This window comes from Oceaniglobus sp. K40-3 (assembly GCF_055808395.1).
The window spans coordinates 2,657,882-2,712,274 of record NZ_CM147868.1 but is presented as its reverse complement, the minus strand read 5'-3'; the positions used below and the strand labels follow the sequence as shown (position 1 = coordinate 2,712,274).

The window sequence follows — 54,393 nt, the reverse complement described above, 5'->3', positions numbered from 1 at the left end:
CAGGGTGATTTTCACCTTGTCGCCGCTTTCCAGAAACTTGACCACATTGCGCATTTTCACGCCGTAATCGTGGGAATCGGTGTTCGGGCGGAACTTGATTTCCTTGATTTCGATGATCTTTTGCTTTTTGCGGGCTTCGCTTTCACGTTTCTGCTGTTCATATTTGAACTTGCCGAAATCCATGATCTTGACGACGGGCGGGCTGGCGTTGGGCGAAATTTCCACCAGGTCCAGCCCGGCAGCTTCGGCCAGGGCCATGCCGCGTTCGGGGCTGACGACGCCAATGTTTTCACCTTCGGCCCCGATCAGCCGGATGTCGGAACCCCGGATGCGGTCGTTGACACGGGGTCCGGTGTCGCGCACGGGCGGGGCGTTATGAGGTCTGCGAGCGATGATGGTCATCCTTATTTTGTTGCTATGGCGGAAAATAGCCGTCGTACGCCCCCGGATCAAGCCGCGTTTGGCAGATCAGAGGTCTTTGGCGCATTTCTTCTTGAGGCTGTCTATGACATGGAACATATGGCGGGCCAAGTGTGTTCCCGATATGGGAGATCACGTTAGATGTTCAAGGAGAATGGTATGAACACCCGCCTGACAACCACCGCCGCGCTGGTTGCGATCGCACTGACCACGGCAGCCTGCCAGGAAGAGGAAACGCCCAAGGCCGACGACACCACCACCACTGGTGCCGTGGTCCAGCCCGATGCCCTGAGCCAGGAAAACGCCGCCGCCGAAGCCGAAAAGGCCGCCAAGGCCGAAGCCGCGAAAGCCGACGAAGCCGCCGCCAAGCTGGCCAAGGAAACCGCCGCCCGCGAGGCCGCCGAAGAAGAGGCGCGCCTGGCCAAGGAAGAGGCCGACCGCCTGGCCAAGGCCGAATCTGACAGGCTGGCCGAAGAGGAAGCCGCACGGGCAGCCGAGCAGAAAGCCGCCATCGCAGCCGAAGATGAAGCGACCAAAAAGGCCGCAGAAGATGCTGCCGCCAAGGCCGCCGAAGCCACAGCCGCCAAACTGGCGGAAGAACAGGCCGCCGCTGCCACCGCCGCCGAAGAGGCCGCCAAGGCCGCCGACGACGTAGCCAAGGCACAGGCGGAACAGGAAAAGGCCGCCAAGGATCTGGCCGATGCCGAAGCCGCACAAGCGGCCAAGGAAGCCACGGCAGAAGCCGCCGAAACCACCGCAGATGACACCGCCAAGGCCCTGAGCGACGCCGAGACACAGGAAGCGCCCGCCGAGGACGCCCCGAAAACGACGCTGTCGCAATTGTTGACTGTCGATGGTTTTGATTACGATGGCGTTAAGAAAGCCATTGAAGATTCAGATCTGGGACCAGCGGAAAAGGTTGCGCTGGCCGGTGGTCTGGAAAGCGCGAAAAACAACCCGGCGCTGCTGAATGCGATCCTCGATCAGATCCGCACGGCGCTTGACATTAAATAGCGATTGTCAAAGCAATGAAAACCGCCGCGATCAGTCGCGGCGGTTTTTTTATGCCTGACAGGGTGTTAGCCAACAAACGCCTTTTCCACGACATATTCGGCCGGGTCGCTGTTGGCGCCTTCGCGCAGGCCGTACCCTTCCAGAATGTCCTTCATATCCTTGTTCAGCCCCATGGACCCGCACACCATGGCACGGTCAGTCTGGGGTGAAATGGGCATGATCCCCAGATCGCTGAAAATCTCGCCCGAGCGTAGCCGATCGGTCACCCGACCCATGCGCGGGCTTTGTTCGCGGGTGGTGGTTGGATAATACCGCAGCTTGTCCAACCCATCGCCGATCAATTCGCGCATCAGTTCGTCGGATTTCACCTGCTCGACCAACAACCGCCCGTAGTCCAGCTCGGCCACATCGCGGCAGGTATGGGCAAGGATAATCTCGTCATAATCCTCATAGGTCTGCGGTTCGCGGATCAGGCTGGCAAAGGGGGCAACCCCGGTGCCGGTGGCAAAAAACCACAGCCGCTTGCCCGGCAACAGCGCGTCATGCACCAGCGTGCCCACGGGTTTGGGGCGCAGGATGATCTCATCGCCCGGCTGGATATGTTGCAGGCGGCTGGTCAGGGGGCCGTCCTGCACCTTGATCGAATAGAATTCCAGTTCATCGTCCCAGGCGGGGCTGGCGATGGAATAGGCCCGCAACAGCGGCTTTTGCCGCCCGGTTTTGGGATCGGGGTCGCCCAACAGCCCGATCATCACGAATTCGCCTGACCGGAACCGCAGGCTGGCGGGGCGGCTTACGCGGAATGAAAACAGGCGATCCGTCCAGTGTTTCACACTGGTCACGGTCTGCGCGTCGGGCAGGGTGGGTTTGGCTTGGGCTGTGGTCACGGTTACATGCTCGTTCATCTGCGTCAAACGGGCGCGCTGGCCCATCTCCTTCGTTAGCATTCAAATGATATGGCGAAAAGCCCGATCCGCGGCATTTCAGCCACGCAGGCGGGCCTGATAGTCGCGCGCGCCCCAATCGGCACGGGCCTGCCACTGGTCTTGCGGTTGGCGGGCGGCCAGATCGGCGCCGATCTGCACCTCGTCAAAGCCCGACCGGCGGGCCATGGTGTATTGATCGGCAATCACATGGCCCCTGGCCCGCAGCCGCCCGCGATACCCCAACAGCCGCAGCCGCCGGGCAATGGAAAACCCGCGCCCATCGGCAAAGCTGGGAAAATCCACGCGGATCATCGCGATCCTGTCCAACTGCCCGACCAGATCGGCCGGGTCGGCGTCAGACGTCAGATCCACGGCAACGCCGGTGTCATTGGCCGGCACCCCCGTCGCATCGACATATCTGCCGATCCAGTCATCACTGCCAAACCCGCCGTCAGTTACGATTACATCGCTCATTTTCGCTCCGTTCCCTGGCCTCTTGCCAGACTTGTTCTTGTCCGCCTCAGGCGCGCACCATCCGGCCATCGACAAAATGGATGCCGCATTCCTCTTTTGCCTTGCCGCGCCAACGCCCGGCGCGTTCATCCTCGCCGGGGGCCACCCGCGTTGTGCAGGGCGCACAGCCGATCGAGCGAAAGCCACCGGCAATCAAGGGATGGCGCGGCAGGCGGTTGTTGATGATGTAATCCTGCACATCGTTCCGGTCCCAATGGGCCAGCGGATTCACCTTGATCCGCGCCGTGCCGTCGCCCTCGGCCTCAAAAAACTCCAGCGCCTTGCGGGTTGCACCCTGATACCGCTTTCGCCCGGTGATCCAGCCGTCAAACGGAACCAACGCCCGCAGCAACGGTTCGGTCTTGCGCAGGGCACAGCAGGCGTCGGGGTTGCTCTGGTGCAATAACGCCTCGCCGTCGCGCAGGAACGTCTGAACCCGGTCAGGCCGTTCAACGCGCACATCCGTGAGGCCCAGTTTTTCGCTCAACTCGGCCTGATAGGTCAGGGTTTCGTCAAACAACATTTCCGTGTCGAGAAAGATCACCGGCACGGTGCGGTCGATCACGCTCAGCATATGCAGAAGCGCCACGGATTCCGCCCCGAACGACGATACCATTGCCATCCGCCCGATTTGCGGGTCGTTCAGGGCATGTTCCAACACCACCGTGGCCGCGTGATGGGCGTGGCGCATGTTCAATTCGGCCACGCGCTGAGGCAGCGGCGCCAGAGGGGATTCAAGCGGCATTGGCCCGCGCCTCCGGGTAAAGAATGGCCTTGAACGGGGCGATCCCGAGCCGCCGAAAGCAGTGCAGGAATGTTTCACCCGGGTCCGTCCGCAGGTCGAGATACCCACGCACCAGCCGTTCGATGGCCGGAACGATGTCATCCGCCGAAAACCCCGGCCCGGCCCGTTCGCCGATCACGGTGGTTTCCGTGCCGTCGCCGCCAAGGGTGATCTGGTAATTTTCAACGCCCGCACGATCCAGCCCCAGAATGCCGATATGGCCCACATGGTGATGACCGCAGGCATTGATGCAGCCGGAAATCTTGATCTTCAGCGGCCCCACGTCGTGTTCCATTTTCAATGCGTCAAACCGCTGGGCAATCTCCTGGGCAATGGGAATGCTGCGTGCGGTGGCAAGGGCGCAGTAATCCATGCCGGGGCAGGCGATGATGTCGGAAATCAGCCCGATATTGGCCGTGGCCAGATCGGCGGCTTTCAAAGCGGCATGAACCGCAGGCAGATCGCCCCTGGCCACATGGGGCAGGATCACGTTCTGCTCGTGCGAGATACGCAATTCATCATGGCCATAGCGTTCGGCCAGATCGGCCATCACACGCATCTGTGCGGATGTCGCATCCCCCGGTGTCGCCCCGTGTTTTTTCAACGAAATCGACACGATGGCATAATCCGCCCGGCGGTGCTCGGTCAGGTTGGTATCGGCCCAGGACCGGAACACCGGGTCAGCCGCGCGCGCCGCCTCGTAGGCATCCAGCGATGACGGACGAAAGGACGGAAGAGCGAACGCTGCTTCGATATCGCGCAACACCTGTTGATCCACCCCGCTGAACCGGGGGCGAAACATGGCAAAGCGTTCGTTCACCATCGTGCGGATCGTATCAATCCCGTTCTCATGCACGGTGATCTTGACCCGCGCCTTGAATTTGTTGTCGCGCCGGCCCAATGAATTGTAAACGCTGACAATCGCCTCGCAATAGGGCAGCAAATCCGCCTCGGGCAGGAAATCGATCAATTCCTTGCCCACCATGGGCGTGCGGCCCAACCCGCCCCCAACGAACACCCGGTAACCGCGCGCACCGTCCCGTTCGACAATCTGAATCCCGATATCATGTGACCGGATCACGGCCCGGTCGGCCTCGGCACCGGTGACGCCGATCTTGAACTTGCGCGGCAGAAACTGAAACTCCGGGTGATCAGTGGACCATTGGCGCAGCAGCTCGGCCACCGGGCGCGGATCGGCCAGCTCATCCGCGGCGGCCCCGGCGAAATGGTCGGCGGTCACATTGCGGATGGTGTTGCCGCTGGTCTGGATCGAATGCATCTCGACCTGCGACAGCGCCTCCAGAATATCGGGCACGTCTTTCAGTTCGGGCCAGTTATATTGGATATTCTGGCGCGTGGTGAAATGGCCATAGCCCTTGTCCCACCGATCCGCGATCATTGCCAGTTGCCGCATCTTGCGTGAATTCAGCGTCCCATATGGGATCGCGACCCGCAGCATATAGGCGTGCAGTTGCAGGTACAGCCCGTTCATCAGGCGCAGGGGGCGGAATTCGTCTTCGGTCAGTGACCCGTCGATCCGGCGTTCCACCTGTCCGCGAAACTGTGCCACGCGGCTTTGCACAAAGGCGGCATCAAAATCATTGTAGTGGTACATTACGCCACCTCCTGTTTGCCGTGGGCATAATTGCTCGGCCCACGGGTGCGGAATGTTTCGCGGAAATGCACCGGCTCTGGGCCGCGCTCGCCTGATTTCGCATCGGCCAGATAGGCGCCGACGGCCAGGTCGTCCTGGGACAGGGCGTGCAACAGGCGGAGTTGCCCATGGGCCTCGTCCTCGATCAATTCGGCCTCGGACATGTCCCGGGTCCAGCGGTCATCTTCGGTCAGCCAGATCGCATCGCCTTCGATCAGGGCGTTGGCGGTGACAACTTTGGGGGTGAATGCGCGGCTCATGATGTGGCCTCCTGAATGGGCAGGGTGTCAATCGTGGCCAGCGCCGCACGGGGCGCCAGGCCGAAAAGGGTAAGGGCAGGGCCGCTCAGCCCCGCGTTGCTCAGGGTGGGTTCCAACTGGCCAAGACTGGTGGCCAGCACCCGTTGATCGGGGCGCGAGGCGTTTTCGATCACCGTCACCGGCGTGGCCGGGTTGGCCCCGTGCATCAACAACCGCCCCTGAATGTACCGTGCGGCGCGTTTGCCCATGTAAATCGCGGCCACTTCGCCGGGGCGGGCCAGGGTGGCCCAATCGTGATCGGCAAAACCTTTCATGTCGTGCCCGGTCAGAAACCGCACCGACCCGTTGCGCGCCCGTTTGGTCAGGCTTTGGCCAATTCCGGCCACGGCGGCGCTGGCGGCGGTGATGCCCGGCACAACCGACCAGGCAAGGCCGGCCGCGTCGCAGGCTTCGATTTCTTCGTCCAGCCGTCCGAACACCGTGGGATCGCCCGATTTCAACCGCACCACATGGGCGCCACTGCGGCCATGGTTCACGATCAGGGCGTTGATGTCGTCCTGCGCCATCGCCTTGCCGAACCCTTCCTTGCCCGCGTCCAGCATCACCGCTTCGCGCCGGGCCAGTTCAAGAATGTCATCGGCGACCAGACGGTCGTAAATCACCACATCCGCCTCGTGCAACGCGCGCCGGGCCTTCAGGGTCAGCAACTCGGGGTCGCCCGGACCGGCGCCGACAAATTCCACCCGGCCCGGTTTCGGGGCAGCGTGCAGGTGCCCTTGCAACAGATCCTCCAGCGCCGGGCGCAGGGCAGACCTGCCGCCGTCCGCCATGGCGCGGGGGCCGGTGTTGAAATAATAATCCGACCAGAACGCCCGCCGTTTGGCCCCAAAGGGCAGGGCATCGGCGCGGGCGCGAAACGCCTTGCCGATCCGTGCCAGAGTGCCAAGGACGGGGGGCAGGCGTTCCTCGATGTCCTTTTTGATCGCGCGGGCCAGAACCGGCGCCGCCCCTTCGGTGCCAATGGCCACAACCACCGGATCGCGATCCACGATGGCGGGGGTGATGAACTGACTGTCTTGCAGGTTATCGACGATATTAACCAACGCCCCGGTGGCGCGGGCCAAGGCCGCCACACGGGCATCTTCCACCGCATCATCGTTGGCCGCATAAAACAGGGCCGCGCCAGCGCCGTCGCCCTGCGCCAAGGGGCGTTCGGTCAGGGTCAGCCGCCCTGCCGCCGCCCAGTCGAGGATTTCGGGGGCGGGATATTGGGCGAAAACCGCAAGCTGTGCCTCGGTCTTGAGCAGCAGGCGCAGCTTGGCCAGCGCGGTTTCACCCCCACCCGAAACCACGATCAGCCGGTCGGTGACGGCAAGGAAGATGGGAAAATGCTTCATGGCGCGGCCCTCTGGTTTGTTGGCTTAGATATAGGACATTATTCCGATATTTGGCTATATCTGCTTGCCAATAAGGACATATGTTCCTACAAATCCCAATAATAGAACGATTTCCATATCTGGGGGTGAAATACGAATGTCTGTCCGTATTGATGAAATGGACCGGAAAATCCTTTCGGTGCTGCAACAGGATGCCAGCCAGTCGCTTGATGATATTGCCCGCGCCATCGGGTCATCGAAGACGCCGGTGTGGAACCGGATTCGCAAAATGCGTGCTGCCGGGGTGATCGGGCAGTACACCGTGCAACTGGATGCCGAAACGCTGGGGTTTGAGGCGTGCTTCTTTGTGCTGATCCGCACGTCAGAGCATGATGCCGATTGGCAGGCGCGTTTCCTTGCCGCCCTGCGCGCCCGCCCCGAAGTGCAGGAGGCGCACCGTCTGGCGGGGGATATTGACTATATCCTCAAGGTGCGGGTGAAAAACGCCCGCGCCTATGATGTGTTTTATCAGGCGTTGATTTCAGAGGTGCGGATTCACAACGTCACCGCGCTGTTGTCGATGGAAGAGCTGAAATCGACCACGATGCTGGCCCTTTAGGCGTATTTACCCCGGGATCACGTCAAGCCGGCGCAGGCCGTGAAAATGAAAGATGTCGGAAAACTGCGGGGCATCCGCCAGAGCAAGGGCAGGGTGGCGTTCAAATAGCACGCTGAGCGCGATACGCAGTTCCAGCCGCGCCAGGGGGGCGCCGACACAGAAATGGGCGCCCGCCCCAAATGATGTATGCGCGGCACCTTTGCGTTGAAAATCAAAGGTATCGGCGTTTTCATACACCTTGGGGTCGCGGTTGGCGGCGGCCAGCAGGCAGGCCACCTGATCGCCCCGTTTGAAATCATGCCCGTGCAGGGTCAGATCCTCATAAACCCAGCGGGTAAAAATATGGATCGGCGGATCAAAGCGCAGGATCTCTTCGACCGTGCGATCAATCGCGTCGGGGTGCAGGGCCGCGAGGGGAATATGATTGTCCAACAGGCATTTCACCCCATTGCCCAAGGTATGCACCGTTGCCTCATGTCCGGCATTCAGCAGCAGAATACAGGTGGTGATCAACTCATCCGTGGTCAGCCGCGCGCCGTCTTCCTCGGCGGCAATCAACTGGGTGATCAGATCGTCACCGGGGCGGTTGCGCCGTTCATTCACATAGCCGCGCAGGAAATCGGAAAACTCTTGTGCGGCGGTGTTGGCGGCCTCTTCCATCTCGCGGGTGCGCCGCGCCTGATACATGCCCACCATGGCGTTGGACCATGCCAACAGATCGGGCGCCATGGAATCGGGCACCCCCAGCAGCCGCGCGATCACGATCACCGGCACCTGTTGGGCATAGGCGCCAAGCAGTTCAACCTCGTCAGAAAACCCATCAACCAACGTGTTGCACAGCGCCTCGATTTCCGGGCCCATGGCGGCAATCCGGCGCGAGGTGAAAGCGCGCAGCACCAATCCCCGCAACCGGGTGTGGCGGGGGGCCTCAAGCTCCAGCATGGAATGGGCCTCGACCCCGTAAAACGCCGTGGTATGGGGGGCGGGGGGCGTGGCCAGTTCGACTGGCACCTCGCGCCCAAGGCGGCGATCACGCAGCAACGCCCCCGCCGCACCATGGCCACAGGCCGCGATCATGCCGTATTCGGCCCAGTAAAACAAATCGCCCCCGGCCCGGGCGCGTTCATAGAACGGATAGGGGTTCTGGACGAAATCGGCGGCGGTGGGGGATTGATGCAAGGTTTCCATCGGGCATGGATAGGGCCAACCCACGCGGTGGGCAAGCGGATGATCGCCCCTGTTATCCCGGCGCGCGTGGCGGTAACAGGGGGCATGGCGTATTCCATCACCACCTTCAACGATTGCCTGACCCACGGCTATGATACCGTGATCGACGTGCGTGCGCCCGCCGAATTTGCCGAAGATCACATGCCCGGCGCAATCAGCCTGCCGGTGCTGGACGACGCCGAGCGCGCCCGGGTCGGCACGGTTTACAAACAGGTCAGCCCGTTTTCGGCGCGCAAGACCGGGGCCGCGCTGGTGGCGCGCAATGCGGCGCATCACATCGAAGGGCCGTTGGCCCACCACGATGGCGGCTGGCGGCCCTTGATCTATTGCTGGCGTGGCGGACAGCGCAGCAATTCCTTTGCCTCGATCCTGTCCCAGATCGGTTGGCGGGTCGATGTTGTCGACGGCGGCTATCGCAGCTTTCGCCGGGCGGTGAATGCCCTGCTTTACGATGTTCCCATGGCCTGTCCTGTGGTTCTGCTTGATGGCAACACCGGCACCGCCAAAACCGAGCTGTTGCATCTGGTGGTGGCGCGGGGCGGGCAGATCCTTGATCTGGAGGGGCTGGCCAATCATCGCGGGTCGGTGTTTGGCGCCATGGGCACACAGCCCGCGCAAAAAGCGTTTGAAACGGCATTGGCCGAAAGGATCAGCGCCCTTGATCCATCCCGCCCGGTGCTGATCGAGGCCGAGTCGAGCAAGGTTGGCGCGCGCAGTGTGCCGCCCGCGCTCTGGGCGGCCATGCGCGCCGCGCCGCGCATGCGGGTTGTGGCATCGGTGCAAGAACGGGCGCGCTATCTGGTGGCGGCTTACGGCGATGTGATTGCCGATGGCGCGCGGTTGAACGGGGTGCTGGCGGCGCTGCGGTCGCATCAGGGGGCGGCCCGGGTCGAACACTGGCAGGGGTTGGCGCAAGGCGGGGCTTATTTCGACCTGGCGCAGGAATTGATCATCCATCACTACGATCCGCGCTATGGCCGCCAGCGCGGCGCGGCGCAGCTTGGCGCACCGATTGAACCGGGGCGGTTGGATCGTGACGGGCTGAACAGCGCGGCGGATCGGATCGTGGCGCTTTTGGCCAAGGGGCCCGTTAGCGCAGGGTAATACGGGGCGCGCCCTGGGCCAGTGATCCGATGATTGCGGCCTTGTATCCTTTGTTGCGCAGCTCTGCGAGGGTGGCTTTGGCCCGTTCCGGCGCGACGGCGGCCAGCAATCCGCCCGCTGTTTGTGGGTCAAACAACAGCGCGCTGGCGTCGGCCCCGTCGGGCAGGGTCATGCGGGCGGCGATACTGGCGTTTTCCGTGTATAGGGTCGAGCGTTGGCCAGCCCGCGACAGTTCCAGCGCGCCGTCCAGCAGGGGAATATCGGTGAGGGTAAGCGCCGCCGCAAGCCCCGCCGCGTCACAGATCCCAACCAGATGCCCGGCCAGCCCAAACCCCGTTACATCAGTCATGGCATGGGCGTGGGACAGGGCCTGTGCCGCGCCGAATTGCGATTGGTTCATTGCCTCGATTGCCCCCGCCACCCATTGGCCACGCGCGGCCAGCGCCATGTCGGCAGCCATGATCACCCCGGTGCCAAGGGGTTTGGTCAGGATCAGCGCATCACCCGGCTGCGCCCCGGACAGCGAAATGGGCGTTTCGCACAGGCCGGTGACGGTGAACCCGATGCTGAGCGCATCGCCGATCAGGGTATGCCCCCCGGCAATCACCGCGCCCGCCTCATCCATCACAGCACCGGCGCCGGCCATGATCTCGGCCAGCATCCGGCGGTGGAGCGTGGCACTGGCGCGGGGCAAAATCACCGTCGCCAAAGCCGCCTGCGCCTGTGCGCCCATGGCAAAAACATCGCCCAATGCATGGTTGGCGGCGATCCGGGCCATGACATGGGGGTCGTCGATCAGGGCGCGCAGATGATCGGTGCTGATCACCTGCCGGGCACCATTCATGGTTAACACGGCGGCGTCGTCCATGGGGGCCGCGCTGACATCCGGGCGGGCGCCGGTCGGCAGATTTGCAAGCGCCCCGGTCAGGCTGTCGCGCCCCAGTTTCGATCCGCATCCGCCGCACATCGGTTTGCCCCCGGTCAGCATGTCGCGCACCCCATCGGCCATGATCCGGGGCAGGGGCGGTGGCGCCATGGCAGGCAGGTTGGCCAGCCGGGCCATGAACGCGCGGTCAATCCGGTCTTTCCACCGCCACAGCAGCGGGCCGTCAAGGCGCAGGCCAAATTTGTCGGCCACTGCGGCGCGTTCACCGGTCGAAATCAATTTGAGGTAATCGCGCTGGGGCCGGTATCGGCGCAGGGTGCCAGCGCCCGCCGCCGCACGAAGGTTGGCCGCCAGCACCGGTGCCTGACGCACCGCAAAAACCCCGGCCTTGGGGCGCGGCGCATGGTCCATATGGGCGCAATCGCCAACGGCGAAAACGGCCGGGTCGCTGATGCTGCGCAGGGTTTCGTCGATGGTGATGAACCCCTCGTGCAGGGCAAGCCCGGTGTCGTCAAGCCAGCCATAGGGTTGTGCCCCAGCGGCCCCGACGGTGAACCCCGAGGGCAGAATATCGCCGTTCGCCAGATGCAGTGCATCGGCGGTGACGCGCGCCACATCGGTGTGCTCGTGCAGGGCGACGCCCATATCGGCCATCCTTTGGCGCAGGGCACGCCCGGCGCCTTTCCCGATACCGCGCAGGGCGGCGGCACTGTCGATGGCGCACACCTTTACCGGGCGCCCTGCTGCCTGGCCGGCACCATGGGCCATGGCCATGGCCAACTCAACGCCCGCAACCCCGGCGCCGATCACGGCAAGCCCGGCGTCGGCCAGCGCGGGCATGGCGTGCAACCGGTCAAGATGCGCGGTCCAGGCGGCGGCGAATCGGCCCAGGGGTTTGGCGGGAACGCCGTGGGCGTCAAACCCGGGCAAAGCGGACATCGCGGAATGGATACCGATGTCGATTGATGCCAGGTCATAGGCGATCTGGCCCCGTCCGGTAATTGTCACCGTTTTCGCGGTGCGGTCGAGGGATTCTACCATGCCGAGGATGATCCGCGCTCCGGCAAAGCGCGCCAGACGCATCAGATCAATCTCCAGATCGTCGCGCCCATAATGACCCGCGACAAACCCCGGCAACATTCCGGTGTAAGGTGCGGTTGGCCCGGGATTGACAATGGTCAGACGTGCGCCGGGCAGCGGGTTCATGCCCCATTTGCGCAGGACAAGGGCGTGGGCATGGCCGCCCCCGATCAGAACGATATCACGGGTCAGGGGCAGAGGCGGGACGTGCATGATCGACACTCACATTCGGAACCGCCTTTGGTTACGGGCCAACGCGCCAAAAAGCGAGGGCCGAGAGGACCACCCACGGCGATGTGAGCCGCTTTTTATCCGTTTGCTGATTTTCCCCACTGCTAGGTTACCAGATCAAGGGGCACCTCGCTTTCGTAGGGGGGCAACGGCGCGCAACCCGTCATAGGCTGACTGTGCCCGTATTTCGGATGCGGCCTCATCAGGTGGCTGCGCTTTATGGGCCTCGTCAGGTGAAGAATCGGAGTTTATGTCAGGGATCATCGTTTCACGGCGGTCCGAGTGCATCTTTTCCAGCGGCGTCGTGGCAAAGGTGGGGCGTGGGCCGGTCAGCGCCGGATCGCGTAAACCCTGCCAGTCGGCGCGGATGCGTTCGCTTGCGACACTGCCCAGAACCGGGCGGACGATCAGAGTGTCCGGCGCAGCCGAGGGCGTGTTTCCATCAATGATTTGCCGGTCACGCAGGGCCGACTGGGCATCCTGCGCCGTTGCAATTACGCCGGGGGGCAGGCCGCCAATGCCTGTGCCATAGGGTTGAATCATCTGAAACCTCCTTTCCCAAGGCAAGTCCTGGCAAGAGTACGCCGGAGAAGTTTACAGAGGGTAAACGCCAAAAAATCACGGCGCCGGGGTAAGCGCCCCGCGATAAAATGTGGTCAGAAAACGGGCCGCGTCGTTGAAATGATCATCATTGGAGGGGTGCAGAATGCCGCGCACCTGCACGTCGAAATCGGCGTAATGCTGGGTTGTCGCCCAGATCGAAAAGATCAAATGGCGTGGCTCGACGCGCGCCAGACAACCGGCCTCTTGCCACTGGGCGATCAGGGCGGATTTCTCCTCGACCAGATCACGCAGATCGCCTTCGATCTCGTTCAAGATACGCGGCGCCCCCTGAAGGATCTCATTTGCAAAAAGCCGACTTTCCCGCGGATAAATGCGTGAAATTTCAAGCTTTCGTAGCACATATGCGATAATTTCATCCACGGGGTCGCCGTCTGGCTTCATCCGGCGCAGGGGGGCAAGCCAGGTTTCCATCAACCCCGAAAGAAGCGTCGCGTGGATCGCCTCTTTTGACGGAAAATAATACAGCAAATTCGGCTTGGAGAGCCCGGCCCCCCGCGCGATCTTGTCCAGGGTCGCCCCACGATAGCCGTGGGTGGAAAATACATCCAGCGCCGCCTCAAGAATACGGGCGGTGTTTTCCTTTTGTATGCGCGTCGGCGGTGTCGGTGTGGCCATAATTCGGGCAAACTCTCGTTTCGGGCAAGGCGAATGCCCCCGGGCGCAGTGATTTCCTTGACTGCTTTCGTTGCTCTGCTAGCGTGATCCTGACCGGTTGGTCAAACTATTCTGGAACGACGACAGGAATCCCCATGCCCACAGATGCGCCAATGCCCGGTGAAAACCTTACCATCAACGGCCAACGCCTGTGGGACAGCCTGATGGAAATGGCCAGAATCGGCCCCGGCGTGGCGGGGGGCAACAACCGCCAGACGGTCACCGACGCCGACAGCGAGGGGCGCGCGCTGTTTCAGACATGGTGCGAAGCGGCGGGTTGCTCCATGGGGCTTGACCAGATGGGCAATATGTTTGCCCGCCGTGAAGGCACCGATCCGGGCGCGCTCCCGGTTTACGTGGGCAGCCACCTGGATACACAGCCGACCGGCGGCAAGTATGACGGTGTTCTTGGCGTTCTGAGCGGGCTTGAGATCATCCGCACCCTGAATGAGATGGGAATTCGCACAAAACACCCGATCGTGGTCACCAATTTCACCAACGAAGAAGGCACGCGGTTTGCCCCGGCGATGTTGGCATCAGGGGTGTTCGCGGGGGTTCACACGCAGGATTGGGCCTATGACCGGAGTGATGCCAAGGGGTTGAAATTCGGCGACGAATTGCAACGGATCGGCTGGCGGGGTGCTGAGGAAACCGGGGCGCGCAAGATGCATGCCTTTTTTGAACTGCACATCGAACAAGGCCCGATCCTCGAGGCCGAGGGCAAGGCCATCGGCGTTGTCACCCATGGGCAGGGCCTGAGCTGGACGCAGGTGACGATCACCGGCAAGGAAAGCCACACAGGCTCTACCCCCATGCCCATGCGCAAGAATGCCGGGCTGGGTATGGCGCGGGTTCTGGAACTGGTCGATGACATCGCCTGGAGCCACAAGCCACACGCCGTTGGCGCAGCCGGGCATATTGATGTTTTTCCCAACAGTCGCAATGTGATACCCGGCAAAGCTGTGTTCACGGTTGATCTGCGCTCGCCCGATCTGGATGTGATTGAGGATATGGAAGAGCGGTTGCACGCTGGAGCCAAAAAAATATGCGATGACATGGGGTTGCAGGTCGAATTTGAGAAGGTCGGCGGATTTGATCCGGTGACCTTCGATGAGGATTGCGTGACAGCAGTGCGCAGCGCGGCCGAGCGTTTGGGACTGAGCCATATGGATTTGATTTCCGGCGCCGGGCATGATGCCTGTTGGATCAATCGCGTGGCCCCGACGGCCATGGTGATGTGCCCCTGCGTTGACGGACTAAGCCACAATGAAGCCGAGGAAATCTCGCCGGAATGGGCGACGGCGGGCGCGAATGTTCTGTTCCATGCGGTTGTGGAAACAGCCGAGATTCAAGATCAAGGAGAGAGTGTATGATACTGAAAAAGATAGCAATAATTGGTTTGGGATTGGCCCTTTCCGGCTGTGTTGAACAGGGGCCTGCCGTTGGCCCGCAAGGGTTGCGCGATGTATCGCCAGCCGCCCTTGCCGCCTTGCCGCCGGGCATTGATCAATCGTTCCTGATCCGGGACGGCAACGGTTGCTATGGCCTGGCGGTCGAAGCGACCGATCCGCAAACCGGCGTGGCACTTTTGGACGCCAACGGGGCGCAGATTTGCGATACCTGATCTGTTAACGGGATCGAATATAAAATCCCCGATCATTGCGGTGATCGGGGAATCGAAAGTCAAGGCAGCGGCAGGTAGGCCGGGAAGGAGCAATCAATGGCGTCAACGGTGATCAGGAACGGAACGGTGGTGACGGCTGACCTCAGCTATACGGCTGATGTTGTTGTCGAAAACGGCGTGATTACCGCCATTGGCAAAGGGTTGTCGGGGGACAGCGAGCTGGACGCGACAGGCTGCTATGTGATGCCGGGCGGTATTGACCCGCACACCCATCTGGAAATGCCGTTCATGGGCACCTATTCCACCGATGATTTCGAATCCGGCACGCGGGCGGCTTTGGCGGGGGGCACCACGATGGTGGTCGATTTTGCATTGCCCAGCCCCGGTCAGGGCCTCTTGGATGCGATCCAGATGTGGGACAACAAATCGACCCGCGCCCATTGTGATTACAGTTTTCACATGGCGATTACCTGGTGGGGCGAACAGGTTTTCAACGAAATGGAAGCGGTGGTTCGCGACAAGGGAATCAATACTTTCAAACACTTCATGGCCTATAAGGGGGCATTGATGGTGAATGATGACGAAATGTTCGCATCGTTCCAACGATGCGCGGAATTGGGCGCGATGCCGTTGGTTCATGCGGAAAACGGTGATGTGGTGGCCGATCTTCAGGCCCGGCTCATGGCGGCGGGCAACAACGGCCCCGAGGCGCACGCCTATTCCCGCCCGCCCGAGGTGGAAGGCGAGGCGACCAACCGGGCAATCATGATTGCGGATATGGCGGGGGTGCCGCTTTATGTGGTTCATACCTCTTGTGAGGAAAGCCACGAGGCAATTCGCCGGGCGCGGCAGAACGGAAAAAGGGTGTATGGTGAACCGCTTATCCAACATTTGACGCTGGATGACAGTGAATATGCCAACCCCGATTGGGACCATGCGGCGCGGCGGGTGATGAGCCCGCCATTCCGCAACAAGAAACATCAGGATTCTCTTTGGGCCGGATTGCAGGCCGGGTCGTTGTCTGTTGTTGCGACGGATCATTGCGCCTTTTCGACAGAGCAGAAACGCACCGGAATTGGCGATTTTACCAAAATTCCCAATGGAACCGGTGGTTTGGAGGATCGAATGCCGATGCTTTGGACACACGGCGTGGCCACCGGGCGGCTGACGATGAATGAATTTGTTGCAGTTACATCAACAAACATCGCCAAGATATTGAATTGCTACCCGAAAAAGGGTGCTGTTCTGGTTGGGTCAGACGCCGATCTGGTGGTTTGGGACCCCAGGAAATCGAAAACCATCAGCGCGACAAACCAGCAATCTGCCATTGATTACAACGTCTTTGAAGGCAAAGCTGTCACAGGCCTGCCGCGATTCACTCTGAGCCGGGGCAAAGTGGTTGTGCATGACGGTGAAATGCGGACCGAAGAGGGCCACGGAAAATTCGTCAAACGTGAACCGATGACCGCTGTGGGCAAGGCTCTTTCGACCTGGAAAGAACTGACTGCGCCGCGCAAGGTGGAACGCAGCGGCATCCCGGTCAGCGGCGTATAATGGACAGACAAGATACTGTTATAACAGCCAATAATCTTGATCTGGTGTTTCCGACATCCGATGGGGATGTTCAGGCGCTGAGCGATGTCAGTCTTGATGTGCACAAGGGGGATTTTGTCAGCTTCATTGGCCCGTCGGGCTGTGGCAAGACGACGTTTCTGCGCTGCATCGCGGGGCTTGAAATGGCCACGGGCGGGCGTCTTTCGGTGAATGGTATGACACCAGAAGAGGCAAGAAATGCAAGGGCTTATGGCTATGTGTTTCAGGCGGCTGGGCTTTATCCATGGCGCACGATCGGCAAGAATATCCAGCTGCCGCTTGAGATCATGGGCTATGATCGACAGGAGCGGGAGGAACGGATGAATAACGTCCTGCAACTTGTTGATCTTGAGGGGTTTGGTGGTAAGTTTCCTTGGCAGCTTAGTGGCGGGATGCAGCAACGGGCCAGCATCGCCCGTGCCCTGGCCTTTGATGCCGATATCCTGTTGATGGACGAACCCTTTGGCGCGCTGGATGAAATCGTGCGTGACCACTTGAATGAACAACTGTTAAAGCTTTGGGCGCGCACGGAAAAAACCATCTGTTTCGTGACCCACTCCATTCCCGAGGCGGTGTATCTCAGCACCCGTATCGTCGTGATGAGCCCACGTCCCGGGCGGATTACCGAGGTGATCGAGAGCCCGCTGCCCCGGGATCGCCCGTTGGATATTCGCGACAGCGCCGCCTTTATCGAGGTGGCCCATCGGGTGCGCGAAGGTTTGCGCGCGGGGCACGGTGACGATGTCTAAGCGGGGCGCGCCATGAATTGGTTGAAAGCCCGCGCTTTGCCGGTTGTCAGCGTGCTGATTGCGCTGATCCTCGTGTGGTATGTGGCCGCCGCCTGGATGAACAGTCAATGGACGCTGGATCAAGCGGGGCGGGCGGGAACAACGCCGGGTTTCAGCGAAATTCTGAGCGATACCATGGTGCAGGAGCGCCCCAAACTGCCCGCGCCCCACCAGGTCGCGGCGAGCTTTTATGATCTGGTTTTCGACAAGAAAATCACGTCCAAACGGTCGCTGGTTTATCACGGTTGGGTGACGCTGAGCGCGACCTTGTTCGGCTTTGTCATCGGCACCGCCCTTGGCATCGTTCTGGCGCTTGGGATTGTCCACAACCGCACCATGGATCTGAGTGTGATGCCATGGGCCATTGCCAGTCAGACCATTCCGATTCTGGCGATTGCGCCGATGATTATCGTGGTGCTGAATTCTATCGGGATCACCGGGTTGATTCCCAAGGCGATGATCAGCGCCTATCTGTCGTTCTTCCCCGTGGTTGTCGGCATGGTTGCCGGGTTGCGCAGCCCTGATGCGATGCAGATGGATCTGTTGAAAACCTATAACGCCTCGCGGGTTCAGGTGTTGCTGAAATTGCGGCTGCCAGCCTCGATGCCATTTCTGTTTGCCTCGTTGAAAGTGGGGATTGCGGCGGCACTGGTGGGGGCGGTGGTGGGTGAACTGCCGGTGCAGCAGGGCGGCCTTGGGGCGCGGCTGTTGGGTGGGTCATATTATGGCCAGACCATTCAAATGTGGGCGGCGCTGTTCATGGCGGCGATCCTGGCGGCGATCCTGGTGTTTGTGGTCACCCGGGTTGAAGCCGGGGTGTTGAAACGCATGGGAATGGCCCGATGAGTGCGATTGACGATGGCGGAAGCGGCGGGATGAAGACCCCGCAATGGCGGCTGTTTGCGCCGGTTCTGGTGGTGCTGGCGGCGGGTGCCATTGATTGGCGGGCCGGGTTGGTTGTGGGGCTTTGGCTGTTGGTCTGGGCCTGCAACGGTCTGTTGGCGCGGCGTGGCGGCGTCATGGCGCGGATGTTGGTGCCGGTGCTGTTCGGCCTGACGGTTTTGCTGTTGTGGGAATTGGTGGTGCGGATGTTTGGCGTGCCGGGTGTGATTCTGCCACCACCCAGCGCGATTGCGGCACGGATCGCCGGATCTTTGCCGATCCTGTGGGGGGATTTTGTGCAGACGGTGATGAAGGGCGCGCTGAGCGGTTATATCATGGGCTGTGGCGCGGCGGTGATTGTCGCGGTTCTTATTGACCGGTCGGCATTTTTGCAGCGCGGGCTGCTGCCCGTGGCCAATTTTGCCGCGGCCCTGCCGATTGTCGGGACGGCGCCGATTCTGGTGATGTGGTTCGGTTTCGATTGGCAAAGCAAGGCCGCCGTGGTTGTGGTGATGGTGTTTTTCCCGATGCTGGTCAACACCATGGCCGGTCTGCGTGCGGCGGATGCGATGCAGCGTGATCTCATGCGCACCTATGGGGCAAGTTATTGGCAAACCCTGTTCAAGCTGCGGTTTCCCGCTGCGATGCCATTTATGTTCAATGGGTTGAAGATTTGTACAACGCTGGCGCTGATTGGCGCAATCGTGGCCGAATTCTTTGGATCTCCGGTGCGGGGGATGGGATTTCGCATTTCCACCGAGGTGGGGCGGCTTTCGCTTGATATGGTGTGGGCGGAAATCACCGTGGCTGCGCTGGCCGGTTCGGCATTTTATGGCGTGGTCGCGATGATCGAACGGGGGGTGACCTTTTGGCATCCGTCGCAAAGACGTTAACAATAATGAAAGGGGAGTATGTCATGAAGAAACTGATCGCGGGGGCGGTTGCCCTTGGGCTGAGCGGCGGCGCGGCCTCGGCAGAGGATCTGACGCTGCAACTGAAATGGGTCACTCAGGCGCAGTTTGGCGGCTATTATGTGGCCTTGGAAAAGGGGTTTTATGACGACGAGGGGCTGAACGTCACGATCAAACCGGGCGGGCCGGACATTGCGCCGACCCAAGTGATTGCTGGCGGCGGTGCCGATGTAATGGTTGACTGGATGCCCGCCGCCCTGTCGGCGCGGGAAAAGGGGCTGCCGCTGGTTAATATTGCGCAGCCTTACAAAAGTTCGGGGATGATGCTGACCTGTCTGGCCGAAACGGGGATCAAATCACCCGATGATTTCCCGGGGCATACTCTGGGCGTGTGGTTCTTTGGCAATGAATTCCCGTTCCTGTCATGGATGAGCCAGCTTGGAATTCCCACCAACGGAGGGGCCGATGGGGTTGAGGTGCTGAAGCAGGGGTTCAACGTCGATCCGCTGTTGCAAAAGCAGGCCGATTGCATTTCGACCATGACCTATAATGAATATTGGCAGGTGATTGATGCAGGCATCACCCCCGATCAACTGGTGACCTTCAAGTACGAGGATCAAGGCGTCGCGACGCTGGAAGATGGATTGTATGTGCTCGAGGATCGTCTGGCCGACCCGGCGTTCAAGGAAACACTGGCCAAATTCGTGCGCGCCAGCATGAAGGGCTGGAAATACGCCGAGCAGCATTCGGACGAAGCCGCCGAGATCGTGCTGGATTATGACGAAACCGGTGCGCAGACCGAAAAACACCAAAAGCGGATGATGGCCGAGGTGGCCAAACTCACCGCCGGAAGCGATGGTTCGCTGGATGTGGCTGATTACGAACGGACGGTGAAATCGCTGTTGTCGGGTGGTTCCGACCCGGTCATCACCAAAGAGCCGCAGGGCGCCTGGACCCATGAGATTACAGATATGGCGCTGAAATAGAATGTTTCTTCCGGGGGCGGAACCGGGCTTGACCGGCTTCGCCCCCGGGATACGCTGGCTGTCAATCCTGTAGCATTCTGCCTGCTTCTTGTGCAAAGTTGAAAGCGGCAGAGGGGGATGACAATGTCAGTGGGCGATCTGAAAGAACGAAAGAAGCTGGATGCAGCAGAAATCGGTGCGATCGCCCATCTTTACCGCGGTGAGGTGTATCGTTCGACCATCTGGCGCACCCGGCTGGACACCACGACAAACTGGTCGGTTGTTACCCTTGGGATCGCGCTGTCACTGGCATTTTCCGCACCCGAAGCGTCGCCGCTGCCGTTGATTCTGGTGGGCGTCCTGATCATGTTCTTCCTGATGCTTGAGGCGCGGCGCTATCGGTATTTCAACGTCTGGCGCGCCCGTTGCCGGTGGTTCGAGGTGCATTTTTTTGCCCCGATGCTTCACGATGGCGATCTTCACATGGAGGATGGCTGGCAACAGATTCTTGCCGAAGATTACTGGAAACCGCGCTATCATGTGTCGATGGCAGTGGCCATTGGCCGACGGATCAGGCGCAATTATTTCTGGATCCTGTTGATCCAGACGGTGGCCTATCTGGGCAAGCTGATTGTGCATCCCGGGCCACTGACAAGCATTGACCAGCTGTTTGAGCGGGCCACCATCGGGCCGGTGAACGGGATATATATTTTGACGGTGGGGGCCATCTATTGTGTGGTGTGGGGCGTGATCGCGTTCTGGAGCTGGCGCGACGATGTGCGCCGTGCGCGCCACCGCCGCGAACCGACCAGCATGGGCTGACATCCACCGCGTGTGCGGCGGTGGATGCCATGAAATTTCACCCCTTGTTCATCCGGTTTTCGATCAGATCGTCCACCACGCCGGGATCGGCCAGGGTCGATGTATCGCCAAGGGTGTTGCAATCGTCCTCGGCGATCTTGCGCAGGATACGCCGCATGATTTTGCCCGAACGGGTTTTCGGCAGTCCGGGCGCCCATTGCAGAAGGTCCGGTTTGGCAATCGGCCCGATTTCGCGGCGCACCCACGCCTCAAGCGTTTTGCGTAAATCATCGCTGGGATCGACACCGTTCATCAGGGTCACATAGGCATAGATGCCCTGACCCTTGATCGGATGCGGATAGCCGACAACCGCCGCTTCGGCCACGGATTCATGGGCGACAAGGGCTGATTCAACCTCGGCGGTGCCCATGCGGTGGCCTGATACGTTGATCACGTCATCGACGCGACCGGTGATCCAGTAATAGCCGTCCGCGTCGCGTTTGCAGCCATCGCCGGTAAAGTAATATCCTTTGTAGTCAGAGAAATAGGTTTTCTCGAACCGCTCGTGATCGCCGTAAACCGTGCGCATCTGACCCGGCCAGCTATTTTTGATGCACAGCACGCCTTCGGCTTTGGTGTCGCGCAACTCTTCTCCGGTGGTTGGTTCAAGGATCACCGGTTCGACGCCGAAAAACGGCAAGGTGGCGCTGCCGGGTTTGGTGGCGATGGCGCCGGGCAGGGGGTGAGCATGTGGCCGCCGGTTTCGGTCTGCCACCAGGTATCGACGATGGGACACTGGCCGCGGCCGACGACCTCGTTATACCAGTTCCACGCCTCGGGGTTGATCGGTTCGCCCACGGTGCCCAGAACCTTGATGCTGCTCAGGTCGTATTTGGTGACGAATTCGTTGCCTTGCCCCATAAGGGCGCGAATGGCGGTGGGGGCGGTGTAAAACTGGTTGACCTTGTGTTTTTCGCAGACCGCCCAGAACCGCCCGGCATCGGGAAAGGTTGGCACGCCTTCAAACATCAGGGTGGTCGCGCCATTGGCCAGCGGGCCATAAACGATATAGCTGTGGCCGGTCACCCAACCCACATCGGCCGTACACCAGAACACATCGCCATCGTGATAATCGAACGTGTATTGGTGGGTCATTGCGGCATATACGATATAGCCGCCGGTGGTGTGGACCACGCCCTTGGGTTGCCCGGTCGACCCAGAGGTATAAAGGATGAACAGCGGATCTTCGGCGTTCATTTCCTCGGGCGGGCAATCGGCGGAAACCTTGGCGGCCAGTTCGTGCAGCCAATAATCGCCCTCGCTGCGCCATGCGATCTGCTGGCCGGTGCGTTGCACGACCAGACATTTCACATCGTGCATGACGTTGATCATCGCCTGATTGACGTTGTCCTTGAGGTTTGTCACCCTCCCGCCGCGCGGGGCGCCATCGGCGGTGATCACCACCTTGGCCTGGCTTCCCGAAATGCGGGCGGCAAGGGCATCGGGGGAAAAGCCGGCAAAGACAATGGAATGGACCGCCCCGATCCGGGTGCAGGCCAGCATGGCATAGGCCGCCTCGGGGATCATCGGCAGATACAGCACGACGCGATCACCCTTTTTCACGCCCAGTTCCTTGAGAACATTGGCGAAACGGCACACTTCCTCGTGCAGTTGGGCAAAGGTGATATGCTGGGCCGCGTCATCGGGACTGTCGGGTTCCCAGATGATGGCGGTCTGATCGGCGCGATCCTTGAGGTGGCGATCAACGCAGTTGGCCGAAACATTCAGCCCGCCATCCTCGAACCACTTGATCGACACATTGCCCAGATCAAAGCTGGTGTTCCTGACCTTGGTATAGGGCGTCATCCAGTCGATCCGGCGCCCGTGTTCGCCCCAGAATGCAACGGGGTCGTCGATGCTGGCCTTGTACATTTCATCATAGCGCGCCCGGTCGGCATGGGCGTGGGATGCAAATTCGGCGGTGGGGGGATATGTGGTGTCGGTCATGGCTCTTCCGTTCGTCTTTGATAAACTCTTGGCGGTTCAGATGGCCAGATATTCGGCGCGTAGCTTTTCGTTTTCAAGGACTTCTGCCGCCGAACCGTCATAGACGACACCCCCTGTATCAAGGATCACGGCGCGATCCGCAAGTTTCAGGGCGGCGACCGCGTTCTGTTCGACGATCACCGTGGTGATGCCCTGATCGCGGATGATGCCCAGCGTCTTGGCGATTTCCTGCACGATGACCGGCGCGAGGCCCTCGTAGGGTTCATCAAGCAGCAGCACCTTGATGTCACGGCACAGGGCGCGGGCGATGGCCAGCATTTGCTGTTCGCCCCCCGACAGGGTGACGCCATCCTGTTTGCGCCGCTCGCCCAGACGGGGGAACAATTCATAGACCCGCTCGATAGACCAGCCGATCGGCGGCGCGATCTGGGCCAGCTTCAGGTTTTCCTCAACCGTGAGGCCCGCGATGATGCGCCGGTCCTCTGGCACAAGGGCGATGCCCGCCGCACTTGCCTCATAGCTTTTCATCTTGTGCAGGGGTTGATGATCCAGCCAGATTTCACCTTTTTTCAGCTCGGGATTGTCGAGCCGGGCAATGGTGCGCAGGGTGCTGGTTTTGCCCGCACCGTTGCGCCCCAGCAGGGCCAGAATCTCACCTTCGCGGATGTCGAAACTGACGCCCTGCACGATATAGCTTTCGCCATAATAGGCGTGAATATCCCAGACCGAAAGAAAAGCGGGGTGGGTGGCGGCGTTGTTGGCGTGTTTGTTGAAGGGGGCGTTCATGATCTGCTCCTCAATGGGCGGCTTCGCCAAGGTAGGCTTCTTTCACCTTGGGGTGGCCCTTGATGTTTTCCGGCGTGTCCTCGACCAGGGGCGTGCCCTGGGCCAGAACGGTGATCCGTTCGGCCAGCGAAAACACCACATGCATGTCGTGTTCGATGATGCACATGGTGATCGGGCGCGACGCCTTGATTTCCTTGAGCAGGTCGATGGTATTGTTGGTGTCTGCCCGGGCCATGCCGGCGGTGGGTTCGTCCAGCAACAAAAGTTTTGGTTGTTGGCTCAGACACATGGCCATTTCCAGCCGCCGTTTATCCCCGCGCGAAAGAGAGCCAGCGTGGGCGTGGCGTTTTTCCAGCATGTTCACATCGCCCAGCATCTGTTCGGCGGCGTCGACCACATCCTTTTCGTGCATCACCTTTTCGATGGCGTGCATCCGAAATGCCCCGTCGCGTTTGGCAAAGATCGGGATCATCACGTTTTCAAACACCGTCAGATCGCCAAAGATTTCGGGGGTCTGAAACACCCGGGAAATGCCCATCTGGTTGATCTCATGGGGTTTGCGGCCCAGCACGGATTGCCCGTCGAACATGACGCTGCCCGTGTCCGGGGTCAGCTTGCCGATGAGACAGTTGAGCAGGGTGGATTTGCCCGCCCCGTTCGGCCCGATGATCGCATGAACGGTGTTTTCCATGACGTTCAGGTTCACATTGTCCAGCGCCTTCAGCCCGCCGAACCGTTTGCCCACGTTCTTGACTTCGAGAATACCCATGGTTGCGGTTCCTATTCGGCGGGTTGCTTTGAGGTGGCGCTGTCGTTTTCCGGCTTCTTGCGGCGGAACAACGCGGCGATTTTCTGGCCCCCTTGCACAAGGCCACCGGGCAGGAAGATCACGATCAGCATGAACAACAGCCCCAGCGTCAGTTGCCAGCCCTTGCCGATAAAGGGATGCACAAGAAACACCAGTGTGTCCTCAACGCCGTCTGGCAGAAAACCGAACCATTGGTGCAACACCGTGTCGTTGATCTTGGAAAAGATATTTTCAAGATACTTGATAAGACCCACGCCCAGAACCGGCCCGATCAGGGTGCCAGCACCGCCAAGGATGGTCATCAGCACGACTTCGCCACTGGCGGTCCACTGCATCCGTTCGGCCCCCGCCAGCGGGTCCATCGCGACCATAAGCCCCCCGGCAAGCCCGGCATACATGCCCGATATCACGAATGCGGCCAGCATATAGGGTTTGAGGTTCAGACCGGTATAGGCCATGCGCTGCTGGTTTGATTTCACCGCCCGCAGCATCATCCCAAAGGGCGAACGGAAGATACGGATCGCCAGATAAAACGCCCCCAGCATGACCAGCGCCGACAGATAATACCCGACGTTAAAGGTAAACTGCCACCCGCCCAGCACCAGATCATAACTGGATTGCATCGCGGCGCCGAACAGATTTGCCGGTGGGATCGTCCCGTCAACCTGCGTCACGCCCAGAACACGCGGATCGTGCAGCGACAGTTGCAGCCCGGTTTCGCCGTTGGTCAGGGGCGTCAGCACGGAATAGGCCAGGGCAAAAGACATCTGCGCAAAGGCCAGCGTGAGGATCGAGAAATAGATGCCCGAGCGGCGCAGCGAGATATAGCCGACAATCACCGAAAACAGCCCCGCGGCAATCACCGCCAGCAGGATCGCCGGAATGATGTTCATGGTCAGCAGTTTCATCATCCAGACCCCGGCGTATGATCCGACACCCAGAAAGGCGGCGTGGCCAAATGACAGGTATCCGGTCAGCCCGAACAGGATGTTGAACCCGATGGCGAAGATCCCGAAAATCACGAACCGTTGCATCAAGTCGGGATAGCCGGCGTTGAACTGCGCCATGGCACTGTCCACCGGAAAGGGGTTGAGGATGAAAGGCGCCAGCATGGTCATGGCGATGACGATCAGGAACAGCCTGAAATCCTTGGCGTGAAGTCCGAGCATTGGTTATTCCTCCATCACGCCCTTGCGGCCCATCAGGCCGCGGGGGCGGGTCAGCAGCACGACGATGGCCACAAGGTAGATGATGATCTGGTTGATGCCGGGGATCAGGTTGGTCACGGCGGGCAGCGAGGCGAAACTTTCAAGAATGCCCAAAAGGAACCCGGCCAGAACGGCACCGGGCAGCGACCCCATACCCCCGACAACAACCACAACAAAGCTGAGCACGAGAAAATCCATGCCCATGTGATAGTTGGGCGAATTGATCGGCGTGTACATCACCCCCGCCAATCCCGCGACACAGGCGGCAACGGCAAACATGATCGTGAACCGTTTGTCGATGTTGATGCCCAAAAGCCCCACGGTTTCACGGTCGGCCATGCCGGCCCGCACCACCATTCCGAAGGTGGTGAACCGCAAAAAGGCAAACACCGCACCGATCAGCACCACCGCAAAGGCGAAATACACCATCCGCCAGTACGGATAGATGATCACATTCGGATCGAACCCCAGCAGCACGCCGAAATCGAACGATCCGCGAAACACCGCAGGCGCGGGGGTGGGAATGGGGTTGGCGCCATAGAAATATTTGATGATCTCTTGCAGCACGATGGCCAGACCGAAGGTGACAAGGATCTGATCGGCATGGGGGCGCTTGTAAAAATGCTTGATCAGCCCGCGTTCGATCACGAACCCGACGATCACCATGATCGGGATGGCAAACAGGATTGCCAGCGGCACCGCCCAATCAACGATGAACGCGCCCGCGGTCGGGCCGAACCAGTCGTTTACATAAAGGACATCTTCGAATTTCGGATTGCCCAGAAAATCGGTGCCTGTGGATTCGGCCGAAGGGTGCGACAGCGACAACAGGCGGCTGAGCGTCACCGCGCAGAAGGCGCCGATCATGAAAATCGCTCCGTGGGCGAAATTCACGACACCCAATGTGCCGAAGATCAACGTCAGGCCCAGAGCGATCAGCGCATAGGCCGACCCCTTGTCCAGACCGTTCAGGATTTGCAGAATAATGGCGTCCATTGGCGTGACCTCGTGTCAATGGGGCGGGCGCCGGGGGCGCACACCCGGCACATGGATGTCGTAAGGTGTGATGAGTGGTGGCAAGGGGCAGGCACATGGCCCGCCCCGCAGGATCGGCGATCAGGCGCCGGGGTTGCACGCCCCCAGTTCGCCGCCGGCAAACATGGGGTTGTCAGGCGCATAGGTCACCTGCTCAACCGGGGTCACCTCGACGATTTCCACGAGGTGGAATTCATCCTCGGGGTTTTCGGCGCCTTTCACGACCAGCACGTCCTTGAAACACTGGTGGTCGGCCGCGCGATACAGGGTCGGACCGTTGCCCAGACCGTCGAACTCGAACCCTTCAAGGGCCTCGCCCACGGCGCAGGGGTTGAACGATCCGGCGCGATTCACCGCATCTGCATAAAGCAGGGTCTGGGCATAGCACGTCTGCGCAGCCTGTGACGGCGGGAAGCCGTACTTGGTGCCGAACGCCTGAACAAAGGCATTGGTGCCGGAGTATTTGTCGCCCATCTGGTTTTCAAGTTTCCAGTCCCAGTTCTGCGACCCGATGATGCCCTTGATGTTGGCGCCGGCACCCTTTGCCATCAGCTCGGAATACAGCGGCACGACGATTTCAAAGTTCTTGCCGTTGACCTGCTTTTCACGCAGACCGAACTGCACCGCAGCAGTCAACGAGTTGACCATGTTGCCGCCATAGTGGTTCAGCACCAGAACATCGGCACCCGAGTTCAGAACCGGCGCGATATAGCTGCTGAAATCAGTCGCGGCGAGGGGGGTCAGCACGTTGTTCACGGTTTTCCAGCCCAGTGCCTCGGTTGCGGCCTGAATCGATTCCTGCTGGGTCCAGCCCCAGGTGTAATCGGCGGTCAGGTGATAGGCGGCGCGATCGTTGCCATAGAGCTTGGACAGCACCGGCGCCAAAGCGGCCGCCGACATATAGGCGTTAAAGAAGTGGCGGAATCCGTTGGCACGCTTGTCTTTGCCGGTGGTGTCGTTGCTGTGGGTCAGACCGGACATAAAGACGATCCCGGCCTCCTGGCACAGGGATTGAACGGCCACGGCCACGCCCGAACTGGACCCGCCCGAAATCATCAGAACGCCGTCTTTTTCGATCATCGACTTGGCCGATGCGCGGGCGGCGTCGGTTTTGGTCTGGGTGTCGCCGGTGACAAAGTTCACCTTCTTGCCCAGGATGCCGTTGCCTTCCAGTGTCTTGGAACTGAAGGTGTTCATCATGCCGCCATCGCCGCCACCGTTCAGGTGTTCGACCGCCAGCTCAAACGCGCGCAGCTCGTCCATGCCCTCATCAGCATAGGGGCCGGATTGCGGCACGTTAAAGCCCAGGGTCACGGAATCGCCGGTGGGCGCGTTGGTGAACCCGGAATGGGCATCGGCCCAGACCGCCCCGGTAAAGATCGTGGGCAGCGCAAGCCCCGCTCCGGTTGCGGCGCCGGTTTTCATCAGACCGCGGCGTGTGAAGTTTGATTTCGTCATGAAGTCCTCCCGTTTGGCGTTGGCCTTGGCGGTTTGCCGCCGGGGCCTGTTCCTTTACAGAACTGCGGCAAGAATGCGCGTGTGTGGAAAATTCCGCAACAAATCCTTCTATTGAAACGGAAAAATTGTAAAATAATGCACAAGATGTCATGAGTATGTGTAAATATATTATCGGCACGGTGCAGAAAGTGATTGAAACGGAAAGGTTTTCACAATGTCGCGAACAGGGATGACCGGCAGCCGGATCAGGGCGCGGCGGATGGATTTGGGGATGCGCCAGGCCGATCTGGCACAAGAAATGGGAATTTCTGCGTCGTACCTTAATCTGATTGAACACAACCGCCGCAGAATCGCGGGCAAGCTGTTGGCGACCGCCGCCCGTGCCCTTGGGGCCGATGCCGCGCTGCTGGCGCGGGGGGCCGAGGCGGCGCTGATCGACGGGTTGCGCGATGCCGTGGCCCAAACCCCCCGCCATGCCCCCGATCTGACCCGGGCCGAGGAATTTGCCGGGCGGTTTCCCGATTGGGCCGGCCTGGCCATCGCTCAGGCGCGCCGCATCGCCGATCTGCAAAGGACGGTGGAAACCCTGAACGACCGGATGACCCACGATCCGTTCCTGTCCGAGGCGCTGCACGATGTGCTGTCCACTGTGACCGCGATCCGCAGCACCAGCGCGATTCTGGCCGACGATGGCGAGATCGACCGCGAATGGCAGGCCCGGTTTCACCGCAATCTGCTAGAGGACAGTCAGCGCCTTGCCGAAAGCGCCCAGGGGTTGGTCGGGTATCTTGATTCCGGGGGGCAGGCCGATACCGCACTGACCACCCCGCAGGAAGAACTGGAAACATGGCTGGCCGGGCAGGGGTATTACCTTGGCGCGCTGGAACACGGCACCACCGACCCCGAGGCGATGATCCCCCCCGAGGTCAGCGGCACGGCGCGGCAGTTGATTGCCGCCTTTGCCCGTCAGTATCGCGATGATGCGGCGCATCTGCCGTTGGATGCCCTGCGCGCCGCCATTGCCCGCCATGGCCCTGATCCGGCGCTGCTGGCGCAGGATTGTGCCAGTGACCTGCACCGGGTGTTCCGCCGGCTGGCGGCCCTTCCCGAAGGGGTCTGCGGGCGGCCTGTGGGGCTGGTGATCTGCGACGGGTCGGGCGCGCTGACCTTTCGCAAGCCGGTCGAGGGGTTTGCGCTGCCCCGGTTCGGCGCGGCCTGTCCGCTCTGGCCGCTGTACCTCGCGCTGTCGCGCCCCCACAGCCGGGTGCATCAGATTGTGGAACAGGTCGGCCAGATGCGCCCGCGTTTCGCGATCTATGCCGAGGCGGTGCAGGCGCACCATGGCGGGTTTGATGCCACGCCTGTTGTCACCTCTGCGATGGTGATCCTGCCCCATGACGGCGATACCCCGGCGCGCCCGGTCGGCACCTCGTGCCGGGTCTGCCCCCGGGTGAATTGCGCGGCGCGGCGCGAACCGGCCATCGTGGCCGAACTGGCGTGACCAAGCGGCTTTGACGTCGCGACACGGCGGTGCCATACTGGCCATGACCAAGGTCAAAAGGCCGGTCGACGAGGGGAGAGACATGGCCAAGCGCGTGCTGCTGATCGAGGACGAGCCGAACATCATCGAGGCCGTTCGTTACATATTGTCGCGCGATGGCTGGGCCGTTGATACCCATGCCGATGGCGCCACGGCCATGGCCGCCGTGACCCGCCGGGTGCCCGATGTGATCGTGCTGGATGCAATGCTGCCGGGGCGGTCGGGGTTTGACATCCTGCGCGATCTGCGGGCCGATCCGGCGCCCGGAATTGCGCAGATCCCGGTGCTGATGCTGACGGCCCGCGGTCAGCAAAAAGACCGCGATATGGCCGAACGGTTCGGGGCCAATCAATTCATGACCAAACCGTTTTCCAACGCCGATATGCTGGCCTGCGTTCAGGCGCTTGCCCCGGCGCACGGCGTCTGAAATGGCGCCCCGTCTGCCGCCCGAGCCGTTGTTTCTGGAGCGTCAGACCTATCGCCGCCGTCGCCTGATGGATGCGGCGCGGCTGCTGCCCGTGGCCGGGGCGGTGGCGATACTGCTGCCGATCCTGTGGGTGGGGCCTGTTCCCGAAGGGGGCGGTATTCCGGCCGGGACGGCCACGGGCGGGCTGTATCTGTTCGGGGTCTGGACGGTGCTGATCCTGGCCGCGGCGCTGATGTCGCGCCGTCTGCTGCGCAATGCGCCGCCGCCCCCCGCCGACGGGGCGGAGCTTTCCTGATGCTCACGTTCAACACGCTGGCGCTGGCCTGTGCGCTTTATGTGGCGGCGCTGTTCGTGGTGGCGTTCGTTGCCGAAAAGCGGGCAGAGCGGGGGCGGCTGGGCATTCTGCGCTCGCCCCTTGTCTATACGCTGTCGCTGTCGATCTATTGCACCGCATGGACGTTTTACGGCGCCGTGGGATATGCCGCGCGTTCGGGGCTGGAATTCGTTACCATCTATCTTGGCCCGACGCTGGTGGTGGTCGGATGGTGGGCATTTCTGCGCCGTCTGGTGCGGATCGGGCGCACCCAGCGGATCACCAGCATCGCCGACCTGATTTCATCGCGCTATGGCAAATCCACCTTTCTGGGGGTGTTGGTTACGGTGCTGGCCGTGGTGTTCACCACCCCCTATATCGCGCTGCAACTGCAATCGGTCACCCTGTCGTTTTCGGTCTTTGCCGATCACGCCCCCGGCGCGGCGGGCGACGCGCGCGCCACGGCGTTCTGGGTGGCGGCGGGGCTGGCGGTGTTCACCATCCTGTTTGGCACCCGCAATCTTGACATCAACGAACGCCACCACGGCATTGTCACCGCCATCGCGGTCGAGGCGGTGGTGAAACTGGTCGCGCTTCTGGCGGTGGGGGTGTTCGTGGTCTGGGGTGTGGCCGGTGGCCCGACCGAGGTGTTTCGCATGACCAACGCCAGCCCGATCGCCCAGTGGCAGATGGATCAGAGCCGCTGGGTCACGCTGACTTTTCTGTCGGCGGTTGCCTTTGTCTGCCTGCCCCGGATGTTTCAGGTCGTGGTGGTGGAAAACTCCAACGAATCCCATCTGGCCACGGCGTCATGGGCGTTTCCGCTCTATCTGTTCATGATGAGCCTGTTCGTCGTTCCCATTGCGGTGGTCGGGCTGTCGGTTTTGCCCGAACAGGCAAACCCCGATCTTTATGTGCTGACCGTGCCTTTGGCGTTTCAGCAGGATGGTCTGGCGATGCTGGTGTTTCTGGGCGGATTTTCTTCGGCCACCTCCATGGTGATTGTCGCCTCGATCGCGCTGGCCACCATGGTCAGCAACCATATCGTCATGCCGATCTGGCTGAATGCCCGGCGCGGCGGGGCGACCGTTTCGGGGGATGTGCGCGATGTGGTGCTGCGCGCGCGCCGGATTGCCATCGTCGGAGTGCTGGCGCTGGCCTATGTCTATTACGCAATGTCTGGGGGGCGCGGCACTGGCGGCAATCGGGCTGATTGCCTTTGTCGGCGTCGCACAGATCTTGCCGGCGCTATTGGGTGGCATGTTCTGGCGCGGCGCCACGCGGGCGGGTGCCGCGGGCGGGCTGATTGCGGGCTTTGCGATTTGGGCCTGGACGTTGCTGTTGCCCGGGATCGGCGAAGGCGCGCTGATGTCTCGATCTCTTTTGGCGCACGGGCCGTTTGATATGGGTTGGCTGCGCCCTCAGGCCTTGTTCGGGATCGGCGGGATTGATCCGGTGGTGCATTCCGCCATCTGGTCTTTGGGGTTCAACACGACGATTTTCGTGGCCCTGTCCCTGATCGGGTTTCCCGGCCCGATCGAGCGGTTGCAGGGCGCCGAATTCGTCAACATCTTTCGCCATGCCCGCAATGCAAGCGGCTGGTCGCCCGGCACCGTCGAGGCCGAGGAACTGTTGATGATGTCGCAACGGATTCTTGGCGCAGCCGAGGCGCAAGCGCTGTTTCAATCCATGGCGCGCGAGCAGGGCAAGGATGGGTATCTGCCTGATACAACAAGCAAGTTTCTTGAACGGTTGGAACGTGAACTGGCCGGATCGGTGGGGGCGGCCACGGCCCATGCGATGTTGGGCCAGATCACCGGCGGCGCGGCGGTGTCGGTCGAGGAACTGATGCGCGTGGCCGATGAAACCGCGCAGATCATGGAATATTCCAGCCAGCTTGAGGCCAAATCCGAGGAATTGGGCCGCACCGCCCGCCAATTGCGCGAGGCAAACGAAAAACTGACAGCCCTCAGCGTGCAAAAGGACGCCTTTCTCAGCCAGATCAGCCACGAATTGCGCACCCCCATGACATCAATCCGGGCGTTCTCGGAAATTCTGCGCGACGGGGCCGAGATAGGACCAGAGGCGCGCAGCCGTTTTTCGACCATCATCTTTGACGAGGCGCGGCGATTGACCCGGCTTCTGGACGATCTGCTGGATCTCAGCGTGCTGGAAAGCGGGCAGGTGACCCTGCACCGCCGGATCGCGGTCTTGGGCGATATTCTGGATCATGCGGTGGCGGCAACCGGAAACGCGGACAGCGCCCTGCGGATCGAACGCCCGAGCGATGAACGGCTGGTCATGCACACCGATCCCGACCGGTTGGCGCAGGTGTTCATCAATCTGATTTCCAACGCGCAGAAATATTGCGACGCGCCAGAGCCGGTGTTGCGCATCGTGGTGACCGATGGCGCGACGGGGCTGACCGTAGATTTCATCGACAACGGCAGCGGTATTCCAAAAGACAGCCAGTCGGTGATTTTTGAAAAATTCTTTCGGGTGGGCGATACCCGTGCCGCCGGGGGCGCTGGCCTTGGCCTTGCCATTTCGCGCGAGATCACGACGCGTCTGGACGGGCGGCTGACCTATGTGCCGGGGCAGGGCGGGGCGGCGTTTCGCGTGGCTCTGCCGCCGCGCCCGGGGCGATTGGTGCCGCACGCCGCACAATAGCCCGCAGCCGTTCAGCATTTGGTAACTTTGCTGGGGCATCAAGGGACCATATGCAGTCAAAAGGTTTGCAGGGATGAGCGTGGGCGCAACCCAGACCGCTTTGCGGCGAAAACTCGGGGCCGGGCGCCCGCCAGAATCGGTTCAGGCGATGACGCCGGGCCGGGCGTGGCGTTTGGCGCTGGTGCATGGATTTTCGGAATCGGCAGGGCTTGCGGTGACCATGGGCGATCACGGGGTGCGCCCGGTCGATCCGCCGGATTTTGCCGCGCAGATGGATGACGGTGATCTGGCCATTCTTCTGGAAGGGGTGAATGGTTTTGCCGTCGCCCTGCTGGATGTGCAACTCATGGCGGCGCTGATTGAATCCCAGACCATGGGCCGGGTTCTGCCGCGCCGCTCTGCGCCGCGCCCTCCCACGCCCACCGATGGTGCCATGGTGGCCGATCCGCTTGATCGGGTGCTGGGCCTGTTCGAAACCCACAGCGCCGGGGTTGACGGGGCGCAAACCTGCCGGGGGATGCGATTTGCCACCCTGTTGGCGGATGGGCGCGCCGTCACTCTGGCCCTGCCGGATGAAACGCATCTTTTGACCGAAATCACCCTCGCCTTTGGTGGCGGTGACCGGCAGGGGCGGTTGCGGCTGATCCTGCCTGAAAAACTGCCCCAAGTGGAACAGGCGCCCGATACGGATGCCGACTGGCAGAGCGGGATCGAGGCCAATCTTCTGGGCGCCAGGGCGCAACTCTCGGCGGTGCTGACCCGGCTGCATCTGCCCATTGAGCAGGTGACGGGCTGGCAGGTTGGGGCGCTTGTGCCCCTCCCGTCCAAGGCGCTGGCGCAGGTCGCCCTGACCGGATGCACCGGCACGATCATGGCCCAGGGGCGGTTGGGCCAATCGGCGGGCAACAAGGCGGTTTTGCTGGACAACCTGCCTGCGCCGCCCCCCGGCCCGCACTTTCGGGCGATGGTGCCACGGCCCCGCAAGTGGGCCACTTGATGACTGGCAAAGCGCCCTTTGGCGGGCGCTGATGCCCGTGATTGCCCTTCGCTCAGCGGTGTGCGGCCGCCTCGATTTGCGGGCGCAGGGGGCGCAGATCGTATCCGCCCTGGGCCGCTGCCGCGATCAGATCGTCCGGCGTGCTTGCCCCCGCCTGGCAAAGCGCCCAAACCACGGACGAGCGCATGCCCGACCGGCAATAGGCAAACACCGGTCCCGTTGCCTCGGCCAGCGCGCGGGCGTGGGTGGTGAGGTTGTCATCGGTCATCGCGCCGTTGACCACCGGGTTGTAGGTGAATGGCAGGCCAACTGCCGCGGCGGCCTCGGCCATGGCGCTGCTGTCTTCCGGGGCATCGACCTCGGCATCGGGGCGGTTGCAGATGACGGCGGTGAACCCGGCCTCTTTCAGGGCGGGCATGTCTTCGGGCGTGATCTGCCCCGAGACAGAGTAGCGGGGGGTCAGGGTGTTGATTTGCATCGTTATCCTCATTCAGCAGGGGCAGGTGGCATGATCCGTGTGCGCAGGGGGTGCGGCCCACATACCCAAGGCCATCGCGGCCAGAAACACAACCCCGCCCACACCGTTGAAGCTGAGCGAGGCCAGCGCCGGACCGGGGCAAAGGCCCGAAAGCCCCCATCCGGCCCCAAACAACACCGACCCCAGGATCAACCCGCGATCAAGGCGCGCTGCGGCTGGTGTCGGAAAATCGCCGCCCAGCGCAGGGCGCCGACCCCGGGTTACGGCCCATGCGATGGCCATGGGTACGATCGCGCCGCCCATCACAAAGGCCAGCGTCGGATCCCAATCACCAAACAGATCCAGCCAGCCGCGCACCCGCGCGGTATCGACCATGCCCGACAGCAAAAGCCCGGTCCCGAACAATCCGCCGGACAGGGCGGCAAACAACAGGCGCATCAGATGACCCCCAGCAGATGACGGAACAAAACCACCGTGACCGCCCCGGCCCCGATATAAATGCAGGTGGCCACGATCCCGCGCAGGGACAGGCGCGAGATGCCGCATACCCCATGCCCCGAGGTGCAGCCATTGGCCAGCCGCGTGCCAAGCCCCACCAACAGACCCGCCGCCACCAGCACCGCCCAATTTCCGGTCAGATGTGTGTCAGGCGCGCCAAGGATCAGCACGATCACCGCAGGCGCCCCGATCAGCCCGGCCAGAAAGGCCAGCCGTTCGCGCCCCTGCGCCCGGGCCGATCCATCAACCAGCCCGCCGATGATGCCCGACGCCCCCATGATCCGCCCGTTCACCAGCAGATAAAGCGCCGCGGCACTGCCGATCACCCCACCGCCCAGCAGGCCCAAAATCCATTCCTGTGGCATATCCGTTTCCTAAAGTTTGTTCAGCGGCAGTTTCAGCATGACATCGCCCTTGGCGTCGGCCGGGGGCATCTGTCCGGCGCGCATGTTGATCTGCAACGATGGCAAAATCAGCTTGGGCATCCCGAGGGTGGCGTCACGTTCCTGGCGCATCCTGACGAAATCTTCGCCGCTGCGCCCGGCCAGATGCACGTTCTTGGCCTTTTGGGCGCCCACTGTGGTTTCCCAGGCGAATTCCTCGCGTCCCGGGGCCTTGTAATCGTGGCAGACGAAAATGCGGGTTTCGTCGGGCAAGGTCAGGATTTTCTGGATCGAGGCATAAAGATGGGCGGCGGACCCGCCCGGAAAATCACAGCGCGCGGTGCCGAAATCGGGCATGAACAGGGTATCGCCCACAAAGGCGGCATCGCCGATCACATAGGTCAGGCAGGCCGGGGTGTGGCCCGGCGTGTGCAATACATCACCGCGCAACTGACCGATGTGAAAACTGTCGCCCTCTTTGAACAGGGCATCGAATTGCGACCCGTCCCGCTGAAATTCGGTGCCTTCGTTGAACACCTTGCCAAAGGTATCCTGCACCACGGTAATCTGATCGCCAATCCCGATCTTGCCCCCCAGCTTTTGTTGCAGATAGGGCGCTGCCGAAAGATGATCGGCGTGAACATGGGTTTCGAGGATCCACGCAACGCTCAGCCCTGCGTCCTGCACATGGGCGATGATCCGATCCGCCGAGGCGGTATTGGTGCGCCCCGAGGCGTGGTCGAAATCCAGCACCGAATCGATGATCGCGGCGCTGGTGCCCCCCGGATCGCGTACGACATAGGACACGGTATTGGTGGCATCGTCAAAAAAGGCGGTGACCTGCGGCTGCATGGCGTGGCTCCTTCTGGTTGGGGGGAACATAGGCGTTGCGATAATACATTGCAATATTGATATGTGTTGGCGAATGCGCTAACAAGACCCATGATCCAGACCGCCCCCGATTTTTCGCAAATGGCCCGCGCGGCAGAGGAAGCCGCAGGCGCCATGCGCGCCCTGTCCAACCCGTCGCGCCTGTTGATCCTGTGCAAGCTGGTCGAAGGCCCGGCCAGCGTTGGTGCGTTGGAACAGGCCCTTGGGTTGGGGCAGGCCTATGTTTCACAGCAATTGGCGCGGTTGCGCGCCGATGGGGTGGTCAGCGCCACGCGCAAGGGGCGCACGGTGGTCTATGCCCTGGCGGATGCCCGCATCACGGCGGTGCTGATCGCGCTTCATTCCGCCTATTGCCCCCAATAGGCGGCATTTCACGCTCGAATCGGCGCAACTTGTGGTAGTATGGCGAAAGGGTGGTCAGATTGGCTCTGGCCACCGGATGCACACGGGACTTCTACCACAGGGGGATCGACCATGCCGGAAACACGCACAGCAACAGTGGAACATCTGCTGAATGACATCACGGGCGCACGGGACACCGGGCAGGGGTTGCGCCGCCGGGTTGAGGCCTTGCGCGTCTGCGGATTGGCCGCGCCAAGTGACATTGCCCGTCTTGAATGGGCGCTGGAGGCAAGCGAGCCGGCGGATATGTGGGATAACGTACCTGTCTGACCGGCCCCGGGCGGCGCTGCCCTATATGTTTTGCTCAGTGTGGCGGCGCAATTCGGCCCGGGCCACCTGACGGCGATGTACCGCATCGGGGCCGTCGATCAGGCGCAAGGCCCGCAGGTTGCACCATTGGCGCGCCAGCGGCGTGTCCTGTGATATGCCCTGGGCGCCGTACATCTGTATCGCCTGATCGGTGATTTTCAGGGCGATGTCCGGGGCGGCCACCTTGATTTTCGAAATCCACGGGGCGGCGGCGCGCGGATCGCCCTGGTCCATCATCCACGCCGCCTTGAGGCACAGCAGGCGGGCCTGTTCGATCTCGATCCGGGCATCGGCGATATAGTCGAAATTCGCGCCAAGTTGCGCCAGCGGTTTGCCAAATGCCTCGCGCGACAGGGCGCGCTGGCACATCAGTTCAAGCGCGCGTTCGGCCTGACCGATGGCGCGCATACAATGGTGGATACGCCCCGGGCCAAGCCGCCCCTGGGCGATTTCAAACCCCCGCCCGACCCCCAACAGCATGTTTTCGCGCGCCACGCGCACATTATTAAAACGGATATGGAAATGCCCGTGCGGGGCATCATCGTGGCCGAACACCTGCATGGGGCGCAGTTTTTCGATGCCGGGGGTGTCGGCGGGCACCACGATCATCGAGTGGCGCTGATGTTTCGGCGCGCCTTCATCGCCCGTGCGCACCATGACGATATAAACGGCACAGCGCGGATCGCCCGCCCCCGAGGCCCACCATTTTTCGCCGTTCAGCACGAATGCGTCGCCGTCGTCCACGCAGGACAGCGCGATATTGGTGGCGTCCGAACTGGCCACGGCGGGTTCCGTCATCAGGTACGCACTGCGAATCTCGCCCGCCAGAAGGGGCACCAGCCAGCGTTGTTTCATCGCCTCGGTGCCAAAGCGTTCGAACACCTCCATGTTGCCGGTATCGGGGGCGTTGCAGTTGAACACCTCGGCGGCAAGGTGGGATTTGCCCATTTCCTCGGCCAGATAGGCATATTCCACGGTGGTCAGGCCCAGCCCCCTGTCGCTGTTGGTCAGCCAGAAATTCCACAATCCGCGTTCTTTCGCCCGGGTCTTCAGGCCTTCCAGAATGTCGCGCTGGCGGGGGGTGAATTGCCAGCGGTCGCCCTTGTCCACTTCGGCCAGGAATTCGGCGTCACAGGGGGCGATTTCATCGCGCACCATGGTGCGCACCGCGTCAAGCAGGGGCAGCAGGCGGTCGGTCGGGCCGAGGGGCATTGTCATCGCGTGGTCCTCACTGGGGTCGGGGGCATCATGGGGCCAAGGGCGCCCGGGATCAATCAAGGGATTGCGTCGCGCCCCTGTGTGGATACTAATTGCGCCATGAATGCACAGCACATTTCCGGCCCCGAGGCGATGGGCGTCTGGATCGCGGCAGAGATGCCGCAGATCGGGCCAGTGCGCCGGATCGCCAAATTCGCCAATGGACAATCCAACCCCAGCTATCTGATCGAGGCGGCAGGCGGGCAGTTTGTGCTGCGGGCCAAACCGCCGGGTGATCTGTTGAAATCCGCCCATATGGTGGAACGCGAATTCGCGGTGATGCAGGCGCTGGCCGGAACGGATGTGCCGGTGCCGCCCGTGCTGCGCCTGATTGATGACGGGGCGTCGCCCTTTGGGCGGGCGTTTTTCATCATGGAATATCTTGCGGGGCGGATTTTCTGGGATCCGGCCCTGCCTGACGTGCCAAAGGGCGGGCGCGGCGCGATTTACGATGGGATGAACGATGTTCTGGCGCGCCTGCACCGGGTTGAACCGGCGGCGGTGGGGCTGGCGAATTACGGCAAGCCGGGCAATTACTTTGCCCGCCAGACTGATCGCTGGACCCGGCAATATAGGGCCAGCGCCGAAACGCCCCTGCCGGATATGGAGCATCTGGCGCGGTGGTTGCACGATGAAATGCCGAACGACGACGGGCAGGTCGCGCTGGTCCATGGGGATTTCCGGCTGGACAATATGATTTTCGCCCCCGATGAACCCCGGGTGATTGGCCTGCTGGATTGGGAGCTAAGCACCCTTGGCCATCCTCTCGCGGATCTGGCCTATCAGTGTATGCAGTGGCGGTTGCCCCATGATGGCGGAATGCGCGGCCTTGGCGGGCTGGACCGCCGCGCGCTGGGGCTGCCGGATGAGGCGGAATATGTTGCCGCCTATTGCGAACGGCGGCAGTTGAAGGGTATCGCGGATTGGACCTTCTTTCTGGCCTTTTCCTTTTTCCGTCTGGCGGCCATTCTGGAAGGCGTGGTGGCACGGGCGCGGGCGGGCAACGCATCAAACCCGGAAACGGCGAAACTTTATGCCGGGTCGATCCCGGTTCTGGCGGATATGGCGGCGCGGCTGACGCGCGAAGGGGCTTAGGCGATGGATATCGACACGGAACAACAGGGCGATGTGGCGGTGATCCGGTTTGCCAATCCGCCGCTGAACGCGCTGGACGGGGCGGTGCGCGCCGGGCTGTTGCAGGCGCTGACGGTGGCGTTGGACAACGATGAGGTGCGCACGATCGCTCTGGCGGCAAAAGATGGCGATTTTTCCGTGGGAACCGCCCAGGGGGCGGGGGCGCCGGACCTTGGCGCGCTGTGTCTTGCGGTTGAGGGGGCGCCAAAGCCGGTGATTGTGGCGCTGAACGGGGCGGTTCTGGGCGATGGTCTGGATCTCGCACTGGCCTGTCATTACCGGGTGGCGGGCAAGGATCTGCGCCTTGGGGCGCCGGGCATCCGGCTGGGCCTGCCGCCCTCGGGGGGGATGACCCAACGCTTGCCGCGCCTGTGCGGGGCCGGGGCCACGTTGACCCTGCTGTTGGGCGGGCAGGCCCGTGCGCCGATGGCCGGGTTTCTTGATGCACCACAGGCCGGTGATGCGGTGTCGGCGGCGTTGGCCATGGCTGCCGGGCACCCTGCGCCGCGCCCCACGGCATTGCGCCGCGATGGGTTGGGCGATGTGGCGGGGTTCATGACGGCGGTTGCCAAGGCGCGGGCCTCGGTCGAGGGATCGCCCCTTGAGGCGCCGTCGCGGATCGTGGACTGTGTCGAGGGGGCGATGATCCTGCCGTTTGACACTGGCCTTGCCATGGAACAGGCGGCCTTTGCCGATTGCGTGATCAGCGCACCCAGTCTGGCCCTGCACCACATGGCCCGGGCCGAGGTTGAAGCGGCCCAATGGCCGGCTGCGGCGGGCGGACGGGCGCGCCCGCTGACCAGGGTGGCGATCACCGGCGGCACCGCGCGGGCGGGTGAGCTGGCGCTGATCTGTCTTGACGCCGGGCTTGAGGTGCTGCTGGTCGAGTTGGAACCGGCGGGGCAGGCGGTGGTGCTGGAACGCCTGCTTGATCTCTATGATGATGCGGTCGAGCGTGGCGCCCTGAGCGCGCCGGACCGCGACGCGCGTTTGCTGCGGGTGCAACCCGAGGCAACCTTTGACGATCTGTGCAGCGCCGATGTGATCTGGGAGGCGGGGCCGGATGACCCCGCGCTCAAGCGTGAAATCTGGTCGGCCATCGGATTGCTGGCGCGCCCCGGCGCCCTGTTGCTGGCGGCGGGGGATGTGATTGCGCCCGAGGGTCTGGCCAATGCGGCAGAACGCCCCGAAGACCTGATCGCGGTGCATTTGCCCGGCTCGGCGCATTTGTCCACGTTGGCCGAACTGCTGGCCCCCCAGGCTGTGCGCCCGATGCAGCCGCCACCGCGCTGGCGCTGGTGCGGCGGTTACAGCGGCAACCGGTGGTGGGCGTGGCCGCGCCCGGGCGGTTGGTGCATCACCTGACCGAGGTTCTGGAACGGGTGATCGAGGCGCTGCTGATCGGTGGCCACAGCGGCGAGGTGATAGATCAGGCGCTGGCGACTTACGGGTTTCGCATGGCGCCCTGCACCCACATGGATGCCCGGGGGCTGGACCGGGTTCTGGAACATCGCCGCGCGGTGCAGGGCGATGACATGCCCGAGGTTGCCCTGCTGGATGCGCTGGTTGACAGCGGGCTGACCGGGCGCGGCACCGGGGCGGGGCTGTTTGTCTGGCGCGATGGTGCACCCGCCGGCGAACCGCCCGAGACCCGCGCCATGATGCGCGCCCTGTCCGAGGCGGATATTCCCGTGGCGCGAAACGTGGCCGAAGCCGACATCGGCCATGTCTGCGCCGCCGCCCTTGCCAATGCCGGGGCGGCCCTGTTGGCGACCGGGGCGATCACGCGGGCCGGGGCGGTGGATGTGGCCGCCGTCCACGCCCTCGGGTTTCCGCGCTGGCGCGGCGGGCCGATGATGGCCGCCGATCAGCGCGGGCTGGTGCGGGTCGAACGGGATGTGCAGGCCGGGGGAACCGGTGCTGTGCTGTCGCCACTTTTGGCCGATTGCATCAAGAATGGCACGCGGCTGGCGGAACGAGAAGTGCCCTAGCTCAGGAATATCCCGACAACGACCAGCATCAGCCCCAGCACCGACAACAGCAGCGCGCCCATGTTCACCACCACCAGCCGTTGCAACCCGGCGCGCATGGTGGCGTCGTCCTGCCCCGAACGGCGGATGCGGATGGCGGCGATGATGCACCATATCAGGGCGCACAGCCCAACGGCCGATAACGCGACGCCGCCCCAGATTAAGCTGTCCATGGTGTTCCTTCCGATCTGCCTGTTGCCCAATCCCCTATAGCACTTCTCGCAATAGCTGAAGCACTCAGCATCACCCAACGCGTTGAAATCTCTGATTTCAGGCGGTGTTGGGTGATACAGGTTTTTGCGAAAGTGTTTTAGACGATCCACGGATCACGCGCAATCGCACCGGCGCCCTTGCGGTGACGCGATGTCAAAGCTACTCATTGCACAAAATCACAAGAACATGAGGCCCGAAATGAGCGATATGCCCCCCCCGAAGCCACCGCCGCCGACAGCAATTACCGCGTCACCGCAGATGAACTGCGCCAGTTCATCGAACGGTTCGAACGTCTGGAACAGGAAAAGAAAGACATCGCCGAAGCCCAGAAAGAAGTGATGGCCGAGGCCAAGGGCCGTGGTTATGACACCAAGGTCATGCGCAAGATCATCGCCCTGCGCAAACGCGACAAGGACGATATCGCCGAAGAAGAAGCGGTTCTTGAGATGTATATGGAAGCGTTGGGCATGGCCTGACCGGGCTGGCGCCGCCCCGGGGCGGTGCCGCGTTTCAAGGGGTCAGAAGGCGGACACCGGGCAGGGTTTCGATCAGGTCCAGATCCGCTTCGTAGTTTTCGGTCATCCGGCTTACCAGATCCGGGGTCCAGCCGGGCAAATCCAGCACCTCGTCAAGTTCGTCCTCATTGGCGAATTTGTCGAGAAAGGCGCTGATCACCTTGCGGCGCGTTGCGTCGTTGGCGGGGGGATGCGCCTTGGTATAGGCGCGCAACCTGCGCATCCCTTCGGGCGTGATGACATCGCGCAGCATTTCAAAACCGCCGTTCATTCCCGCCTCTTCGCTGACGCCTGCAAGGCTGCGCATGATTTCCCCCCAAAGCAGGGGCGAGATCTTCGTGGCACCACACCGTCACCGGGCAATCGGGGCAATGGGTGCGCAGATCGCGCACCGTATCGGACCAGCGCAGGGCCAGAGGATCGGTCCCGGCGATGAAATCGCGGAATTTGTCAGGGGTTTTGTTGTTTTCCGCGTAAAGCGCCGGCACCCAGGTTGCCGGATTGCGCACCGCAAGAAACATGGCGACGGGGCTGTCGGGAAAGATATTGCGCAGCCAGGCCGCCTTGAACATCCGCGGGTAAATCTGGTTGCCGTCAAGGCTGGCGGCGGCGCGCGACAGGAACCCGGCGTTGGACAGGACCAGCCGCTCTGGCTCATCCGATTCCAGGACGGTTTCCAGCACCACATCCCGGGCGTCTGCACTGGCCACCGCACCGCGAAGTTTGCCCATCACATCATATAAAACACCGCGATACCGCCCGGGGCCGGGCACGGATACGCCAAATTCATCCAGCATTTCGCGATTGCGCAAAAGCGAGCCGCAGCAGCCGCTCACCATCGGTACAATGTGCCCCCAAATGAAATACGACGTCCATATGACCCCTAAACAGCTTTGTCCGTTTGGGGTGCGACCCGTGGACCTGCGTATTAGTATAAGCCAATTGATGGACAGTTAAACCGCCATTCGCTAAAGCGGTCAGGCAATGACCGATCAAAACACTCAGGCACCGCCCCGCTTTTCTTTTCCCCGGTTTCGCCCCGACCCATGGTCGGTGGGTGCTGTTGCCATCGCCGCGCTGGTTTTGCTGCCGATCGTGGCGGTTCTGGTGCTGGCGTTTCATCCGACCGAAAACGTCTGGCCCCATCTTATGGCCACGACGCTGCCGCGCTATCTGGGCAATTCGTTGATGTTGATGTTTGGCACCGGTTTGCTGGCCGGGGCTGCGGGGACAGGGGCGGCATGGCTGGTGGTGATGTACCGCTTTCCGGGGGTGCGGTGGCTGGAATGGCTGTTGCTGTTTCCGCTGGCCATCCCGGCTTATGTGGGGGCCTATGCCCTGGTGGATTTTCTTGAATATGCGGGGCCGGTCCAGACCGGGCTGCGCGCGCTGATGGGGTGGAATTCGGCGCAAGATTACGTCTTTCCCGCAATCCGGTCGCGGGGCGCGGCGATCGTGGTGCTGGCGGCGTCGCTTTATCCCTATGTCTATCTTTTGGCGCGGGCCGGGTTGCGTGAACAATCGGGCTGTTCCTATGAGGTGGCGCGCGCCCTTGGCGCCGGACCGTTCGCGCGGTTCTGGCGGGTCGGGCTGCCGCTGACCCGTCCGGCCATCGCGGCGGGCATCGCCATTGTGATGATGGAAACGGCCAGCGATTTCGGGGTGGTTGAATATTTCTCGGTTCAAACCCTGACCACCGGGATTTTCACGGTCTGGCTGGAAACCGGCAATGCGGGGGGCGGCACAGATCGCCTGTGTGATTCTGGCGCTGGTGCTGAGCCTTGTGGCGCTGGAGAAAACCTCGCGGCGCAATTCACGGTTTCACCGCCTGTCGCGCCAACAGCGCAGCGTCGTGCGGATGCCCCTGAAGGGCTGGCGCGGCTGGCTGGCGACACTGGCCTGCACGTTGCCGTTTGCCGTGGGGTTCGTGCTGCCGGTATCGGTGATCACCGCCCATGCGGTGGAAAAGCCCGACCGCTGGTTTGATCCGGGCCTTGGCGCGGCCCTGTGGCATACGGTGGGCGTGGGCGGTGTGGCGGCGGTGCTGACGGTGCTGGCGGCGCTGTTCATGGTTTATGGTGTGCGCCTGACCGGGCGGGCGCTGCCCCGGTTGCTTTTGCCGGTGACGATCATCGGCTATGCCGCGCCGGGGGCGGTTCTGGGCCTTGGTATCCTGATTCCGCTGGCCGCGTTTGATAACACGCTGGCCGATGGGATACTGGCGCTGACCGGCTATGATCCCGGTCTGATGCTGACCGGAACGGCGACGGCCATCGTGTTTGCCTATGTGGTGCGGTTCTTTGCCATTGCCCAGGGGGCTGCGGATGCGGCCATGGGGCGCGTATCCCCCAGCCTGCCCATGGCGGCGCGGGCCTTGGGGCAGACGGCGGGCGGCACCCTGCGCCGGGTCTATGGGCCGCTGATCCGCGGGTCGGTTGGCACCGCGCTGCTGTTGGTGTTTGTGGATTGCGTGAAAGAACTGCCCGCTACGCTGTTGCTGCGCCCGTTCAATTACAACACCCTGGCGACGCGGGTGCATGAACAGGCCTCGCTTGAACGGATCGGCGAGGCGGCCCCCGCCGCGTTGCTGGTGATTGCTGTCGGGCTGGTTGCCGTGGCGATTCTGGCGCGCGCGAACCGCAGCTAGGGCAGGGCGCGTTTACAGATCTTCGCCAAGGATAAACTGCGCCGCCCCCCGGCCCAGAGCGCGGGAAATGGACGTGTACATGGTATCGAACGCGCCAAAAATCGCCTGGTTCAGGGCCTGCCCGGCCTCGGTGTCCGACAGTTCGGTATAAGCAGTGAGATCCGCGTCGCTGAGCGGCTGATAGGCCAGCGCCAGATAGGAATAGACCCAATCCAGCGTATCGGCCCGGATCTGTGGTTCTTGTGACCAGACATCCGCCAAGGCCTGATCCTCGGTCATGTCACCGGCAAAGGCGCCGCCATCCATCAGCCCGATATAAAAGGCATAATTCGAATTCATCGCCCCCACGACGTTGGATTCCACCAGATCGTTGGCGGCGATAAACCGATCCAGCGCCTCCAGCCGTGCATCGCCCGCCTGCCGCATCTCGTGCAGCCGGTCCTTGGCGGCCTGTTCAACCGCCTTGTCCATCATCGCACGCCGCGCCTCAAGCTCCAGCCGGACAATCCGCGCCCCGCGATCAGACTGGAAAAACCCAGCAGCGGCTGAACATCCACATCCGCCAGCAGGGTATCGAAACGGTCAAGCACCAGCGCATTCATGGCGTCGGTGTCATAAAGCCGCGCAACCACGGCGGGCCAGGCGCTGCCACCGCGCCCGGGAAACATCTCGTGGCGCAGATCCTCGCCATAGGTTATCCCCTCGGTCTGCATGATCGCGATCACCTCGGGCATCAGCAGGGCATCGTAAAGCGAACGCACCGCATCCCGGGGTGCGGCCCCGGCAGGCAACAGCGAACAAAGCGTCAGGGCAGTGGCAATCAACAGGCGGCGCATGGGGTTCTCCGAAGGGTGCAACAGCTGCAAGCTATGACCCACCTTGCCCTGTGCCAAGTGTTGATGGCCCGATTGGCACAATAAAGCCGGGTTCAACCGAAAAACCCCGATAAACCAGTTGCACCCACCGCAGGAGGGCAGTAAGCACCGCCCAGCGATCACGGAGAGGTGCCGGAGTGGTCGAACGGGGCGGTCTCGAAAACCGTTGAGGGTGCAAGCCTTCCCAGGGTTCGAATCCCTGTCTCTCCGCCACCCACCAAGATAATTCCGTTTAAATACAGCGCACTAAGGGGAAACCTTGCTGGTCCGTCCCCCATTTTATCCGCCATTCTGTTTTCGATGGCGGCCAGAACATTGACCAAAAAAAGTTCCCTGATTTGACAGCGCACAAATTTGACTACCCCTCGCCGGTCCGGGATTCGGGCGCGCAGAGATTTGTTGTCCCCCCCAAGCGCAACGCCGCTAATCGTCAAACAGCCCATCGAAGGGATTGTCTTTGAACAGGTGGCGAAATTTCTCAACGAACGCGCGGTCAGCCTCGGTTTCGCACCATTCGATTTCGCGCCGGGTTCGCACATAAGTTCTGGCCCACATGCCTTTGGGCTTGTCTGCTATGAAATAGGCGGTGCCAGGTTGCCCGCCCAGCGCCATCCTTCGCTTGTTGGCGCGGCGAAGCAAGCGGTCGTGCCGGTCCTCTGACTGACTGGCATAGGCGATGCCATAGCAGTGACGGCATAGGAAGTAAGCCCCACCCGCAAACAGCTTGCCCACCCGTCGCTGGCATGAACGGCCATTCACCACGCCGGGACATTTGAAAAACGGTCGCGCGCCGCCAAAGTTGCATGGGGAATGTTCGATGAACACGGTTTGCGTGATGGCCTGCCACTCTTGCCCGCCACAACGAATGCGATAGGTCAGCACGATCCTTCCAGCCTCGGCCCTGAGCGATATGCGCGCGGTTTCCTCGCCATCCTGTTGCCAACGCCAGTGGCCTTGCCAGCCATCGGCCAGACACCCGGCGCGGTGCAGTCGGTTGACATCAATCGAACGGCAATGCTCTGCCTTCGTCTTGTGGGCAGTTCGGCCCGAACCAATTCCGCCCATCAGAACACCCTCCGATATTTTCCGAAATCATCTGGCAAGGTGCTCTTGGCCTTTGGCGATGTCGCGGTTGCTTTGCCGTCTGTTGTCATGTCGTGCCGTTCCTTGCAGGGGAGTGGTAGTATTAGTGTTCCATCTGGATACCCAAAGCGGGGGCAAAAATGGCTCTGACGGGTTCTGTGGCGGTCCCTAGCTAGGGCGTTGGGTTCTGTGGCGGTCCCGTCAGATCGGGTGACGGGTCAGCCTTGATACCGTGTTTTGTTTTTCGCGACGTGTGTGGCGGTTTCGCCGGTCGCCAATCACGCCAATCATTCGTGGCGGGTGTATCCCGTTTCGCCCCCTTCACCGGCTTGGTGGTCAGCCGCCATTCATGGGCGCGGCGGGAATACCAGTTGCCCGGTGTTTCCAACGCGATGAACCCTTTGTCCTGTAATTCGATGAAGGCGCGCTGGGCGGTCCCTTTGCCAATGCCCAGCGCCTCGACAGCCTCATTCATGGACAGGGTCAGCCTGCCATTGTTGCCGCCATTATAGCGGGTGTGCAACTCGCCCCAGACCTTGATGGCGGCCCCCGAAAGGGACCGCCACGCTGTTGACTTGAGAATGGCATAGGGCAGGGGGACATATTGTTCCTTGCCGCGCCCCTTGTGGTCAGCCTTGCCCATGGCGCACCCCTTGTTCGGCATAAAACCGGGCCAGCGGTTCGGGCAATCCATGTTTGCGCATCAGGCGGCGGATGGCATTGGCCAGTGGATCGTCTGACTTGCGGTTCATTCGCCCGCCCCCCGCGACAGCACGGTGAGCGAGCGAATGGCAGTCAACAGCCGGTAACGGGCATGTTGGCCTTTGTATGGGCCGCCATGGGGTTCCATCTCGGTTTCGATGTCGAACCCCCGCTTGCGCAGACAATGCACATAGGCGGCCACCCTGAGCGCGGGGCGTTCAATGGTGGTGATGCCGTGCAACCCGGCCTGTGCCAGGTGATACAGCGCCCAGCCTTGGCGCTGGGTCAGTTCATAGGTACGCGGACCTTGGCCGGTTTCGATGGTCACATGAATTTTCATATCGTCCTCATTGAAAAATGAGGGCGTCGGGAGTAAACAAGAGTTCCTTACGCTATTGCTCAACGCCCACGCCCTCGGATTGCAGGGAGTGGGTGTTGTTCTATCCGGTGGCGCGTTCGGCCAGCGGACGGTCGGCCAACCACGCCAACACGGCGCTTTCGGGCCATGCAACGGCGCGGCGGCCAATGCGAACCGGGCGGGGAAATTCGCCCCGGCTCATCATGTCATAGATACTGCTACGGCTCAGGCCGGTGGCGGCCTCAACAGCCGGGCGGCGTAGGTGTTTTTGCGCGACCAGTCGGGGCATCGGGTTTGAGTCTGCCATGTCTGTCCTATTTGGTTCAAGTTTGTACGCTTCGAACCGTATCGGAAACTAACTAGACTTGCGCTTGGTGTTATTTGTGAAAAAACAATTTCGCTAATTTTGATGTGTTAAGTGTCTGGATTGTAAAGACTTCTATGGTTTCCTATCGCCGTTCGTAGAGTGCTTTCACCAAAACCTGTAACACCAATTTCCTTTAAATCGCGCTCGATTTCTTTCGCAGTTTTGTCAGGGGGAGCGTCAGGGTAGAGCTTTTGTATTCCGCTGGTTACGACACCTAATTTGTCGGATTTAGGGCCACGTTTCTTAGCTATTCGCTTGGTAGAGCTATTCCGTTGCGCCAACGAAATCGCCATCGATTCAAGAGCATGACCATAGTCAGAGGGTAGCAAATCATTAACAAAACAAAGAGACCAGCCATCAATCTTACAAATTAGGCTTGTTTCATTTCGTTGTCGTTGCGCACCGTTGAACACTCTGCGCTCTTTATCGACGGTCCAAGTGCGCGGGCATAAAAAAGCGTAGCTACTGTCCAGCGATTTCAAGGCTTGTTCCGATTGCGCAAAATTCTCAGGCAAGTGAGTTGGCGCTTCGTTGTTCGTTCTCAAAATCCATGAATAAATATTGAGTGGTTCGGGCTTTGTTGGGCAGAAGACCTTCGCGTTATCTTCGATCTTTTGAATAAAGTTGTGTGCAAATAGTTTAGCCGAGGTTCTAAGTATGACGGGCCGATCTGCGGATGGTATCGCTCCGTATTTAGCGTTAGCGGACTGATAGATACGAGGCGCGATTCTATCGTTGGAAAGAGCTTTAAAGAAAGAACTTTCGAGCGCCATCGGCGCAAAATATCCGCTGGGACAAATCAACTTCTGAGAACGCGTGATTGCATGGCAAGAATATATCGGAAGATATGGGAAGCAGCAAGATGTAGTAACCCGCCCGAAGTTCTGTACATCCAATTGTCAAGTTCGGCCCGAAATCGCGACTACGGACGTGCCACTGTCAGTGCATTTTCTAGCCCAACCTTCCATCAACTTCCGACGCTTTTCAAACAAATCCGAACGGGCATAGGCGGCCTCGGCCTTGTTCTGGATCGTGTGCGCCAGCGCGGCCTCGGATACTTCGCGCGGGATATTGGTTCGTTCTTGCGCCCACATTTTGAATGATGTCCGAAATCCATGCACATCGGCATCGAACCCCAATTTCTTGACCAGCTTTGAAAGGGTCATGTCCGACAGCGGCTTGCCCACCTTCACGCCGGGAAACACCAGCCCGGTGCCCTCGCCCAGCGCGCGGGCCTCTTGGAATATCTCGACTGCACGGGGCGACAGGGGAACGCGGTGTGCGCGCTTAGCCTTCATGCGGGTGGCGGGGATGGTCCACACAGCCTTGGCCAAATCCACCTCGCCCCATTCGGCCAACCGCACCTCACCCGAACGGGTGGCAGTCAGGATCACCAGTTCCAGCGCCAGTTTGGTGGCAAGCCCGGCCTTTGATGCTTTGATAACCTCAATGCACCCGCCCACCTCTTGATAGGGCAGCGCCTTGCGGTGTTCCTTGAGCGCGGTTTGTTTGGGCAATGCCTTGGCGATGGCATCGGCGGGGTTGTCTTGTCGCCACCCCTTCGCCACGCACCATTTCATCACGGTGCCAATGCGTTGCCGCACCCGGCGCGCGGTTTCCGGCTTTTCCAGCCATATGGGGGTCAGCACGGCCAGCACATCGGCGGGCGTGATGTCGGCCACACGTTGCGCGCCCAACCGGGGAAAGGTGTAGGTTTCAAGGGTGGTCATGAATTGCGCCGCATGTTTTGCGTTGCGCCAGCCGGGCCGGTGGATTTCATAGACCTTGCGCGCGGCTTCCTCAAACGTCAGAACCGCCTCGGCCTCGCGCTTGGCCTTGAGGGGGTCGCCCCCTTGCCGCGCCAGCTTGCGGTTTTCCGTCGCCACCTCGCGCGCCTCGGCCAGCGAAACCAGCGATGCCGGGCCAAGCCCCATTTCCGTCCGCTTGCCACGAATAACGATCCTCTGCACCCAACGCCGCGCGCCGGTGGCATCAACCTTGAGCAACAGCCCATTGCCGTCCGCATATTTGCCGGGTTCTTTGACGGTGCGCACAAATGCAGCGGATAAGGCTTTGTCAGGGTGACGCCCGGCCTTTGTCGGTTTGGATGTCTGTTTCACGTCCGCCATTCCATCCCCCATTTATATCTGGAATATGGGGGACGGCACTGGAACAATCAAGACTTGAATGGCGCTTAACTAATTGAAACTGATAACTTATAGGAACATATAGGAATCCCGGTTGGCAGACTGTCTCTCCGCCATTATCCCCCATGCGAACCAGTGACACCGCCCTGACGGGCACGGATTTTTCCGTGTTATCAAAGGGGTTTGCGGGAACCGACCGAACCTCTTAGACGCGCAGCCTGGCCGAAGTTGGGCTCAGAATGGCCCACAGTCTCAGTTCGGGCGAACCTCGACCGGTCCGGTCCGGTCTCGTTTTCTCGTTACCTTTCAATGGACTGCTCCCGAACCCCGCCAAAACCTCATCCCGTGTTCCGAACGATATGTATGGCAACGTAGACAGAACACGCGGTAGGCGCGTTGCTCGGGATGCTGGCGTAAATTAGCGGATTGCTGGGGTTGGTTCGCATCCCATTCCCCCGACGAAACTACTGATGACAAATGATTTTCGCGTGTCTAGCCTGGCCGCATGTCGAACGGGCCTTGGACAGATGCAGAGAATGACCTGATCGTCGCGGATTACTTCGCGATGCTGGCTGCGGACTTTGCTGGCCAGTCCTATAACAAGGCCGCGCACAATCGCGATCTTCAGACCCAGATCGACCGAAACCGCAGTTCGATCGAGTTCAAGCACCAGAACATCAGCGCGGTTCTCAGGGCCCTCGGCGAGGACTGGATTCCCGGCTACAAGCCCGCGCAAAACTACCAGGGCACACTGGAAGATGCGGTGGCGCGTTGGCTGGACCTCAACCCCGGCTGGCTGTCCCGCATTCCGGACCGGCCCGCGATTGGCCTCCGCGAGGCAGCTCAGCTTTGGGTTGGACAGCCCCCGACGCTCAGCAACCAGCCGCCTCCTCCTGAGCTTGAGCAAACCATTGCCACCGCGCGGAAGTTTGACGTAGCCGAACGCGATGAGCGCAACCGGGCGCTAGGCAGGGCCGGAGAGGAACGCGCGCTGGCGCACGAGAAAGCGGTGCTGGCTGGCTCCGGGCGCTCTGATCTTGCGTCAAAGGTGCGATGGGTCTCGGAGGAGGATGGCGATGGCGCGGGGTATGATATCGCCAGTTATGCGCCAGATGGTCGACCCCGTCTGATTGAAGTGAAGACGACCAACGGCTGGGAACGCACACCATTTCATATCTCGCGCAACGAACTAGCTGTTGCCGACGAACAGCGAGCCGACTGGTGCCTCATGCGGCTCTATCACTTTGCACGCGAGCCGAAGGCGTTCGAACTGCGCCCACCGCTCGACGCCCATGTATCGCTGACCGCCACGAGTTTTCAGGCCAGCTTTCACTGAGCGTCAGTTGAGCAGGTGCTGATGCAAAGAATCTGCTGCGCCAAACGCAGCCGGTGGGTGAGCCGGTCGAATGATGCGAAGTCGTGGCGCTGGTTTGCTGGTGCCAAACCTCCACTTCGCGTTGAACGAGTCCCCGGCTTTGGATATCAAGCTTCGGTAAACTCAGGAGTATTTCATGTTCAATTTGATCGTTTCAGGAGGCCTTGAAAGTGATCGTCGTGGCTCGATCATGGCGGGGCGTGTACTAGAACACACAAGCGAGCCTCTATCACAGCAATTTATGCCCGGCGGCGAGCCTCGACATCAGGGCTATACTTGAGCTGCCCACTGTTCTGATGGAGGAAGGCATTGCAGATGAGGTTGCCTATTTAGGGTGGCTTACTCGTGTGCAAAAGCGCGATCGTGAGTATCTTCTCCAATACACCGTAGATCCAGATATCCCGCGTCTTAACAATGCGGATATCCATGCATTGGCATCTGAACTGCAGATTGACGACTTCGAGTTTCATCGGAATCATTGGGCCATCAAGGACGTGGACCTGTTTCAGGTTTTGTATCGCCAAAAAGCGGCCCAACGCCCTGTGCCGACCGTCTTTCAGCTGAGCAGCAATCCGGTCAAACCCAAGCTGGTTTCAATGATGATGCCATTTTCTGGGAGCTTCGGTAGGGTCCATCAAACAGTAAAGGCCACGATTGAGCTTGAGGGGTACGAATGCCGCCGAGCAGACGACTTCTGGCTTCACGCACACATCATGCAAGATATTATCGAGTTGATCTGCACTTCGCAGGTGGTGATTTGTGACCTATCGGGAAAGAACCCGAACGTTTTCTATGAGGTTGGTATCGCGCACACTCTTGGCAAGGAAGTGATCCTGATCACCCAGAATATGGATGATGTTCCATTTGATCTGCGGTCTCTTCGCTGCATCACGTATCTCAACAATCAAGAGGGATGCGACAAGCTTGCGGCGGATATCTTGGCGCGACTTCAGACAATCACCTGAATACACATTTCTGCTTCAGATTTGGTAAGCCCGGTAATTGGGTGATGCTTCAATCGAACACCAGCCCCGGCTGGTCGACCCATGGCAGCTCCGCCACGCCGCAAAGGTCGAAGATCGACAGCACCGTGGGTTCGCGCCGTAGGACCAGCCGTTCCAGCACGGTGGGAGCGAGCCATGCCAGCCGGATCACGCGGCTGACATAGCGGTCCGAGATGCCTTCCGCTCTGGCGAGGTCGGCGATGGTGTTGACGTCGCCGCGCTCCAGCCTGCGCCGCCAATTCCACGCGCGGCCGATGGCGCGCAGTAGCCGGGCATCCTGGCCGCGATCCATCGCGACCTCGATCTCCTTGGGCGGCAGGATGCGGGGGCGGCCGCCGCGATTGCGCAGGGTGAGCGGGATGTGGACTCGGAGGGTCTCGGGCCCTGCCATCACGCCACCTCCGGCTTGGACGGAGCCATCAACGCGGCAATCGCGCCCAAGCCTTCATGTCGGAGATCGACCGCGAGCCCGGCGTCGCTGGCGGTGACCCGCTCCACCAGAAGCCTGACGACGCGTGCCTGCTCGGCCGGGATCAGCGCGTTCCACATCTTGTCGAACTGGGTGAGCGAGGCGCTGATCGCGTCCTCACCAAGGTCTGGCCGATCCTTGCGCAGGGTCCGCGACACCCGCGCGGCGACCTCTGGCGTGCGCAGCAGACGGCGGATTTCGCCGACCACGGCATCCTCGACCATACCACCCGGCAACCGCTGCGGCCCGCGCAGCTCGGCCTTGGGCCGTTTCTTGATCACGTCCATCGAAACGTAATAACGATAGCGGCGCGTGCCTTTTTGGGTGTGATGCGGAGTCATGGCCACGCCGGTCTCGGTGAAGATCAGCCCGCGCAGCAGCGCCGGTGAGGGTTCCTGAGCCACGGCCTTCCTAAGATACCGGTTGTTCGCGATCACCTCATGCACCTCGTCCCAGAGCGCCTCGTCGATGATCGCGTCGTGCTCGCCGGGATAGGCGTTGCCCTTGTGCACCGCGAGGCCGCGATAGACCTTGTTGTGCAGGGTCTTGAGCAGCGAGGTCTTGTCGTAGGGCCTGCCGGTCTTGGTGAGGATCGCGCGCGCATCCAATTCGCGGATCACCTGCGCCGTGGAACTGGACCGAGAGTAGAGCGTGAAGATCGTCCGCACCGTCTCGGCCTCGGCCGGGTCCACGATCAGCTTGCGGTCCTTCACGTTGTAACCCAGCGGCACTGGCCCACCCATCCAGATGCCCTTCTTGCGCGAGGCGGCGACCTTATCGCGGATCCGCTCGCCGATAACCTCGCGCTCGAACTGGGCAAAGCTGAGCAGGATGTTAAGTGTCAGCCGCCCCATGGACGTCGTGGTGTTGAAGCTCTGCGTTATGGAGACGAACGTGACGTCGTGCTTGTCGAAGATCTCGACCAGCTTGGAGAAATCCATGAGCGCGCGGGACAGGCGGTCGATCTTGTAGACCACGACGATGTCGATCAGCCCGTCCTCGATATCGGCGATCAGATCCTTCAGCGCGGGCCTCTCGAGCGTGCCGCCGGAGAAGCCGCCGTCATCGTAG

At 61.4% G+C, this 54,393-nt stretch carries 57 protein-coding genes, 1 tRNA gene and 4 pseudogenes (2 of these 62 only partly in view); 26 read left to right on the top strand and 36 right to left on the bottom strand.

The annotated features are described in order from the left end of the window. Positions 1-363, bottom strand: partial view of a translation initiation factor IF-3 gene (gene infC / locus AC0L7P_RS14085; RefSeq protein WP_473433314.1) — the 5' portion only. The gene continues 153 nt to the left of window position 1, outside the view; only the first 363 of its 516 coding nucleotides appear in the window; it begins with the start codon at positions 361-363; its stop codon lies beyond the left edge, outside the window. Between the two features lie 216 nt (positions 364-579). Between infC and AC0L7P_RS14080 the strand changes: the two genes are divergently transcribed. After that, positions 580-1,434: a hypothetical protein gene (locus AC0L7P_RS14080; RefSeq protein WP_473433313.1), complete on the top strand. Its 855-nt coding sequence runs from the start codon at positions 580-582 to the stop codon at positions 1,432-1,434. A 65-nt stretch (positions 1,435-1,499) separates the two neighbouring features. Here the strand turns inward: AC0L7P_RS14080 and AC0L7P_RS14075 are convergent, their stop codons facing one another. The 6 genes from AC0L7P_RS14075 to cysG form a co-directional block, all read right to left on the bottom strand. Beyond that, the gene (locus AC0L7P_RS14075) at positions 1,500-2,339 is read right to left on the bottom strand and encodes a ferredoxin--NADP reductase (protein WP_473435464.1); all 840 of its coding nucleotides are present in this window, start codon (positions 2,337-2,339) and stop codon (positions 1,500-1,502) included. 78 nt (positions 2,340-2,417) lie between these two features. After that, entirely contained in the window at positions 2,418-2,834 is a 417-nt protein-coding gene (locus tag AC0L7P_RS14070) for a DUF934 domain-containing protein (protein ID WP_473433312.1), read from the bottom strand. A 46-nt stretch (positions 2,835-2,880) separates the two neighbouring features. After that, complete coding sequence (locus AC0L7P_RS14065) at positions 2,881-3,618, bottom strand: phosphoadenylyl-sulfate reductase (RefSeq protein WP_473433311.1); 738 nt, start codon at positions 3,616-3,618, stop codon at positions 2,881-2,883. Then, the gene (locus AC0L7P_RS14060) at positions 3,608-5,272 is read right to left on the bottom strand and encodes a nitrite/sulfite reductase (RefSeq protein WP_473433310.1); all 1,665 of its coding nucleotides are present in this window, start codon (positions 5,270-5,272) and stop codon (positions 3,608-3,610) included. Before AC0L7P_RS14060 ends, AC0L7P_RS14065 begins: the two co-directional genes overlap by 11 nt. After that, entirely contained in the window at positions 5,272-5,571 is a 300-nt protein-coding gene (locus AC0L7P_RS14055) for a DUF2849 domain-containing protein (protein WP_473433309.1), read from the bottom strand. The genes AC0L7P_RS14060 and AC0L7P_RS14055 overlap by 1 nt, the downstream gene beginning before the upstream one ends. Continuing rightward, positions 5,568-6,968 carry a siroheme synthase CysG gene (cysG, locus tag AC0L7P_RS14050; RefSeq protein ID WP_473433308.1) on the bottom strand — a complete coding sequence of 467 codons (1,401 nt, stop codon included), beginning with the start codon at positions 6,966-6,968 and terminating at the stop codon, positions 5,568-5,570. The genes AC0L7P_RS14055 and cysG overlap by 4 nt, the downstream gene beginning before the upstream one ends. A gap of 136 nt (positions 6,969-7,104) precedes the next feature. On the opposite strand from cysG, the gene AC0L7P_RS14045 reads away from it, so the two are divergent. Further along, a complete protein-coding gene (locus AC0L7P_RS14045) occupies positions 7,105-7,566 on the top strand; it encodes an Lrp/AsnC family transcriptional regulator (RefSeq protein WP_473433307.1) in 462 nt (153 codons plus the stop codon). 6 nt (positions 7,567-7,572) lie between these two features. Here AC0L7P_RS14045 and AC0L7P_RS14040 read toward each other — a convergent pair whose 3' ends face one another. Beyond that, on the bottom strand, positions 7,573-8,754 hold the full coding sequence (locus tag AC0L7P_RS14040) for a cytochrome P450 (protein WP_473433306.1): 1,182 nt from the start codon (positions 8,752-8,754) through the stop codon (positions 7,573-7,575). An 84-nt stretch (positions 8,755-8,838) separates the two neighbouring features. Between AC0L7P_RS14040 and mnmH the strand changes: the two genes are divergently transcribed. After that, positions 8,839-9,897, top strand: coding sequence for a tRNA 2-selenouridine(34) synthase MnmH (mnmH, locus tag AC0L7P_RS14035; protein WP_473435463.1), 1,059 nt, complete (start codon positions 8,839-8,841; stop codon positions 9,895-9,897). Here the strand turns inward: mnmH and selD are convergent. From selD to AC0L7P_RS14020, 3 genes are all read right to left on the bottom strand, one after another. Further along, on the bottom strand, positions 9,884-12,076 hold the full coding sequence (selD, locus tag AC0L7P_RS14030) for a selenide, water dikinase SelD (protein WP_473433305.1): 2,193 nt from the start codon (positions 12,074-12,076) through the stop codon (positions 9,884-9,886). The genes mnmH and selD overlap by 14 nt on opposite strands. 135 nt (positions 12,077-12,211) lie before the next feature. Further along, positions 12,212-12,637, bottom strand: coding sequence for a hypothetical protein (locus AC0L7P_RS14025; protein WP_473433304.1), 426 nt, complete (start codon positions 12,635-12,637; stop codon positions 12,212-12,214). A 75-nt stretch (positions 12,638-12,712) separates the two neighbouring features. Next, a complete protein-coding gene (locus AC0L7P_RS14020) occupies positions 12,713-13,333 on the bottom strand; it encodes a TetR family transcriptional regulator C-terminal domain-containing protein (protein ID WP_473433303.1) in 621 nt (206 codons plus the stop codon). Between the two features lie 134 nt (positions 13,334-13,467). On the opposite strand from AC0L7P_RS14020, the gene AC0L7P_RS14015 reads away from it, so the two are divergent. From AC0L7P_RS14015 to AC0L7P_RS13980, 8 genes are all read left to right on the top strand, one after another. Continuing rightward, positions 13,468-14,745: a Zn-dependent hydrolase gene (locus tag AC0L7P_RS14015; RefSeq protein ID WP_473433302.1), complete on the top strand. Its 1,278-nt coding sequence runs from the start codon at positions 13,468-13,470 to the stop codon at positions 14,743-14,745. Beyond that, the gene (locus AC0L7P_RS14010) at positions 14,742-14,996 is read left to right on the top strand and encodes an SH2 domain-containing protein (RefSeq protein ID WP_473433301.1); all 255 of its coding nucleotides are present in this window, start codon (positions 14,742-14,744) and stop codon (positions 14,994-14,996) included. The genes AC0L7P_RS14015 and AC0L7P_RS14010 overlap by 4 nt, the downstream gene beginning before the upstream one ends. 96 nt (positions 14,997-15,092) lie before the next feature. Continuing rightward, entirely contained in the window at positions 15,093-16,550 is a 1,458-nt protein-coding gene (hydA, locus tag AC0L7P_RS14005) for a dihydropyrimidinase (protein WP_473433300.1), read from the top strand. Further along, complete coding sequence (locus tag AC0L7P_RS14000; RefSeq protein ID WP_473433299.1) at positions 16,550-17,338, top strand: ABC transporter ATP-binding protein; 789 nt, start codon at positions 16,550-16,552, stop codon at positions 17,336-17,338. Before hydA ends, AC0L7P_RS14000 begins: the two co-directional genes overlap by 1 nt. 12 nt (positions 17,339-17,350) lie before the next feature. After that, the gene (locus AC0L7P_RS13995; protein ID WP_473433298.1) at positions 17,351-18,223 is read left to right on the top strand and encodes an ABC transporter permease; all 873 of its coding nucleotides are present in this window, start codon (positions 17,351-17,353) and stop codon (positions 18,221-18,223) included. After that, complete coding sequence (locus AC0L7P_RS13990) at positions 18,220-19,152, top strand: ABC transporter permease (RefSeq protein ID WP_473433297.1); 933 nt, start codon at positions 18,220-18,222, stop codon at positions 19,150-19,152. Before AC0L7P_RS13995 ends, AC0L7P_RS13990 begins: the two co-directional genes overlap by 4 nt. Before the next feature lie 23 nt (positions 19,153-19,175). Then, the gene (locus AC0L7P_RS13985; RefSeq protein ID WP_473433296.1) at positions 19,176-20,156 is read left to right on the top strand and encodes an ABC transporter substrate-binding protein; all 981 of its coding nucleotides are present in this window, start codon (positions 19,176-19,178) and stop codon (positions 20,154-20,156) included. Positions 20,157-20,279: 123 nt separating this feature from the next. Next, positions 20,280-20,957, top strand: coding sequence for a DUF2270 domain-containing protein (locus AC0L7P_RS13980; protein WP_473433295.1), 678 nt, complete (start codon positions 20,280-20,282; stop codon positions 20,955-20,957). Positions 20,958-20,994: 37 nt separating this feature from the next. Here AC0L7P_RS13980 and acs read toward each other — a convergent pair. From acs to AC0L7P_RS13950, 6 genes and pseudogenes are all read right to left on the bottom strand, one after another. Next, positions 20,995-22,943: pseudogene (acs, locus tag AC0L7P_RS13975) on the bottom strand (acetate--CoA ligase). 36 nt (positions 22,944-22,979) lie between these two features. After that, positions 22,980-23,729 carry an ABC transporter ATP-binding protein gene (locus tag AC0L7P_RS13970; RefSeq protein WP_473433294.1) on the bottom strand — a complete coding sequence of 250 codons (750 nt, stop codon included), beginning with the start codon at positions 23,727-23,729 and terminating at the stop codon, positions 22,980-22,982. A gap of 10 nt (positions 23,730-23,739) precedes the next feature. Next, entirely contained in the window at positions 23,740-24,498 is a 759-nt protein-coding gene (locus tag AC0L7P_RS13965; protein WP_473433293.1) for an ABC transporter ATP-binding protein, read from the bottom strand. 11 nt (positions 24,499-24,509) lie between these two features. Next, a complete protein-coding gene (locus tag AC0L7P_RS13960) occupies positions 24,510-25,706 on the bottom strand; it encodes a branched-chain amino acid ABC transporter permease (protein ID WP_473433292.1) in 1,197 nt (398 codons plus the stop codon). A gap of 3 nt (positions 25,707-25,709) precedes the next feature. Then, complete coding sequence (locus AC0L7P_RS13955; RefSeq protein ID WP_473433291.1) at positions 25,710-26,741, bottom strand: branched-chain amino acid ABC transporter permease; 1,032 nt, start codon at positions 26,739-26,741, stop codon at positions 25,710-25,712. A gap of 120 nt (positions 26,742-26,861) precedes the next feature. Then, positions 26,862-28,238: a substrate-binding protein gene (locus AC0L7P_RS13950; RefSeq protein WP_473433290.1), complete on the bottom strand. Its 1,377-nt coding sequence runs from the start codon at positions 28,236-28,238 to the stop codon at positions 26,862-26,864. A 214-nt stretch (positions 28,239-28,452) separates the two neighbouring features. On the opposite strand from AC0L7P_RS13950, the gene AC0L7P_RS13945 reads away from it, so the two are divergent. From AC0L7P_RS13945 to AC0L7P_RS13925, 5 genes and pseudogenes are all read left to right on the top strand, one after another. Beyond that, on the top strand, positions 28,453-29,739 hold the full coding sequence (locus tag AC0L7P_RS13945) for a short-chain fatty acyl-CoA regulator family protein (RefSeq protein ID WP_473433289.1): 1,287 nt from the start codon (positions 28,453-28,455) through the stop codon (positions 29,737-29,739). An 82-nt stretch (positions 29,740-29,821) separates the two neighbouring features. Next, positions 29,822-30,205, top strand: a complete 384-nt coding sequence (locus tag AC0L7P_RS13940) for a response regulator transcription factor (protein WP_473433288.1) — start codon at positions 29,822-29,824, stop codon at positions 30,203-30,205. 1 nt (position 30,206) lies between these two features. Continuing rightward, entirely contained in the window at positions 30,207-30,500 is a 294-nt protein-coding gene (locus AC0L7P_RS13935) for a hypothetical protein (protein WP_473433287.1), read from the top strand. Next, positions 30,500-33,188, top strand: a pseudogene (locus tag AC0L7P_RS13930) (ATP-binding protein). The gene AC0L7P_RS13935 and the pseudogene AC0L7P_RS13930 overlap by 1 nt, the downstream one beginning before the upstream one ends. Positions 33,189-33,261: 73 nt before the next feature. Beyond that, positions 33,262-34,185 (top strand): FliM/FliN family flagellar motor switch protein, encoded by a 924-nt coding sequence (locus AC0L7P_RS13925; protein WP_473433286.1) that lies wholly within the window; start codon positions 33,262-33,264, stop codon positions 34,183-34,185. A gap of 52 nt (positions 34,186-34,237) precedes the next feature. Here AC0L7P_RS13925 and AC0L7P_RS13920 read toward each other — a convergent pair whose 3' ends face one another. From AC0L7P_RS13920 to AC0L7P_RS13905, 4 genes are read right to left on the bottom strand one after another with little or no spacing between them, the layout of a single operon-like run. Beyond that, complete coding sequence (locus AC0L7P_RS13920; protein WP_473433285.1) at positions 34,238-34,663, bottom strand: protein tyrosine phosphatase family protein; 426 nt, start codon at positions 34,661-34,663, stop codon at positions 34,238-34,240. A 12-nt stretch (positions 34,664-34,675) separates the two neighbouring features. Beyond that, positions 34,676-35,101: a DUF6691 family protein gene (locus AC0L7P_RS13915; RefSeq protein ID WP_473433284.1), complete on the bottom strand. Its 426-nt coding sequence runs from the start codon at positions 35,099-35,101 to the stop codon at positions 34,676-34,678. Continuing rightward, positions 35,101-35,526, bottom strand: coding sequence for a YeeE/YedE family protein (locus AC0L7P_RS13910; RefSeq protein WP_473433283.1), 426 nt, complete (start codon positions 35,524-35,526; stop codon positions 35,101-35,103). The genes AC0L7P_RS13915 and AC0L7P_RS13910 overlap by 1 nt, the downstream gene beginning before the upstream one ends. A 9-nt stretch (positions 35,527-35,535) precedes the next feature. After that, the gene (locus AC0L7P_RS13905) at positions 35,536-36,396 is read right to left on the bottom strand and encodes an MBL fold metallo-hydrolase (RefSeq protein ID WP_473433282.1); all 861 of its coding nucleotides are present in this window, start codon (positions 36,394-36,396) and stop codon (positions 35,536-35,538) included. 90 nt (positions 36,397-36,486) lie between these two features. Between AC0L7P_RS13905 and AC0L7P_RS13900 the strand changes: the two genes are divergently transcribed. Together AC0L7P_RS13900 and AC0L7P_RS13895 are read left to right on the top strand one after the other, a co-directional pair. Next, on the top strand, positions 36,487-36,798 hold the full coding sequence (locus tag AC0L7P_RS13900; RefSeq protein ID WP_473433281.1) for an ArsR/SmtB family transcription factor: 312 nt from the start codon (positions 36,487-36,489) through the stop codon (positions 36,796-36,798). A 111-nt stretch (positions 36,799-36,909) separates the two neighbouring features. Further along, entirely contained in the window at positions 36,910-37,107 is a 198-nt protein-coding gene (locus AC0L7P_RS13895; RefSeq protein WP_473433280.1) for a hypothetical protein, read from the top strand. 21 nt (positions 37,108-37,128) lie between these two features. Here the strand turns inward: AC0L7P_RS13895 and AC0L7P_RS13890 are convergent, their stop codons facing one another. Then, positions 37,129-38,364, bottom strand: coding sequence for an acyl-CoA dehydrogenase family protein (locus tag AC0L7P_RS13890; protein WP_473433279.1), 1,236 nt, complete (start codon positions 38,362-38,364; stop codon positions 37,129-37,131). A gap of 99 nt (positions 38,365-38,463) precedes the next feature. On the opposite strand from AC0L7P_RS13890, the gene AC0L7P_RS13885 reads away from it, so the two are divergent. From AC0L7P_RS13885 to AC0L7P_RS13875, 3 genes are read left to right on the top strand one after another with little or no spacing between them, the layout of a single operon-like run. Further along, a complete protein-coding gene (locus AC0L7P_RS13885) occupies positions 38,464-39,498 on the top strand; it encodes a phosphotransferase family protein (RefSeq protein ID WP_473433278.1) in 1,035 nt (344 codons plus the stop codon). A gap of 3 nt (positions 39,499-39,501) precedes the next feature. Further along, positions 39,502-40,902 carry an enoyl-CoA hydratase-related protein gene (locus AC0L7P_RS13880; RefSeq protein ID WP_473433277.1) on the top strand — a complete coding sequence of 467 codons (1,401 nt, stop codon included), beginning with the start codon at positions 39,502-39,504 and terminating at the stop codon, positions 40,900-40,902. After that, the gene (locus AC0L7P_RS13875) at positions 40,869-41,528 is read left to right on the top strand and encodes a 3-hydroxyacyl-CoA dehydrogenase family protein (protein ID WP_473433276.1); all 660 of its coding nucleotides are present in this window, start codon (positions 40,869-40,871) and stop codon (positions 41,526-41,528) included. The genes AC0L7P_RS13880 and AC0L7P_RS13875 overlap by 34 nt, the downstream gene beginning before the upstream one ends. On the opposite strand, the gene AC0L7P_RS13870 is transcribed toward AC0L7P_RS13875, so the two are convergent. Then, the gene (locus AC0L7P_RS13870; protein WP_473433275.1) at positions 41,525-41,740 is read right to left on the bottom strand and encodes a hypothetical protein; all 216 of its coding nucleotides are present in this window, start codon (positions 41,738-41,740) and stop codon (positions 41,525-41,527) included. The two genes, AC0L7P_RS13875 and AC0L7P_RS13870, sit on opposite strands and share 4 nt — an antisense overlap. Before the next feature lie 270 nt (positions 41,741-42,010). On the opposite strand from AC0L7P_RS13870, the pseudogene AC0L7P_RS13865 reads away from it, so the two are divergent. Continuing rightward, positions 42,011-42,256 (top strand): annotated as a pseudogene (locus AC0L7P_RS13865) (DUF2312 domain-containing protein); the annotation flags it as partial. Positions 42,257-42,290: 34 nt separating this feature from the next. On the opposite strand, the gene AC0L7P_RS13860 reads toward AC0L7P_RS13865, so the two are convergent. Together AC0L7P_RS13860 and AC0L7P_RS13855 are read right to left on the bottom strand one after the other, a co-directional pair. Continuing rightward, positions 42,291-42,566 (bottom strand): hypothetical protein, encoded by a 276-nt coding sequence (locus AC0L7P_RS13860; protein ID WP_473433274.1) that lies wholly within the window; start codon positions 42,564-42,566, stop codon positions 42,291-42,293. Next, a complete protein-coding gene (locus tag AC0L7P_RS13855) occupies positions 42,550-43,131 on the bottom strand; it encodes a hypothetical protein (protein WP_473433273.1) in 582 nt (193 codons plus the stop codon). Before AC0L7P_RS13855 ends, AC0L7P_RS13860 begins: the two co-directional genes overlap by 17 nt. 148 nt (positions 43,132-43,279) lie before the next feature. Here AC0L7P_RS13855 and AC0L7P_RS13850 point away from each other — a divergent pair. Further along, a pseudogene (locus AC0L7P_RS13850) lies at positions 43,280-44,942 on the top strand (ABC transporter permease). 12 nt (positions 44,943-44,954) lie between these two features. Here the strand turns inward: AC0L7P_RS13850 and AC0L7P_RS13845 are convergent. Further along, positions 44,955-45,416, bottom strand: coding sequence for a hypothetical protein (locus tag AC0L7P_RS13845; RefSeq protein ID WP_473433272.1), 462 nt, complete (start codon positions 45,414-45,416; stop codon positions 44,955-44,957). Continuing rightward, entirely contained in the window at positions 45,413-45,778 is a 366-nt protein-coding gene (locus AC0L7P_RS13840) for a hypothetical protein (RefSeq protein ID WP_473433271.1), read from the bottom strand. Before AC0L7P_RS13840 ends, AC0L7P_RS13845 begins: the two co-directional genes overlap by 4 nt. A gap of 162 nt (positions 45,779-45,940) precedes the next feature. Here AC0L7P_RS13840 and AC0L7P_RS13835 point away from each other — a divergent pair. Beyond that, positions 45,941-46,030, top strand: a tRNA-Ser gene (locus tag AC0L7P_RS13835). 210 nt (positions 46,031-46,240) lie between these two features. Here AC0L7P_RS13835 and AC0L7P_RS13830 read toward each other — a convergent pair. The 7 genes from AC0L7P_RS13830 to AC0L7P_RS13800 form a co-directional block, all read right to left on the bottom strand. After that, positions 46,241-46,882 carry a hypothetical protein gene (locus AC0L7P_RS13830; protein WP_473433270.1) on the bottom strand — a complete coding sequence of 214 codons (642 nt, stop codon included), beginning with the start codon at positions 46,880-46,882 and terminating at the stop codon, positions 46,241-46,243. Positions 46,883-47,072: 190 nt separating this feature from the next. Then, on the bottom strand, positions 47,073-47,543 hold the full coding sequence (locus AC0L7P_RS13825) for a helix-turn-helix domain-containing protein (protein ID WP_473433269.1): 471 nt from the start codon (positions 47,541-47,543) through the stop codon (positions 47,073-47,075). Then, positions 47,530-47,652, bottom strand: a complete 123-nt coding sequence (locus AC0L7P_RS13820) for a hypothetical protein (protein WP_473433268.1) — start codon at positions 47,650-47,652, stop codon at positions 47,530-47,532. The genes AC0L7P_RS13825 and AC0L7P_RS13820 overlap by 14 nt, the downstream gene beginning before the upstream one ends. Next, entirely contained in the window at positions 47,649-47,942 is a 294-nt protein-coding gene (locus AC0L7P_RS13815; protein WP_473433267.1) for a winged helix domain-containing protein, read from the bottom strand. The genes AC0L7P_RS13820 and AC0L7P_RS13815 overlap by 4 nt, the downstream gene beginning before the upstream one ends. Positions 47,943-48,042: 100 nt before the next feature. Continuing rightward, positions 48,043-48,267, bottom strand: a complete 225-nt coding sequence (locus AC0L7P_RS13810) for a helix-turn-helix transcriptional regulator (RefSeq protein ID WP_473433266.1) — start codon at positions 48,265-48,267, stop codon at positions 48,043-48,045. A gap of 107 nt (positions 48,268-48,374) precedes the next feature. After that, on the bottom strand, positions 48,375-49,100 hold the full coding sequence (locus tag AC0L7P_RS13805) for a hypothetical protein (protein ID WP_473433265.1): 726 nt from the start codon (positions 49,098-49,100) through the stop codon (positions 48,375-48,377). A gap of 126 nt (positions 49,101-49,226) precedes the next feature. Next, entirely contained in the window at positions 49,227-50,456 is a 1,230-nt protein-coding gene (locus tag AC0L7P_RS13800; RefSeq protein WP_473433264.1) for a tyrosine-type recombinase/integrase, read from the bottom strand. A gap of 523 nt (positions 50,457-50,979) precedes the next feature. On the opposite strand from AC0L7P_RS13800, the gene AC0L7P_RS13795 reads away from it, so the two are divergent. Further along, the gene (locus AC0L7P_RS13795) at positions 50,980-51,810 is read left to right on the top strand and encodes a protein NO VEIN domain-containing protein (protein ID WP_473433263.1); all 831 of its coding nucleotides are present in this window, start codon (positions 50,980-50,982) and stop codon (positions 51,808-51,810) included. Between the two features lie 335 nt (positions 51,811-52,145). Continuing rightward, complete coding sequence (locus AC0L7P_RS13790) at positions 52,146-52,814, top strand: hypothetical protein (protein WP_473433262.1); 669 nt, start codon at positions 52,146-52,148, stop codon at positions 52,812-52,814. 49 nt (positions 52,815-52,863) lie between these two features. Here the strand turns inward: AC0L7P_RS13790 and AC0L7P_RS13785 are convergent, their stop codons facing one another. Then, positions 52,864-53,244, bottom strand: a complete 381-nt coding sequence (locus AC0L7P_RS13785; RefSeq protein WP_473433261.1) for a hypothetical protein — start codon at positions 53,242-53,244, stop codon at positions 52,864-52,866. Next, positions 53,244-54,393, bottom strand: partial view of a recombinase family protein gene (locus AC0L7P_RS13780; protein ID WP_473433260.1) — the 3' portion only. Its footprint extends 176 nt past the window's final position; 1,150 of the gene's 1,326 nt are visible here — the last part of the coding sequence; the start codon falls outside the window, past its right edge; it ends in the stop codon at positions 53,244-53,246. The genes AC0L7P_RS13785 and AC0L7P_RS13780 overlap by 1 nt, the downstream gene beginning before the upstream one ends.

Bases quoted from the DNA above. Each gene is read 5' to 3' on its own strand.
- AC0L7P_RS13990 (WP_473433297.1), top strand. From the start codon at position 18,220: ATGAGTGCGATTGACGATGGCGGAAGCGGCGGGATGAAGACCCCGCAA.
- AC0L7P_RS13860 (WP_473433274.1), bottom strand. From the start codon at position 42,566: ATGAACGGCGGTTTTGAAATGCTGCGCGATGTCATCACGCCCGAAGGG.
- AC0L7P_RS13980 (WP_473433295.1), top strand. From the start codon at position 20,280: ATGTCAGTGGGCGATCTGAAAGAACGAAAGAAGCTGGATGCAGCAGAA.
- AC0L7P_RS14025 (WP_473433304.1), bottom strand. From the start codon at position 12,637: ATGATTCAACCCTATGGCACAGGCATTGGCGGCCTGCCCCCCGGCGTA.
- AC0L7P_RS13995 (WP_473433298.1), top strand. From the start codon at position 17,351: ATGAATTGGTTGAAAGCCCGCGCTTTGCCGGTTGTCAGCGTGCTGATT.
- AC0L7P_RS13840 (WP_473433271.1), bottom strand. From the start codon at position 45,778: ATGCGCCGCCTGTTGATTGCCACTGCCCTGACGCTTTGTTCGCTGTTG.
- AC0L7P_RS13890 (WP_473433279.1), bottom strand. From the start codon at position 38,364: ATGACAATGCCCCTCGGCCCGACCGACCGCCTGCTGCCCCTGCTTGAC.
- AC0L7P_RS13820 (WP_473433268.1), bottom strand. From the start codon at position 47,652: ATGAACCGCAAGTCAGACGATCCACTGGCCAATGCCATCCGCCGCCTG.
- AC0L7P_RS13935 (WP_473433287.1), top strand. From the start codon at position 30,207: ATGGCGCCCCGTCTGCCGCCCGAGCCGTTGTTTCTGGAGCGTCAGACC.
- AC0L7P_RS13880 (WP_473433277.1), top strand. From the start codon at position 39,502: ATGGATATCGACACGGAACAACAGGGCGATGTGGCGGTGATCCGGTTT.
- AC0L7P_RS13920 (WP_473433285.1), bottom strand. From the start codon at position 34,663: ATGCAAATCAACACCCTGACCCCCCGCTACTCTGTCTCGGGGCAGATC.
- AC0L7P_RS13795 (WP_473433263.1), top strand. From the start codon at position 50,980: ATGTCGAACGGGCCTTGGACAGATGCAGAGAATGACCTGATCGTCGCG.
- AC0L7P_RS14065 (WP_473433311.1), bottom strand. From the start codon at position 3,618: ATGCCGCTTGAATCCCCTCTGGCGCCGCTGCCTCAGCGCGTGGCCGAA.
- AC0L7P_RS14080 (WP_473433313.1), top strand. From the start codon at position 580: ATGAACACCCGCCTGACAACCACCGCCGCGCTGGTTGCGATCGCACTG.
- AC0L7P_RS13965 (WP_473433293.1), bottom strand. From the start codon at position 24,498: ATGGGTATTCTCGAAGTCAAGAACGTGGGCAAACGGTTCGGCGGGCTG.
- selD (WP_473433305.1), bottom strand. From the start codon at position 12,076: ATGCACGTCCCGCCTCTGCCCCTGACCCGTGATATCGTTCTGATCGGG.
- AC0L7P_RS13885 (WP_473433278.1), top strand. From the start codon at position 38,464: ATGAATGCACAGCACATTTCCGGCCCCGAGGCGATGGGCGTCTGGATC.
- AC0L7P_RS13955 (WP_473433291.1), bottom strand. From the start codon at position 26,741: ATGGACGCCATTATTCTGCAAATCCTGAACGGTCTGGACAAGGGGTCG.
- AC0L7P_RS13815 (WP_473433267.1), bottom strand. From the start codon at position 47,942: ATGAAAATTCATGTGACCATCGAAACCGGCCAAGGTCCGCGTACCTAT.
- AC0L7P_RS13845 (WP_473433272.1), bottom strand. From the start codon at position 45,416: ATGATGGACAAGGCGGTTGAACAGGCCGCCAAGGACCGGCTGCACGAG.
- AC0L7P_RS13950 (WP_473433290.1), bottom strand. From the start codon at position 28,238: ATGACGAAATCAAACTTCACACGCCGCGGTCTGATGAAAACCGGCGCC.
- AC0L7P_RS13940 (WP_473433288.1), top strand. From the start codon at position 29,822: ATGGCCAAGCGCGTGCTGCTGATCGAGGACGAGCCGAACATCATCGAG.
- AC0L7P_RS14010 (WP_473433301.1), top strand. From the start codon at position 14,742: ATGATACTGAAAAAGATAGCAATAATTGGTTTGGGATTGGCCCTTTCC.
- AC0L7P_RS13895 (WP_473433280.1), top strand. From the start codon at position 36,910: ATGCCGGAAACACGCACAGCAACAGTGGAACATCTGCTGAATGACATC.
- AC0L7P_RS13810 (WP_473433266.1), bottom strand. From the start codon at position 48,267: ATGGCAGACTCAAACCCGATGCCCCGACTGGTCGCGCAAAAACACCTA.
- hydA (WP_473433300.1), top strand. From the start codon at position 15,093: ATGGCGTCAACGGTGATCAGGAACGGAACGGTGGTGACGGCTGACCTC.
- cysG (WP_473433308.1), bottom strand. From the start codon at position 6,968: ATGAAGCATTTTCCCATCTTCCTTGCCGTCACCGACCGGCTGATCGTG.
- AC0L7P_RS14075 (WP_473435464.1), bottom strand. From the start codon at position 2,339: ATGAACGAGCATGTAACCGTGACCACAGCCCAAGCCAAACCCACCCTG.
- AC0L7P_RS13960 (WP_473433292.1), bottom strand. From the start codon at position 25,706: ATGCTCGGACTTCACGCCAAGGATTTCAGGCTGTTCCTGATCGTCATC.
- AC0L7P_RS13915 (WP_473433284.1), bottom strand. From the start codon at position 35,101: ATGCGCCTGTTGTTTGCCGCCCTGTCCGGCGGATTGTTCGGGACCGGG.
- AC0L7P_RS13825 (WP_473433269.1), bottom strand. From the start codon at position 47,543: ATGGGCAAGGCTGACCACAAGGGGCGCGGCAAGGAACAATATGTCCCC.
- AC0L7P_RS14040 (WP_473433306.1), bottom strand. From the start codon at position 8,754: ATGGAAACCTTGCATCAATCCCCCACCGCCGCCGATTTCGTCCAGAAC.
- AC0L7P_RS14045 (WP_473433307.1), top strand. From the start codon at position 7,105: ATGTCTGTCCGTATTGATGAAATGGACCGGAAAATCCTTTCGGTGCTG.
- AC0L7P_RS14055 (WP_473433309.1), bottom strand. From the start codon at position 5,571: ATGAGCCGCGCATTCACCCCCAAAGTTGTCACCGCCAACGCCCTGATC.
- mnmH (WP_473435463.1), top strand. From the start codon at position 8,839: ATGGCGTATTCCATCACCACCTTCAACGATTGCCTGACCCACGGCTAT.
- AC0L7P_RS13900 (WP_473433281.1), top strand. From the start codon at position 36,487: ATGATCCAGACCGCCCCCGATTTTTCGCAAATGGCCCGCGCGGCAGAG.
- AC0L7P_RS13905 (WP_473433282.1), bottom strand. From the start codon at position 36,396: ATGCAGCCGCAGGTCACCGCCTTTTTTGACGATGCCACCAATACCGTG.
- AC0L7P_RS14020 (WP_473433303.1), bottom strand. From the start codon at position 13,333: ATGGCCACACCGACACCGCCGACGCGCATACAAAAGGAAAACACCGCC.
- AC0L7P_RS13945 (WP_473433289.1), top strand. From the start codon at position 28,453: ATGTCGCGAACAGGGATGACCGGCAGCCGGATCAGGGCGCGGCGGATG.
- AC0L7P_RS14015 (WP_473433302.1), top strand. From the start codon at position 13,468: ATGCCCACAGATGCGCCAATGCCCGGTGAAAACCTTACCATCAACGGC.
- AC0L7P_RS13985 (WP_473433296.1), top strand. From the start codon at position 19,176: ATGAAGAAACTGATCGCGGGGGCGGTTGCCCTTGGGCTGAGCGGCGGC.
- AC0L7P_RS13805 (WP_473433265.1), bottom strand. From the start codon at position 49,100: ATGGCGCTCGAAAGTTCTTTCTTTAAAGCTCTTTCCAACGATAGAATC.
- AC0L7P_RS13970 (WP_473433294.1), bottom strand. From the start codon at position 23,729: ATGAACGCCCCCTTCAACAAACACGCCAACAACGCCGCCACCCACCCC.
- AC0L7P_RS13870 (WP_473433275.1), bottom strand. From the start codon at position 41,740: ATGGACAGCTTAATCTGGGGCGGCGTCGCGTTATCGGCCGTTGGGCTG.
- AC0L7P_RS14070 (WP_473433312.1), bottom strand. From the start codon at position 2,834: ATGAGCGATGTAATCGTAACTGACGGCGGGTTTGGCAGTGATGACTGG.
- AC0L7P_RS13790 (WP_473433262.1), top strand. From the start codon at position 52,146: ATGGAGGAAGGCATTGCAGATGAGGTTGCCTATTTAGGGTGGCTTACT.
- AC0L7P_RS13925 (WP_473433286.1), top strand. From the start codon at position 33,262: ATGAGCGTGGGCGCAACCCAGACCGCTTTGCGGCGAAAACTCGGGGCC.
- AC0L7P_RS13800 (WP_473433264.1), bottom strand. From the start codon at position 50,456: ATGGCGGACGTGAAACAGACATCCAAACCGACAAAGGCCGGGCGTCAC.
- AC0L7P_RS13830 (WP_473433270.1), bottom strand. From the start codon at position 46,882: ATGGGCGGAATTGGTTCGGGCCGAACTGCCCACAAGACGAAGGCAGAG.
- AC0L7P_RS13910 (WP_473433283.1), bottom strand. From the start codon at position 35,526: ATGCCACAGGAATGGATTTTGGGCCTGCTGGGCGGTGGGGTGATCGGC.
- AC0L7P_RS13785 (WP_473433261.1), bottom strand. From the start codon at position 53,244: ATGGCAGGGCCCGAGACCCTCCGAGTCCACATCCCGCTCACCCTGCGC.
- AC0L7P_RS14060 (WP_473433310.1), bottom strand. From the start codon at position 5,272: ATGTACCACTACAATGATTTTGATGCCGCCTTTGTGCAAAGCCGCGTG.
- AC0L7P_RS14000 (WP_473433299.1), top strand. From the start codon at position 16,550: ATGGACAGACAAGATACTGTTATAACAGCCAATAATCTTGATCTGGTG.